Genomic DNA, 49,109 nt, shown 5'->3' with positions numbered 1-49,109 from the left:
TTCTCGGGGCACTTTGCGCTAAAAAGGTAGACGTTGGAAGCTAAAAAATCTAAATCTCCTGGATTATTTATAATCTAGAACTAAAAAAAACTCTCTCAGGTTTGTAATCTGGGAGAGTTTTTGGTTTTAAAGAGAAGAAAAAAAATAGAAATTGATCGCCCAGCTTGCCTGATGTAGATATAAAAAAAACGAAACTTAAACGATAATTTCAATAATTCTAAGTCCTATACTTTTGATCGAGAATTATCTCTAATGCGATGAATTACTGAGGAGGAGGGAGAACTTTCGAGGAAGCGGGAGAAGTTTTATCCCCGCTTCAAAATAGCCTTATTGATATCCTTAATCAGTTTAGGGCCTTCGTAAATGAAACCGGTGTACAATTGCACCAAGCTTGCGCCAGCATCCAGCTTATCTAGCGCATCCTGAGCGGTATGGATCCCTCCTACTCCAATGATAGGGAATGCTTTGTTGCTTTTTTCTGAGAGGAAACGGATCACTTCTGTGGAGCGGTTTGTTAGTGGTTTTCCGCTTAAACCTCCCATTTCTGTTTTGTTTTCTGAGGTTAGTCCTTCTCTTGAGATGGTCGTGTTTGTAGCGATTACTCCGGCTATTTTGGTTTCTCGTACAATGTCGATGATGTCTAGTAGCTGGTCATCTGTTAGGTCTGGAGCGATTTTAAGCAGGATAGGTTTGGACGATGGCATTTGCTCGTTTTTCTTTTGCAACGTATCGAGCAATTCCATTAATGGCTTCTTGTCCTGTAGCTCCCGTAGTCCAGGTGTGTTGGGCGAACTTACGTTTACCACAAAATAGTCTACGTAAGGAAATAGAGCATCAAAGCAAATTTTGTAATCCTCAACGGCTTGGTCATTTGGGGTAACTTTGTTTTTCCCTATGTTTCCGCCAATGAGAACATCCTTATTTGACTTGAGACGTTCCACAGCTTCTTCTACTCCCCCATTATTAAATCCCATTCGGTTAATGATCGCACTATCGCTTTTTAAGCGGAAAAGGCGTTTTTTAGGATTTCCAGGTTGGGGTTTTGGGGTAACTGTTCCTATCTCTATAAATCCGAAACCCACGTTTGATAGCTCTTTATACAGTTTTGCATCTTTATCGAACCCCGCGGCCAGCCCCACTGGATTTTTAAATTTGAGTCCGAAAACTTCACGTTCTAACCGCTTATCTTCGACCGTTCCCATAGATTTCATTAATCCACCAAAACCTAATTTTGACAACTTTCGGATGAGGGAAAATGTGAAATAATGTACTTTTTCTGGGTCAAATTTGAATAGAAGGGGACGAACTAGGGTTTTGTACATTTTGGTGGTTTTGTAGCTGCAAAAGTAAATGAAAATGGGTAATTTTATGCTCCTGAAATGAATTCTGGACAAGTTTTCGCGAAAGCGTTAAAAATGACAAATGTCTGAGTATGAAACAAATCTTCTTTTTACTGTTTGCTTTCTGGACGGTTACGTGTTTCTCACAAAATCAATTTGCCGAAAAAGAACCTTTTGTTATAGGGGAAACGCTTACTTTTCAATCTGATGTTCTTAAAGAAAAACGAGTTGTAAATATTTATCTTCCTCCTTCCTACGAGTCGGAAAACAAGAAGGCATATCCAGTAATTTATCTTTTAGACGGAAGTGCAGACGAGGATTTTATCCATATCGCAGGACTCGTACAATTCTCAACATTTCCGTGGGCGCAACTCATACCTGAGTCCATTGTGGTGGGCATCGCAAATGTAGATCGCAAACGAGATTTTACATATCCAACGACCAATGCGAAGGACAAAGCAGATTTCCCAACTACGGGTGGGTCGGAAAAATTTATTGCATTTCTGGAAAACGAGTTGCAACCGCTTATAAATAGGCAATATCGTACTACTATGGAACGTACAATCATCGGGCAATCTTTAGGAGGCTTGCTCGCGACTGAGATTCTTTGGAAAAAGCCAGAATTATTCTCTAATTATATCATTATAAGTCCGAGCTTGTGGTGGGATGATAATTCATTACTACCTTTAAAACGGGCGCCTCTAGACAATCCGAAAAAAGTATTTGTTGCTGTGGGAGAAGAAGGGCCCATTATGGAAAGTGGTGCTATGGCTCTCACAGCTCAACTTAAACAAGACAGACTAATACAAACTTCTTTTAAGTATCTCGAAGACTTAGACCATTCCAATACATTACACATTGCAGTGTATGAAGGATTTAAGGCGATTTACAAGAAGGATGTTACTAAAGATTGATAGGATTCCCGCCTTCGCGGGAATGAAATTTTAAAAAAGTCGATTGTGGGGGTAGATTCCCACCGTCGCGGGAACTATATGATAGATAAAGAAACACTGATAAATAGATTTATAAGTTACGTTACTATAGACACAGAAAGTGACCCGAATAGCGACACGACGCCAAGTACGGAAAAGCAATGGGATCTCGCCCGTAAACTTAAGAATGAGTTGGAGCTTATGGGAATGACTGAGGTCACCATAGACGAGAATGCCTATGTTATGGCAACGCTACCGTCTAATGTACCTCACGAGGTGCCTGTGATAGGATTTATCTCTCATTTTGACACTACACCAGATTTTACAGGTGCAAATGTACAACCGCAAATTATACGAGATTATGACGGTCAAGACATTGTCCTTAATGCTGATAAGAATATTATTTTATCTCCAGAATATTTTGAGGATTTAAAGCAGTACAAAGGGCAAACAATTATCACGACGGATGGCACCACCCTGCTGGGTGCAGATGACAAAGCGGGAATCACCGAGATTATGGAGGCGATGCAGTACCTCATCGCGCATCCGGAAATCAAGCACGGAAAAATACGTGTTGGATTTACTCCTGATGAGGAGATAGGGCGTGGTGCGCATAAGTTTGACGTGGAGAAGTTTGGTGCGCAATGGGCTTATACTATGGACGGGAGCCAAATAGGCGAATTGGAGTACGAAAATTTTAACGCGGCTGGAGCCATTGTCTCAATAGAAGGAAAAATTGTACATCCCGGTTATGCAAAAGGTAAGATGGTAAATAGTATGTACATCGCTACAGATTACATAAACTCCTTACCTAGATTGGAAACTCCAGAGCACACCTCTGACCGTGAGGGCTTCTTCCATTTGTATCGTCTAGATGGTGGTGTGGACAACACAAAGCTAGAATATATCATACGCGATCACGATAAGGGACATTTTGAAGCCCGTAAAGCGATGATGGTGCAACTGGCAGATGAGCTCAATGAGCAGTTTGAAAAAGAACTTGTAACTGTAGAAATCAAAGACCAATACTTCAATATGCGTGAGAAGGTGGAACCTGTGATGCATATTGTAGACATAGCAGAAGAGGCAATGAAGGAATTGGGAATTACACCACTCATTAAACCTATACGTGGCGGAACTGACGGTTCTCAACTCTCATTTATGGGGCTCCCCTGCCCTAATATTTTTGCAGGAGGACACAATTTTCACGGTCGTTATGAGTACGTCCCTGTGGAGAGCATGATGAAAGCTGTAGAAGTGATTGTTAAGATTGCAGAGATAACGGCGAGACAATAACTTTAGATTTATTACGCTTTCGCGAAAGCGTATATATTCCTGTTTTTTAATTCAATAAGAAAATATGGCAGTAGAAGAGATCTGGTGGAAAGAAGGAATCGTTTATCAAATATATCCTCGATCATTCAAAGACACAAGTGGAAATGGCATAGGTGATTTGCGCGGTATCATTGAGAAACTGGACTACATTTCGAGTTTGGGAGTAGATATTATTTGGCTGAATCCTATTTATGATTCGCCCAATGATGATAATGGTTATGACATTCGAGACTACAGAAAGATTATGTCTGAGTTCGGAACCATGGAAGATTTTGACGAATTGCTGGCAGGAATGAAATCCCGAAATCTTAGATTGGTTATGGATCTTGTAGTGAACCACTGCAGTGATGAACACAAGTGGTTTCAGGAAAGTCGCAAGTCTCGGGAGAATCCATACAGGGACTATTTTCACTGGTGGCCAGCAGAGAAAGGAACACCACCCAAGCGCTGGAGCTATTTTGATGTAGAAGAAAATGCTTGGCAATATGATGAGAAGACTGACGCCTATTACCTTCACTATTTTGCGGTTAAGCAACCCGATCTAAAATGGGAAAACCCAAAAGTTCGGCAGGAGGTTTATGATATGATGCATTTTTGGTTCAAGAAAGGTGTGGACGGCTTCCGGATGGATGTGATACCGTTTATTAGCAAAGACACGACTTATCCAGAAATTGATGCCCAAGAACCTCACGAATTTATTTCCTACTACGCAAATGGTCCTAAAGTACACGAGTATCTAAATGAGCTCAACCGCGAGGTAATCTCAAAATATGATGCATTTACCGTGGGAGAAGGGCCAGGAATAGCTCGTGAGGATGCACTTGATTTTGTACACGAGGATCGTAAGGAGATGGATATGTTTTTCCATTTTGACCTAATGAGTTTAGATCGGGCGCCTGGTGAAGTATTTAAAATGAGACAAGGTGGCTGGAAACTCACAGAATTTAAAAAGATTTTTAATGATTGGGATACCGCTTTCGCGAAAGCGGGATGGGGCTCTTTATTCCTTGCAAACCACGATTTCCCACGTTCGGTAAGTCGCTGGGGAAATGACAGCCCGGAGCATTGGCATAATAGCGCTACCCTACTCCAAACATTTCTTCTTACAATGCGAGGCACCCCTTACTTTTATCAAGGCGATGAAATAGGAATGACCAATGTCAAGTTTACAGATATAGAAGATTATAGAGATATTAACACAATAAACCGTTATGAAACTGTAAAACAACGAGGTGGAGACCTCAACGCTTTTATGGAAAGTGAGCAACACGCCGCTCGAGAAAATGCCCGTACCCCGATGCAATGGGATGACACTATAAATGCGGGATTTACTAACTCAGAGCCTTGGATAAAACTAAATCCTGATTACAAGGATGGGGTAAATGTCAAAAGTCAAGAAAAAGACAAATACTCTATTTTAAACTACTTTAGAAAAATCACAGAATTACGTAAGAAAAATAAAGTTTTAGTTTACGGAGATTATCATTGCATTTATCCGGAACACGATAAAGTGTATGCTTATACACGAACTCTGGAGGCAGAGCGATTTTTAATTCTTCTAAACTTCTCTGATGAAATCGAAAGATTTACACTCCCAGTAAACATCACCTATAACCGTAAGATCAAGCTCATTTCAAATGACAAAATTCTAGATGATAAAACGTTTAAGGAATTTGCGCTCAGACCATGGCAAGCGGTAGTTTATAAGTTAGAGCATTAGTATGTCCACGGTTATATAGGGTAGCAACTCCTTGGAGTGCTGTCTAGTACTTGTTTTACGATGGACATTATAAATTACCCCAACCTATTATTAAAATTAAACTATATTCGCATCAATTAGAATACAATGCCATTGCAGAAACGTTACTTTTAACCGCTTTTTAATTCCCCCCAATTAACCGTTGAAAGAAAATAAGACCACTATACTTGAGCTCTTAGAAGAGTCCTATGAAATCCGTGGGAACAATCTTTCAAAGAGCATAGACCTTGCCCAAGAAGCACTACAGCAAAGTAGAATCATAAAGGACAAAGAACTTATTGCGCAGAGTTTAAATAAACTTGCGCTCTTTATGATGATACGGAGTGAGCATCAACTAGCGCTCACTATGTCTGAAGAAGCTATATGCCATTTCAAAGACTTGGGCGATGATAAAGGGGTGGCAGATGCAAAATATAATATCGCAGGTATCTACTACAAGACAGATAACTATCACTTAGGTATGGTTAATCTTATAGACTGTCTTAAAATATATAGCGCGCAAAAGGATTATCATAATCAGTCCAAAACCCATAAATCCTTAGGAACCATTTATGAATTGCTGGGTGACTGGGCAAATGCTATAACATCTTATGAGAAAGCTATAAAAGCCGGACAGAGAGCACAAAACAAAAATCTTGAGTCTAATGCCTATAATCCACTATCTGGAATCTTCTTAAAAGAAAATAGAATTGAAGAGGCAGTTGCAATGATTGAACGATCGATTGCAATGAAAGAGGAGACTGGCGATATAAGAGGACTGGCATTTGCTATTTATGGGAGAGGAAAAATCCATCTCAAACTTGAAAACTATAAAAAAGCAGAAAAAGATTTTAAAGCGGCTTTAAAAATACACGTTGAGGCAGGAGAGCATTTTGGTACCGGGATGGCATACAATAAAATGGCCTTACTCTATATCGCAATGAATGAGCCTGATACCGCAAAGGATATCTTGCTTAAGTCTATTGCACTGAGTGAAAAGCACAATATGAATCTTATTAATTTTAAGTGTACCTATTCTCTTTATCAAATTTACCGCAATGAAAATAATGATTCAAAGGCACTTGAATACTTAGAAAAATACACTCTTAATAAGGCAAAATCTGCAAATTCTCAAACACTCCGTATTATTGAGAATTATGAGGTCATCTCACAAATGGACTCTAGAGAGAAAGAGGCACAACTCGCTCGAGAAAAAGCTCAAATGATATTGGAGCAAGAGCGTTTAGAGCAATCTGCACAGATGAAACAAGAGTTTTTAAGTGCAATGAGTCACGAGATAAGAACACCACTTAATGCGGTTACAAGCATCATTTCCTTATTAGAAGATCGGTCAACCGCAAGTGAGCGTAAATTACTTACTGCACTGCGCTATTCTTCAAAAAATCTCTTGCGTATAATTAACGACATTCTGGACTATTCCAAGCTGGATACAAATAATATGCGATTGGAAACTAGGCCTGTCGTATTCAACGAAGTCATCGAAAATAGTTTAGAAACATACTACAGCCTAGCTCGAGATAAAGGTTTACAATTGTCAGTGCAACTGGATGAAAAGCTCTCCACCTCTTATGCCATAGATGAAACTAAGGTATTTCAAATTTTAGGAAACCTTGTAAGTAATGCTATAAAGTATACAGAAGAAGGAACTGTATTCGTCAAAATTTCAAAACTCAAGAAACAGGACCTAAAAGATATAGTTCGTTTTGAAGTTATCGATTCTGGCATAGGTATACCACTTGACGAGCAAAAGAGACTGTTCGAAAGCTTTTACATGCCACCGTCCGTCACAACTAGAAATTATGGCGGGACGGGTCTTGGACTGGCAATAGTTAAAAAGTTAGTCGATCTACACGGCGGTAAGATTCAGATAGAAAGTAATGTGAAATTTGGTTCTAACTTTTATTTTGATCTTGAACTCACAAGAACCGAAATAGACAAAACAGCAACTAAAAACAGACAAGAGCGTTTAACTAACAAAACAGCTATCCTAGCTGAGGATAATGAAATTAATGCCCTTGTGATGCGTCAACTACTCCAAAAATGGGGCGTTACAATTAAGAGAGTAAAAAATGGTCTCGAGGCCGTACAAATGGCTTCTCAAGAAAAAGTCGACTATATTCTTATGGACATTCATATGCCAGAAATGAATGGCTATGATGCTACTAAGGCCATTCGTGAGACTGAAAATCCAAATCAGCACACCAAGATTTTTGCCCTAACGGCAGATGTCACTGCAAGTACCCAAAAGGAGTTCCAAGATTATTTTGACGGTTTCCTGCTCAAACCTATACAAATAGATCGCATACTGGAAGCTCTTACAAAAAAGGTAAATAGACTTGATGCTGTAACGACTGAGGTTTAGAATGACGCTTTCGCGAAAGCGTAAGTAGAAAACGTGAATTTCAGAATACTACGATAACTCTTAGCGATGTGATTTAATAGACCAATAAACCAGAAAAAGTTTCAATAGCAATTCTTTTCCCATTACAACCCAAATAAATTCCTCATAAGCAAACTTCTAAACACGTAAGGCGACCTGCGGTCGCCTTACGTGTTTATAATGTGTTTCCTTTACTTACATATTCCGTCTATACTGCCCTCCTACTTCGAAGAGTGCATTTGTGATTTGACCAAGAGAACAAACCTTTGTGGCTTCCATCAATTCTTCAAAAATATTGCGGTTGTTTATTGCGGCGTCTTGAATTTTTGCAAGCTCTGCTTCTATCTTATCTGCTTTAGCTTCGTGCAGGTTGTTAAGCATATCGATTTGATATTGCTTTTCTTCTTCCGTTGCTCTTATGACTTCTGCTGGGCGAACGGTCGGGCTTCCTTTTGAACTTAAGAACGTGTTTACTCCTATGATTGGGAACTCGCCGTTGTGTTTTAAGGTTTCATAATACAGACTTTCTTCCTGTATTTTTGAACGCTGATACATTGTTTCCATTGCTCCAAGAACTCCGCCACGCTCTGTGATACGGTCAAATTCTAATAATACGGCCTCTTCTACCAATGCTGTAAGCTCCTCGATAATGAATGCTCCTTGGATAGGGTTTTCGTTTTTAGCAAGTCCAAGCTCCTTGTTGATAATCAATTGTATGGCCATCGCACGGCGTACACTTTCTTCCGTAGGTGTGGTGATAGCCTCATCATATGCATTTGTATGAAGTGAGTTACAGTTATCATAAATCGCATATAATGCTTGTAATGTGGTACGTATATCGTTAAAATCTATTTCCTGCGCGTGCAAGCTGCGTCCAGAGGTCTGGATGTGGTACTTGAGCATTTGGGCACGTGGATTTGCTTTGTACTTTTCTTTCATCGCTTTTGCCCAAATCTTACGAGCTACGCGACCTATGACCGCATACTCTGGGTCGATTCCATTTGAAAAGAAAAATGACAAGTTGGGTCCAAACTTGTTAATGTCCATCCCACGGCTTAGGTAATACTCAACATACGTAAATCCGTTAGAAAGGGTCAATGCAAGTTGCGTAATAGGGTTTGCACCTGCCTCTGCAATGTGATATCCAGAAATCGAGACTGAATAGAAATTACGCACCTTTTGCTCAATAAAATATTCTTGTACATCACCCATTAGTCGCAGTGCAAACTCTGTAGAAAAAATACAGGTATTCTGCGCTTGATCTTCCTTGAGAATGTCTGCTTGTACGGTTCCTCGTACTTGTGTGAGGGTTTCTACTTTTATGCGGTTGTACACCTCTGCTGGTAATACTTGATCTCCTGTAACGCCAAGTAACATTAGACCTAAACCATCATTCCCTTCTGGTAAATCGCCTTGATAGGCTGGCCGGGTTTTATCCTTATAGATTTCGGCGATTTTTGCTTCTACCTCGTCTTCTAAATCGTTTTCTTTTATATATTTCTCACAATTCTGGTCGATGGCAGCGTTCATAAAGAACCCTAGCAACATAGGTGCTGGTCCATTTATGGTCATACTTACCGATGTCATTGCGTGACTTAAATCAAATCCAGAATACAGTTTCTTTGCATCATCCAGACAGCATATACTTACTCCTGCATTTCCTATTTTTCCGTAAATATCTGGTCGTAGTCCTGGATCATTTCCATATAAGGTTACACTGTCAAAGGCCGTACTCAGTCGCTTTGCTGGCAATCCTAAACTCACATAGTGAAAACGTTTATTGGTACGCTCTGGCCCTCCTTCTCCTGCAAACATCCTCGTAGGGTCTTCTCCCGTTCGTTTAAATGGATACAATCCAGCCGTGTATGGAAATTCCCCAGGCACATTTTCTTGCAAGCACCAGATCAATATGTCTCCCCAGGCTTGGTATTTTGGCAAAGCTACCTTTGGGATTTGAGTATGCGAGAGGGACTCACTATGCGTTGGTAAATTAATTTCCTTATCTCTTACTTTGAAGGTGTATACAGGTTGTCTATATCTATTTACCTTTTCTTCCCAACTGGTTATAATTTCCCAATTGTAAGGATCGAGATCCATTTTTACTCGGTCAAATTGGGCAAGGAGCAGTTTAATTAAATCTTTGTCCTCGTCGCTTACACTTCGGCTACGCTCAGTGTCCGCTAATTCCAATCCGGCTTTATCCAATTTTGGTGAATCCCCAGCAATGGTTTCTATAGTTTTATAAATTCCGTAGAGGCGTTGTGCTGTTTCTTGTTGCGCTTTCGCGAAAGCGTCGTACGCTCGATTACTCTCTGCAATTTCACTCAGATATCTTGTGCGTGCCGGTGGAATGACAAAAATCTTTTCACTCATCTCTTGGCTAATCTCAAAAGTACTCTGTAGGTCTGCTTCGTTTACCGTATTTACCTTTTCCATAATACGCTTGTAGAGCGTATTCATTCCTGGATCGTTAAACTGACTGGCAATCGTACCAAAAACAGGCAGCTCATCTTGCGGGATATCCCACAAGTTATTATTGCGCATATATTGTTTTTTCACATCACGTAGTGCGTCTAACGAGCCGCGTTTATCAAACTTGTTAATAGCAACAAGATCTGCAAAATCTAGCATATCTATTTTTTCAAGCTGAGTTGCTGCACCAAATTCTGGTGTCATTACATATAAGGAAACGTCACTATGCTCAAGTATCTCAGTATCTGACTGCCCTATACCTGAGGTTTCTAGAATGATCAAATCAAATTGGGCTGCTTTTAAGACTTGTATGGCTTCGCCTACATATTTGGATAACGCCAGATTGCTTTGTCTTGTCGCAAGGGAACGCATATACACACGCTCATTGTTAATCGCGTTCATGCGGATACGGTCGCCCAGTAGTGCACCGCCTGTTTTACGCTTAGAAGGATCAACAGAAATTAATCCTATGGTCTTTTCTGGAAAGTCGATAAGAAACCTACGTACGAGTTCGTCAACCAGCGATGATTTTCCAGCGCCACCTGTTCCTGTAATTCCTAGAACTGGGGTGAGTGATTTTTCGTTTTTCTTATGGATTTGAGCTAGGGCATCTTTAGCAACTTCGGGAAAGTTTTCGGCGGCAGAAATAACTCTAGCGATAGCCGTGGGATTTTTTTCGCCTAAGCGGGATACTTCTACGGTAAGCTTATCTCCTATTGCATAATCAGACTGCTGTACGAGATCATTTATCATTCCCTGCAAGCCCATCGCACGACCGTCGTCTGGGGAATAAATACGCGTGATGCCGTAATCCATCAATTCCTCGATTTCTTCTGGTAAAATCACACCGCCGCCGCCACCAAAAATCTTAATATGACCCGCACCTTTCTCTTGGAGCAGGTCGTACATATATTTAAAATACTCGTTATGCCCGCCTTGATAGGAGGTCATCGCAATGGCATTTGCATCTTCTTGAATAGCGGTATTTACCACTTCCTCTACCGAGCGATCGTGACCTAAATGAATGACCTCAACCCCTGTGCTCTGAATGATACGACGCATAATATTGATCGCTGCATCGTGGCCGTCAAATAATGAGGCGGCAGTGACGATTCTAACTTTATGCTTAGGTGTATAAGGAGTGGCTTGTTCCATCTGTAAGTATCAATAATTTTTACCCTGTAAATTTACGTAATATTCAATGATATCGCATAAAGAATCTGAAATCTGTAATAGTATATCTTCTTATGGGTATTCCGTTATAATATTTGCATTTTAGAGGTAGCAAATCTAATTATTATGGTAAAAATCACACTTCTTATACATTGTGAAGATCAGAAAGGAATTATCGCTTCGGTGACTAATTTTATTCTTCAAAATTCGGGAAACACGACTTACATAGACCAACACGTAGATGCGCAGGAGAATGTATTTTTTATGCGTCTGGAGTGCGTTTTTGAGTCTGCTTCGTTCCGCGTACCAGACTTTGAGCAGGCTTTTGCTAAAAAAATTGCACAACCCTTTGAGATGCAGTGGCAGTTGCACCGCTCAGAAACCAAAAGTAATATGGCGCTTTTTGTTTCTAAATATGATCACTGTTTGTACGATATTTTAGGACGCTACAATGCAGGCGAATTGCACGTACATATTCCCTTTATTATAAGTAACCACAAGGATCTAGAGCACATCGCAAAAAACTTTGACATCCCTTTTTATCACATCCCTGTGACAAAGGACACCAAAGCGGCGGCTGAACAACAACAGCTCCAACTACTTGAGGAACATAAGGTAGATTTTATCGTGCTCGCGCGCTATATGCAAATTGTCACAGAAACTATCATACGCGAGTATCCTAACAAGATTATAAACATACACCACTCTTTTTTACCCGCTTTTGTGGGAGCAAAACCCTATCACGCAGCTTTTGAGCGTGGGGTTAAAATCATAGGTACAACGAGCCATTACGTCACCGAAGAACTCGACGCAGGTCCTATCATAGAGCAAGATACCATACGCGTTACCCACAGCCACACTGTAAAAGATCTTATAGCCAAAGGTCGCGATCTCGAGAAAATTGTACTCTCCCGAGCGGTAAAGTTGCACGCGCAACACAAAGCTTTTGTGTACAATAATAAGACGGTGGTTTTTACGTAGATTTTGTATGCATACGCTTTCGCGAAAGCGGACATCCTCTAAAAGCCCAAGAATAATTTACCATTATTTAATTTCTCAAAATAGTATCTTTAGAGCCTAACGAAAAAATCAAAATATGAAACGCCTACTCTCTCTCTGTCTTATATTCACCTTATTTTCTTGTGCCGAACTTCAAAATGTTGTAGGCGGACTTCCGGGACAACCAGGTATGGACAACGCAATGATAGGTAATGGATTGCGACAAGCGCTTGATTTCGGGATCGACAAGCAGGTAACTAAACTTACCGCAACGGATGGATTTTACAGAAACGAGTTAGTAAAAATATTACTACCAGCTGAACTACAAAAAGTAGATAATACACTACGTGCCATAGGTCTAGGCAATCTAGCAGACGAAGGGATTAAAGCCCTAAACCGAGCCGCTGAAGATGCTGTAAAGGAAGCTACACCCATTTTTGTTAATGCTGTAAAGGAGATAACTTTTACAGACGTACGCAACATCCTCTTAGGTGCAGATAACTCTGCAACACAATATCTGGAAGGCAAAACGAACCAGGCGCTTTATAATAAGTTTAACCCCGTGATTCAAAATTCTTTTGCCAAAGTAGGCGCAGACCAAATCTGGACCAATCTTATTACTAAATATAATTCTCTTCCTCTCGTTTCTGATGTCAACCCAGACCTTACTGATTACGTAACTCAGGAAGCCCTCAAAGGTGTCTACACAATGATTGCTGTTGAGGAAAAGGAAATCCGTACGAAGACGGCTAGTCGTACTACGGATTTACTAAGAAGAGTATTTGCGCTGCAAGATTAAAATCTTTTGTAATTAAATATGTTTATTCCTAAACAATATCTAATGAACTAAATAAGCTAACTTTTAATAGGAAGACCCATTTCAGACATTATAGCATAAAGTATTGAAACAAAATACAAGCATAAAATTTAAAACACCCAACTACTTGTTTATCAATTTTTTATATTTATATTTAGTCGACACAAAAACTAATGATGCCCCCTTATTACAATGACTGCAGCCAGTAAACACAAAAGATTAAAGTCCTTTATGGAGCGTAAGTATAAAAGACTCGTAGAAGAAGCTTACAACTATGAATATACAGATCACAGCCTAAGTGATGTCTGTACCTTTGAAGCACTTCAATTAGATCAGAAAATAAAGTTTCTTAAATATTAAGGTCTTTGCGTAGACGCACAAAATAGTCAAACGCCTTTAGTAGCCTACTACCATACCAAGAAAAATATTCCCCGTCTACAAGCATAATTTTTGCCCTCGTGTACTGTTTTAATTCTTTTATATGTTTTTCTGAAAATGGGTACGGCTCAGAAGAAAGTAAAAGTACATCCATAGCTGGTAATTTTTCAATATCTATTTCTGGATAACGTCCAGCCTCATTAATAAAAACATTTTTAAAGCGACAGATGTTTACCAATTCGTCTATAAATGTGTCTGAACTGGCAACCATATAGGGCTTACGCCAAATAAAATAACCCACGCTTTTCCACTCATACGATTGCATTTCGGTTTGAAAGGCTTTGTAGCGCTTTACAATTTTTGAAACTAGTTGTTCTGATTCCTTTTTGCGATTAAACAACAATCCATATTGCTCAATAAGTTCAAGATTATCCTCAACCGTTTTAATATCAGAAATATGAACCGGAGCAATTTTTTCCAGTTCAGCAACCATTTCCTTCGTGTTTTCTTCTTTATTACAGAGAATAATATCAGGTTTTAAACTACTGATTTTATCAAAATGGACTTGCTTAGTTCCGCCTACGATTGTTGTGGTTTGTTTTAGATCTTCTGGATGAATACAGAATTTTGTGATGCCTAGGATATTTTCGCGCAAGCGTAATTCAGCTAATAGTTCTGTCTGACTAGGAACCAATGAGACGATGCGCTGTGGTGCCTTATCAAACACAAGCGTACGGTTCATTTGGTCTATAACTGTAATCAAATTATGTGCGATTTACAAGGATGTCCTGCATATCTTCTTGCAGTTGCTGGGCAACATTACGGGCGGCAATGGCAAAATCCTGACCGCTGGAATTATACAAAATCCCTCTAGACGAATTTATAAGAAGTCCTATGTTCTCTGTCATTCCGTAGGTGCAAACGTCGCGTAGACTACCGCCCTGTGCTCCAACTCCAGGTACAAGAAGAAATGCTTCTGGGATAATCTTACGGATATCAGATAAAAATTGTGCTTTTGTTGCTCCTACTACGTACATCAGATTTTCTGAGCCCTTATAGGACTTTGAAGTTTGAAGTACGTGTTTATAAACTTCCTGTCCGTCTATGATTTTTGTCTGAAAATCATATGCACCCTTGTTTGACGTAAGTGCAAGTAGTATTGTGTGTTTTTCTTCAAACTCTAAAAAAGGCTCTACGCTATCTTTTCCCATATACGGAGCTACGGTTACTGAGTCAAAGTTAAGGTCTTCAAAAAAAGCTTTTGCATAGCGAGAAGACGTATTTCCTATATCTCCGCGCTTAGCATCTGCTATTGTGAATTGCTCTGGATACTTCTCGTTAATATAATTGATCGTTTTTTCAAGTGCTTTCCAACCTTTCATACCATACGCCTCGTAAAAAGCAGTATTGGGCTTATAACCCACACATAAATCCTGCGTTGCGTCTATAATCGCTTTATTAAACGCAAAAATAGGATCTTCTTCTTTTAAGAGATGCTTGGGAATTTTATCCAAATCGGTATCTAATCCTACAATAAGGAAAGATTGTTTCTTTTTGATTTGGGCAATTAAGTCGGTTGTTTTCATTCTGTAATTTCAGAATTCTAAATTATAGTTCTCCCTCTGTAAACTTCAATTTCTCTGTATTTTCAACAAGTCTCAATTCGTCGAGAATTCTTTGTATATCTCCGTTTACAATGTTTTGTAAATCATAAAGCGTGAGGCCTATTCTGTGATCTGTCACACGTCCTTGTGGATAGTTGTACGTTCTAATTTTTGCACTACGGTCACCGCTACTCACTTGGGAATTACGTTTTGCAGCGTCTTCTTCTTGCTTTTTGGCAAGTTCTAGGTCGTACAGACGTGAGCGCAAAACTTTAAAGGCTTTCTCCTTATTCTTATGCTGAGACTTTTGATCTTGACACTGCGCTACAAGTCCCGTAGGAATGTGTGTTAATCGTACTGCTGAGTATGTAGTGTTTACAGATTGCCCTCCTGGTCCTGAAGAACAGAAAAAATCTACACGAACATCTTTTGCCTCGATGGTGACATCAAACTCTTCTGCTTCTGGGAGCACCATAACGGTTGCGGCACTAGTATGCACACGACCTTGCGTTTCGGTTTGAGGAACACGCTGTACACGGTGTACACCGGCTTCAAACTTCATTGTACCATATACATCTTCACCTGTAATTTCAAACTGGATTTCTTTAAATCCACCAGAAGTTCCCTCACTATAATCTACTGTGCTATGACTCCAGCCACTAATACTCTCGACATATTTTGTGTACATACGGTAGAGGTCTCCAGCAAAAATACTTGCTTCATCTCCACCGGTCCCTGCACGTATCTCTACCACGACATTCTTAGCGTCTTCTGGGTCCTTGGGAATGAGCATCATCCGGATCTCTTCTTCTAAGTCTGGAATGCCTGATTTTGCCTCTTCGTATTGCATTTTTGCCATTTCGATCATTTCTGGATCAGTGCCATTTGCAATAATCTCTTCAGCTTCGTTTAGGTTATCGTTGAGTTCGATATAAAGTTCGCGCTTATTCATAAGCGCTCTCAGGTCTTTATATTCTTTATTGAGTTGTACGTAGCGTTTCTGGTCTGTAATTATATCGGGCTGGATAATGAGGTCACTTACCTCATCAAAACGCTGCTTTACAATCTGTAATTTTTCTAACATTTGTATCTTCTAAGTAAGAGCGAATTTACAAATTTTAAGCTGGAAATCGATTAGAGTATCACGCGAGAAAAGCTTTTATTTAACCATCTTTGGCATTGCGGTTCTCTAAAAATGTGTACAGGGAGGCTTTTGAGTCTGCTATTTCAAATTCTTCTGAATACGCTTTCGCGAAAGCGGAATAGTCAAAATCCTCAATCTCTGCATATTCATTACCTATCAGTTGCTCTAACTGCTGTTTTTCTTCTCTAATAAGACTGAAATTAAGTCCATAATTTATCAAAAATGCAAACCCTAGAAGATAGCTCACACGGTCTATGTAGTAGCAGAATTCTATGCCAAAATAGTAGGCAAACAGGGAAGTAACATCTGAAAGAATAAAAGCAAAAACCATAAAAGTAAAAAGTAGCGACCTATTACTGTTTGCTTGATTATTATATGCCACAGCGGAAACCGAAAGTATCATCATAAAGGCGCCGTACATATAGAACATCGCGACCTGAGTTGTGCTTTCAAACACAAAACCTATCATATTCATAATTACGTGAAGTGTATACGTGTTTGCCGTGATGAGCAATATTGAGACAAAAACAAGTGTTTTATTAAGAGTAATCTCCTTTAATTTAGGGAGACGTTCTATAACAAGGGTTGTATACGCCAATATACCGAACGCTAAATACATAATATACCCCACTCCTTCTTCATAGCTCTGTATAAAAATATCCTTAAGGAGAAAGAAAAATAAGACCGCTAGTACATAATTGTTGCGCCTCTTGCTCATAACTAGATAAAAAAGCACGAAGAATGCTGTACTTATTAGCCTAACATATCTGCTATTAGTCATATCACTAAACAAAAGTGTAAGACTATTCAGTAATATTAATATAGAGAATACTATGAGAAGCTGTTTTCTCTTCCAGAATAGGTTTAGATAATCCATTGGTGAAGTGGTGTAATGTTATATAATAGGCTTTGTTTTACTTATCATATAAACGAAAAAAGACCACCCAACGGTTTTGTGCTATCTTGTCAAAGTATTGTTAAAAAATTAACACGCTATTCTACTAAAAGAGCTCTAGCATAGATAAACGACCTAGTGAGTCGAAATATCTATATATTTTTGTACCAAACTAATACTTAAATACTCCTTTATCGCTGGTAATTGTGAGTCGTTTCCCAGAATCTGAGGCTTGTACTCTACCCACGATCTGAGCATCTACATTAAAAGAATTAGAAATGGAAATAATATCTTGAGCTGTTGCCTCATCGCAATATATCTCCATACGATGTCCCATATTAAACACTTGGTACATCTCTTTCCAATCAGTTTTACTCTCTTCTTGAATCAATTTAAAGAGCGGTGGGACTGGGAACATATTATCTTTTATAATATGAAGGTCATTAACAAAATGAAGAATCTTAGTCTGGGCACCACCACTACAATGTACCATACCGTGAATTTCGGTACTTGAGTACTTTTCTAAAATGGCTTTTACGATCGGTGCATACGTTCTCGTGGGTGAAAGCACCAATTTTCCTGCGTCTAGTGGACTTCCTTCAACCTTGTCTGTTAGTTTTTTTGAACCGCTGTATACTAAATCTACAGGAACCGCGGCATCATAACTTTCTGGAAATTTCTGAGCGAGGTAATTGTTGAACACGTCGTGCCTTGCCGAGGTAAGTCCATTACTTCCCATACCCCCGTTATACTCCTTCTCATAGGTTGCTTGTCCTGAAGAAGACAATCCTACGATCACATCGCCATCCTTAATGTTTGCATTGTCTATGACATCGCTACGCTTCATTCTGGCGGTCACCGTAGAGTCTACAATAATCGTACGTACAAGATCTCCTACATCTGCCGTTTCTCCACCAGTAGAATGAATGGTAACGCCAAACGATTTTAAGTCCTCCAGCAACTCCTCTGTCCCATTAATTATGGCCGAAAGTACATCGCCAGGAATCAAATTCTTATTACGCCCGATTGTTGAGGATAGCATAATGCGATCTGTTGCACCAACGCATAATAAATCATCTATATTCATTATGAGCGCGTCTTGAGCGATTCCCTTCCAGACAGAAAGGTCTCCAGTTTCTCTCCAGTACATGTAGGCAAGTGCACTTTTTGTACCAGCACCATCTGCATGCATTACGAGACAATAGTCATCATCACCCGTAAGGGCATCTGGTACAATCTTACAGAATGCCTGAGGGAACAATCCCTTATCCACATTCTTGATGGCATTATGTACGTCTTCTTTTCCAGCAGATACACCACGTTGTGCGTAGCGTTTTGAGATTTCTTGGCTCATTGTGATTTATTAAGAGACAAAAATAGTGAGAAAAAAAGTAGCAAAATGGCCCGGTAAAGTAGAAAAACGAAAGTAGAAAGTAGAAATGGTGTTGCGCGTTTGGATCTCGCAAAGACACGAATGCGCAAAGGTTACTTACTCGAACATGTTATTATCCCGCAAAGACACAGAGTCACAAAAAAGTATCATCCTAAAAATGAGTCGCCGCAGGCGTTCACGAAAACTGAAAGGAGCCAAAGCGACGTACTAGACACTTATTACTGACTACTGGAATGCAGGCGCTCACATAAACTAAAAGGAGCGTGAGCGACGCACTAGATACTTTACACTTTTCACTCTTTTTCCTCCTCCTTACGACGCTGATAATTTTCTCTAAAGTTGCGCCCTTGACGATTGTATCGCTTATCTCTATTGCGTTTATTATTAGCCTGCATCATAAAATAAAGGACGGCAATAACGATCACGGCAAGGATAGCCTGTGTAGTTTCTGAAAGATTACTAAGGAAATCCATACGAAAAGTCTTTGCTCAAAGCTAAGGATTCTCTACAAGTAATTCAATCTATTTTGTTCGTTCATCACTCTCGATGATGCCGTCACGTAATCGTATTACGCGGTGTGCATAATCTGCTATTTCTTCCTCGTGTGTTACAAGAATTACTGTATTCCCCGCGGCGTGAATCTCATCAAAAAGTGCCATAATCTCCACTCCAGTTTTAGAGTCTAGGTTTCCTGTAGGCTCATCTGCAAGGATGATAGATGGCTTGTTTACCAGTGCACGACCTACCGCAACACGCTGGCGTTGCCCTCCTGAGAGTTGATTAGGTTTGTGATCCATACGGTCTGCCAGACCTACATCTTTTAGAACCTCTGCGGCACGAGCGTGGCGTACAGATTTTGATTTTCCCGCATAAACCATAGGAAGCGCTACGTTATCTAATGCGGTTGTTCTAGGTAAAAGATTAAAGGTTTGGAAAACGAAACCTATTTCTGTGTTACGCACATCAGCAAGTTCATCGTCTAACATCTGGCTCACATCTCTACCGTTGAGAATATAGGAACCCGAAGTAGGCGTATCCAGACATCCTAGAAGGTTCATAAGTGTTGATTTTCCTGAACCCGAAGGCCCCATAATCGCGATATACTCTCCTTTATCTATATCGAGATCTATACCTTTAAGCACTTTTACGATTTCGCTCCCCAGCGGGAAATCTCGGCGTATATCACGTATTTCAATTAAGTTACCCATATTTCTGTGCTAACAATTTTCTAAGATAGAAGAAATTCTTTGACCATTAGAAGAACAAATGTGAGATATGTTACAAATATGACAAGGATAATTTCGCTTAAAGCGAAAATAAACTGGTTAAACCTTATAATGGCACTATCATAATTCGAATTATCAATCGAATAGATGAGAGAGGAAATCCTAGAATAGCCTAAGCTTAGATTTATATTTATAGCAAAATATGATCGTGTTAGAAACAAATTTTTAGTGTTACTATAAAGTTTAAGCGGTATAAATATATTTGCACTTTAAATAGACTTATGTTCAAGACCCTTTCCATTGTCATTCCTGCCTATAATGAAGCTCCTACGATTCTGGAGATACTGAGTGTTCTTGAGCAACTCACTTTGCCTAATGGCATTACAAAAGAGCTTGTCATTGTAAACGATTGCTCTACAGACGATACGGCAGACCGTATTGCTTCGTTTATTAAAGCAAATCCGCACTTGAACACGCAATTATACCATCAGCCAAAGAATATGGGGAAAGGCGCTGCCCTTCATCGTGGTATTGCAGAGGCAAAAGGTGAATTTATTATTATACAAGACGCAGACCTAGAATACGACCCTGAGGAATATAAAATCCTTCTTAAACCTGTCCTAAACGGCAATGCAGACGTCGTTTACGGAAGCCGCTTTATGGGTGGTAATCCACACCGTATTCTTTTCTTCTGGCACACGCTAGGAAATAAATTCCTGACTTTCCTTAGTAATATGTTTACCAACTTGAATCTTACAGATATGGAAACCTGTTACAAACTCTTTAGAGCAGATATGGTGAAGGGGCTAAATTTAAAAGAAAAGCGTTTTGGCTTTGAGCCAGAGGTTACGGCAAAAATTAGCCGCATTCCTAAAGTGCGCATTTATGAGGTCGGTATCTCCTACTATGGACGAACATACGATGAAGGAAAGAAAATAAATTGGCAAGATGGTGTGAGGGCTTTGTGGTGTATTTTGAAATACAACACTTGGTCTAGGAAATAGCCCTTCGATAAGTTTGCTTTAAGTGTTTATTGATGTTTTGAGTACGCTTTCGCGAAAGCTTAAAAAACTCATTTTACCATAATCATTAACCAATAACGAAGTGCGGCTAACCTCTACACTCTGGGAGACACAATTTATAAATTTTTCGTATTTCCTTTCTCAACTTCCTACCTTCCTATTGTCTACTTTTGCAAAAAAATAATTTGCCTTGAACTACGTATCTGTTGAAAATGTTGCCAAATCTTTTGGCGAGCGCGTTCTTTTTGAAGACATCTCCTTTGGTATTAATCAGGACCAGAAAATAGGTTTTGTGGCCAAAAATGGAACCGGAAAAACCTCTCTACTCCATATTATGGCGGGTCTTGAAACTCCAGATAGTGGGCAAGTAGTGTCCCGTAAAGGACTGACCATATCATTTCTACAGCAAGAACCAGATTTAAATCCTGACCTTACGGTGGAGGAAACCATTTTTGCAAGTGACAATCCTATTATGAACACCATAAATGCTTACGAAAAAGCATTACTAAATATGGAAGATACAGAGGCCTATCAACAAGCCTTTGACGCAATGGAAGCCGCACAAGCTTGGGATTTTGAAACACAGTATAAGCAGATACTTTCTAAACTTAAATTGGACCAGCTCGATAGAAAAGTAGGTCTCCTAAGTGGTGGACAAAAAAAGCGACTTGCACTTGCCGCGATGCTTTTAGAGAAACCAGATCTCGTAATTCTTGATGAGCCTACTAACCATCTGGATCTCGAAATGATTGAGTGGTTGGAAGAATACTTTAAGCGAGAGAGTTTGACCATTTTTATGGTCACTCACGATCGTTATTTTCTAGAAAACGTTTGTAATGAAATTGTAGAGCTGGATCACGGAAAATTATATTCCTACAAAGGAAACTATGCCTACTACCTAGAAAACAAAGAGGCACGTATGGCAAATGAAGCTACCGAAACTGCCAAAGCAAAAATCCTCTATAAAAAAGAACTCGACTGGATGCGTCGCCAGCCCAAAGCACGTACCACAAAATCTAAATCTCGAATAGACGATTTTTATGAGATTAAAGAACGTGCCCACCAGCGTCGTAACGATCACGAAGTACAACTCGAAATTAATATGGAACGTATGGGAAGTAAGATTCTCGAGTTTCATAAGGTGGGTAAGTCTTTTGGTGACTTAAAATTGCTGGATAAATTTGACTACGTATTCAAAACTGGCGAGCGTGTAGGCATCATAGGAAAAAACGGAACGGGAAAAACCACCTTCCTTAATATTATGACAGGTGCACTCCAGCCTGATGCTGGAAAAGTTATCGTGGGTGATACCGTTAAGTTTGGGTACTACACACAGAAGGGTATAGAAATTAAAGAAGGTCAGAAAGTTATTGATGTAATAAAATCTTTTGGAGACCACATTCCGCTTAAGAAAGGGCGCACCATTTCGGCGGGGCAATTGCTGGAGCGGTTTTTATTTGATCGTAAAAAACAATATGATTTTGTAGAAAAACTGAGCGGCGGGGAGCGTAAACGCCTCTATCTCTGTACTGTTTTCATTCAGAATCCTAACTTTTTAATTCTTGATGAGCCTACAAATGACCTTGATGTAGTTACCCTAAACGTGCTGGAGAACTTCCTTTTAGATTTTCCAGGATGTCTCGTGGTGGTCTCTCACGACCGCTACTTTATGGACAAGATTGTGGATCATTTATTTGTATTTAAAGGTAATGCACAGATAAGTGATTTCCCTGGCAACTATTCGGATTATCGCGCTTATGAGGGGAATTTGAATTTCAGTAATGAGGAGGACGCTCCTGCCGGCCGAGCAGGCGGGTTCGCGAAAGCGGAACATTTAAAAACTACATCTCAAAAAACTGAAAATGAATCCACAGATTCTAAATCGTGGAAAGAAAAACAACACACAGGGGCACTCACTTACAATGAGCAAAAAGAGTACAAAAAACTCGAACGCGAGGTGGCACAACTAGAACGTGACAAGGCAAAAAAACAAGAAGTCTTCCTAAACCCGGACCTCACTCCCGAAGAAATCGCGATCCACTCCCAAGAGCTTCAAGCCCTAATCGATAAAAAAGAAGAAAAGGAAATGCGCTGGATGGAACTTATGGAGAAGATGGAGGGGTAACCTCGAAATCGAATATTAAGAAACAAAAAAACGGCTTATTTTGCAATGAGCCGTTTCTATATTCACTTAGAATTTAATTTATTTCTCAAACTGCTTGAGCGTCTTGATAATGATAGACACACAATCCAGCAATTCTTCCTCAGTCATTACGAGAGGTGGTGCAAATCGTATGATATTACCGTGGGTGGGTTTTGCGAGTAAGCCATTGTCGCGTAGTGCCATACAGATATCCCAAGCTGTTGAGCTATCTTCTGTATCGTTTATGACTACGGCATTTAATAATCCGCGACCTCTTACTAAAGTTGCGATATTACTACTGTCTACAAATTCCTGCATTTTCTCACGGAAAAGATTTCCAAGGTGGCGTGCGTTTTGGGCTAGATTTTCATCCCTTACAACTTCCAGCGCTTCGGTAGCTACTGCTCCTGCTACTGGGTTTCCTCCAAAGGTGCTTCCGTGCTGTCCAGGCTTGATGACATTCATAATATCATTATTTGCAAGAACTGCGCTTACAGGGTAGGCTCCTCCAGAGAGCGCTTTACCTAGAATTAAGATATCAGGCTGTGCGTAAGTATCGGCTTGTTTCTCACAATGTCCTTCACAAGAACATTTCCCACAAACAGCGAGCAAAGCTCCTGTACGTGCGATTCCTGTTTGGATCTCGTCTGCTATAAAAAGTACATTGTGCTCGTTACATAGAGACTGAGCTTTACGCATATAATCATCAGACGGCGTATAGACTCCTGCCTCTCCCTGAATAGGTTCTACTAAAAAACCAGCAATGTTTTTATTGGACTTTAAAGTCTCTTCTAATGCTTGAAGATTATCGTATTCTATTTTTATGAATCCAGCTGTATACGGTCCAAAGTTCTTACGAGCATTTTCATCGTTAGAAAAAGAAATAATCGTTGTGGTACGCCCGTGAAAGTTGTTTTCACAAACTACGATTTGCGCTTCGTTTTCATCTATGCCCTTTTTCTCATACGCCCATTTACGCGCAATTTTAATAGCGGTCTCCACAGCCTCTGCTCCAGTATTCATAGGAAGCAGTTTGTCAAAGCCAAAATACTCTGTTGCATACTTCTCGTAAGGACCTAAGGTGTCATTATAAAATGCACGTGATGTAAGGGTAAGTCTCTTTGCCTGTTCTGTCATTGCGTTTACAATGCGTGGGTGACAATGCCCCTGATTTACTGCAGAGTATGCAGAAAGGAAATCATAATACTTTTTACCTTCGGCGTCCCACACATATACACCTTCTCCCCTACTCAATACTACTGGGAGTGGGTGATAGTTGTGCGCACCGTGTTTGTCTTCTAATGCAATTGCCTCTTTAGATGAGAGTTGATTTACAGTTGCCATAATGTGTAATTTTTAAAATTGTTAAACAGATAACAATTCCTGCTGAGCCTTTGTTTTCTCGATATAGTCGAGAATTCAGCGCGGGAGAGAAATCATCCCCAGTTCTTATTCAAGAGCGTCGAAATTACAAAAATCGCCAGAGACTTAAAAGGATTAAGAAGGGTGTAAAAATTACTTAATCAGGTTTGCATCCACCGCAAAGCGTATGAGCTCCCCTATAGTACTCATATCCAGTTTTTTCTTGATGTTTTTCTTGTGCTTTTCTACTGTTTGGTGGGAAATATGAAGCTCATCCCCTACTTCTTTACTGGTTTTTCCAGAACTAAATGCCGAGAGTATCTCGACCTCCCGTTGTGTGAGCAATGTCAGTTTTTCTTGTGTCTCTTCAGAACCAGCCTCATTTTGTCGCTTCTCAAAATTAGAAAGCGCAAGGTTTATAGTAATCTTAAGTTGCTCTGCGTGAAATGGCTTCAAGACATAAGCAAATGGCATAATCTTCTCAGCTCGAGCGACAATCTCAGGATTACTAAATGCTGTAAGAAAAACGGCTGGTGTCTTACGTATTTCTTGAAGCTGTGCGACGAGCTCAATACCATCTATCTCTGCTTCTAGATTAATATCAGAAAGTATTAGGTCAAACTCATTCTCCTTATAATCCATCTTAGCTTCGGCCGGGGTACTGCAACGCAATACTCTTGCAAACCCGTTTTTTCCGAGCTCCATTTCGATATCTCGTGCGATAATAAATTCGTCTTCTATAAGGAGAATTTTATGTGACATCTATAATTACTTATTTTGAGGTTTTGGTATGACAATTCTGTTTTTGACACCGTCTTCAGATTGCGTTTCAAGTGTTCCTTTGAGCTGTCGCACCATTTCATTTACGAGTTCCAGCCCGAGAGAATTTTGGCGCATATCCTTTGGCGCATATCCCTTACCATTATCCTCTAGTGTTAAAATGATGTCACCTTCGGTAATGGAAGTGGAAATTTTTAAGGTATTGCTTTCGCGAAAGCGGTCAAAAGCATATTTATACACATTTGTAATGAGCTCATTGAGAACGAGGCCTATCAAGGTAGTTTGCCCGCTGGGAACCGAAATATCTTCTAGGTCATATTCTACTTTAAATAATGGAGTGCTCTCATTGCCCAAAACCTTGAGCACCGCCGAAACTAACTCTTTTATAAACGCCGAAAGATGAATCGCATCATCATCCTGAGCAAATGCCTGCTGAATGTGGGAAATAGTCAGAATACGCTGTTTGGCAACTTGCAACGCCTCAATAGCATCTGTATCCTCGAGAGAATGCGCCTGTATATTAAGCAGGCTCGAGATAATCTGTAAATTATTCTTTACTCGGTGATTAAGCTCCTGCATCAGGAACGTAATGCGCTCTCGCTGGGATTCCGATTCATTGTAAGCTGTCGTGAGCGCTTCGTTCTTTTCCTTTACTTCTTGTGTGCGCTCTTCGACAAGGCGGGTAAGTTTGAGTTTATCCTTCTTAAGTTTGTTTGTTTTATACAGATAGTACATAATACCGGAAAGCAAGAAAAGTACAACTGCCAGCACTCGGAACCACCATTGCTGGTACCACGGTGGTACGACAATGACAGTCATCATATCTGGTTCATTATTCCAGATGCCTACGTCATTACTCGCTTTAACTAAAAAGCGATAGGTGCCTGGATTTAAGTTTGTGTATGTGGTCGTGCGATCTGTAGTTTCGGGACGCCACGTCTCATCAAAACCTTCCATCTTAAACTGATAGCTAACCTTGTTCGGGTTTAGATAATTGAGTGCGGTGTACCCAAAGGTGATAACATTCTCATCACTCTTAAAAACCAAGGTGTCCTTAAAAAGCTCATTGCGCTCCAGCGGACTGTTAAAGAGCTCTACTCTATCGATGTGAACCTCTGGTGTATGGGGATTTTCCTTGAGTCTGTCTGGATGAAAAATATTAAATCCATCTACTCCACCAAAATAGAGGTTGCCAAATTCATCTTTATAAGAGCATTTCCCATTAAACTCATTGTTCTGTAGCCCATCTTTTACCGTGTAATTTGTAAACAAACCCGTTGCCACATCCAGCATAGAGAGTCCTTCGTTAGAACTTACCCATACATTATCATTATCATCTATCTCCAGCGTGTACATTAAATTGTTAGGCAAGCCTTCGTTCATTGTATACTGCACCGAAGTTTCAAAATCTGACATCAGGTGTGTGAGACCGTGGTTTGTTGCGACCCAAAAGGAGTTGTCCGAAGCCTGACGAATCCCAAAGATTCTTTTTCCACTCAGCCCCCCGGTTGCTTCATCTCCACTGGTAAAATGAGAAAGCTCCTCACCTTCTTTATATCGGTACAGACCATTATCGCCTCCTAGCCACAAGTAGCCTTCTTTATCGTAAAAGTGTGTTCTCGTCCTATTTATTTTTTCGCCGTTAATGAGAATGGGAGTAAATGTCCCTTCGGCAATGTTCATTTCCTGTATTCCGGATGAAATACTCGAGACCCAAACGCGCTTTTCATCTATTGGTATGATTTCTGGAACATCATTTTCGGCGAGGCTTTTGGGGTTATTTGGATCGTGTAAGTATTGTTTGAATTTTTGGGACTTTTCATCAAAAAGCATCACACCATATCCATAACCACCTGACCAAAAATTGCCATAATCATCTTTATGTAAAATGTATGCAGGACCTTCCTCTGGAACTGTTGCAAAGAGTTTACTAGTTTTGGCAACCATATCGTATTTTACCACACCAAAAGTTGTCGCCACCCACAACGTACTGTCAGCCTCTTTTTCAAACTGAAACGAACTAATTTTAATTGCCGAAGGATACTCCTCTAATTTTATTTTCTGAGTGACAAATTTCTTCCTGTAATCATTGTGGTAAAACATTCCCTCTCCTTCTGATCCAAACCAAGTATTTCCCTTATCATCTTGATGAATCTCGTAGATTTCAACAGGATCATATACTTTACCGTTAGTTCCTTTAAGAATGATTTTCTGAGCCGTTTCGTTATTCTCTAGACGCATCAAGCCCGTTTTTGAGCCTATATATATGGACATATTATCAATGTGTTCTAAACACATAATATGATCAGTAATATTGGTTTTTTGTGTAATACCAGTTGTGCGGTCATAAAGATAGAGTCCGCTAGCTGTTCCTATGGCGAGTTGATTATCCAGCCATAGCAATGCATTTACGGGTATTTTAGGAATCTCATTAAATGGTGTAAATGCATTCTTTTTTTTGTTAAACCGAAATGCTCCCTCTGTAGAAGTCCCTAGAATATATTCGTCCTCGTCCCAAACTACAGCATCTGTCACATAAGCTCCATTTTTACTTTCTGGGAGGGTGAACCGCTCAAAACTTTTGGATTTTCGGTTATAAATGCCAAATTGATTCTCAGACGAAAAAAGTAAATTTTCATCGTCTATAGCAATAATCCCTCGATTTAGTAATAGCGCGCTGTCATCGCGGAGTCCAGCAACATCAAAAAAACGATCTTCAGAAAGTTTGTACCCTAGTACTCCGCTTTTGAGTGTTCCTATCCATAACGTATCCTTAGTAAAGTGCAGGTCTTCTATGTAATTATCCTGAACATCACTACCGTCTGGAAGGGATAGCTTTTTTGATATAAATCCGTAACCGTCATAGCGCTGCACTCCATCCTCTGTTCCTACCCAGATATAATCTAGATCATCTTGCACTACAGCACGCACATTGAGTTGTTTGAGCCCTTGATTTTGATCTATGGATACGACTTCAAGAGTATCGACAGTTTTTTCAGAAATCATTCTTGAAGTAAACGTATTGCTGGATTGAGCAGACGCAACAAGGCAAGAAAAGCCAAAAAGGAATAAGAAAAGGTAATATTTAAAATGAACCAATGATGTTGGGGGTATTAAAAGGTTCTAAAATACAAATAATCAACAAGTATAAAATACCCAGTAATGGGTATAAATGACTTGAAAAGTTCTAGCCTCGCTACATATAGTTTTTTTACATTTCCATTGTCATACAAAGAAGCTATTTTTGCACTATGGGAAGACGTAAACAAAATCGTGTTGTATTTGAAAATATTGAAGTAACAGATGCTGGAGCAAAGGGTAAAGCCATAGGCCACGCACCAGACGGGAAAGTCATCTTTATAAACAATGCCGTTCCTGGAGATGTGGTACACGTACAGACCACAAAAAAACGCAAGTCATACTATGAAGCAACGGCTACGGAGGTTGTTACGCTTTCGCGAAAGCGTACAACCCCACAATGTCAGCATTTTGAAGCTTGTGGTGGCTGTAAATGGCAACATATGGAGTATCAATACCAGCTGGAATACAAACAGCAGGAAGTTGAAAATAACCTAAAACGTCTCGGAAAAATAGAGCTTCCAGAAATCACCCCAATCGCCGGTAGCGCCGAACAGTATTTTTATCGCAACAAAATGGAGTTTGGCTTTTCAGACTCAAAATGGCTTACGCTGGACCAGATACGTAGCGACGAAGTTATAGAGGACCGCAATGCGCTAGGTTTTCATATCGCGGGAATGTGGGACAAAATTCTTGATATTGAGAAATGCCACTTACAACGTGACCCCAGCAACGCCATACGCAATGGAATCAAAGAATTTGCTACGACAAATGGACTTGCATTTTATAATGCTCGCAATCAAGAAGGCTTACTGCGCACTTTAATGATCAGGACTTCGAGCACGGGAGAATTAATGGTGCTAGTGCAATTTTTTAAAGAGGATGTTGCCCTGCGCACCTTGTTAATGGATTACATTAAAGATACTTTCCCAGAAATCACTTCCTTATTATATGTCATAAACAGTAAAGGAAACGATACCATCTATGACCAGAAAATAGAAGTGTATCACGGTCGCGACCACATTTTTGAAGAAATGGAGGGCTTAAAGTTTAAAATAAACGCTAAGTCTTTTTATCAAACCAACTCGGCGCAAGCTTATGAATTGTATAAGATCACTCGTGATTTTGCAGGACTCACAGGTGACGAACTTGTGTACGATTTGTACACAGGAACGGGTACCATTGCTCAGTTTGTGGCAAAAGATGCAAAAAAGGTAATCGGTGTAGAAGCGGTTCCAGACGCCATCACGGCCGCAAAGGAAAATGCAGAGCGCAACGGAATTACAAATACAGAGTTTTATGTAGGAGATATGAAAAATGTCTTCAATACAGAATTTATAAATACTCACGGGATTCCAGATGTAATCATTACTGACCCACCGCGAGACGGGATGCACGGCGATGTGGTTAAACAAATCTTAAACATTGCACCGCAAAAAGTCGTTTACGTAAGTTGCAACAGCGCAACACAAGCGAGGGACCTAGCGTTACTAGATGAGACATACAAAGTAACCCGAGTACAACCTGTAGATATGTTCCCGCAAACGCATCACGTGGAAAATGTAGTGTTGCTGGAGAAGAGATAAAATAAATGAATACGTATATGAACTATTTAAGACATCTGTTTTTACCTGTTTTAGTACTACTGCTATTTTCCTGTAAGAGCGATAAGATGGAAAACGAGCCATCTCTAACTCAAAAAACCGTTATTGAAGGCACTATTAAAAATGGAAAGTTTTCTGAATACGGAACAACCATTCACCTAAGTTATCCAAATTATATTGCGGGGGATTATGTTGAGGAAACTGCAGTAATTGATTCACTCACAGGGCAATTTACATTTGAGTTAAACACAACGGTCCCGCAGCAAGTATATGTATATCATAACCAAGGGTTCGAACTTTTTATCACACCAGGGGAGACTGTGACTGTGAACTTTGATAATAGTTTTAATGAGGAAGAGGTTTTTAAAGAAAATATTGACTTCAAAGGCGCAAACGCAGCCGATAACAGGATGCTTTTAAATTACAAATCGCTGTTTCCAGAAGATTACACGAGAAATGAAACCATTATTAGATCTGGAAAACCTGAAGCCTATAAGAACTATTTAGATTCTTTATACATCGTAAAGGATACAAAAATTGATGCCTTTATTAAAGAAAACAATCCTAGTCCTTTCTTTAAAAACTGGCTGGAAACAGAAAAGAAATTTGCTAAAAACGCAAAGCTCCTTGCCTACATTCCTTTGCACAATATGTTTACACGACAGTTTGTAAAAGTGGATGACAATTTTTTTAAAGAAGCAATGACTCCTGTATCTTTTACTGAGAAAGACCTAGTTAACAACACCTTATCTTCAGACTATATACGTTATTATGGCTACCAGATAAATACAGACATACAGAACGCCCTATCACCAGAAGAGTTAAAGCGTCCTGAAAAAAGAGATTCTGTATATTTCAAAAAAATTGATGCCGTTGCTTCAAAAAATAAACTGCTTGCTCAATTAGTTGCAAATCAATATGTGCAAGGAATGTTATCGAATAATAGTGTAACGTATTATGAGAAGCATAGAGGTAAGTTTGACACGCTTTTTTCAGAAAGTATTTTTGAAAAATCCCTCGCACGAAAGTACGGTAGCGTGAAAGATCTTTTAGACAATCCAGTTTTACCTGAAGGTTCGGAATTATTATCTTTCAAATCTGAAAACTCTGAGGATTTCATTCAGGAAATTATTGCAAATGCAAATGGCAAGGTCGTTTTTATTGATAATTGGGCAACTTGGTGTGGGCCTTGCAAACAAGAGTTTAAGGAAGCGACTCCGGCGTTAAAAGAAAAATTTGAAGATGATGTGGAGTTTGTTTATTTATGCCATCAGTCTGATGAGAAACTTTGGAAGCCTTCCATCGCTCAATACAAAGTAAAGGGGAAGCATTATTTTCTAAACAAAGAAGAGAGTAAACCCATTTTCAAGCAAATAAATCTCCAAGGTTTTCCTACATACACCATTATTAATAAAAAAGGAGAAATCGTAAACTCTGGATTTGAATATCGCCCCAGCGAATCTATTACAACAGAAATTCTCACAAAACTCGTTGCGGAATAATATGAGAAAGATTCTATATGGCGTTATTTTTAGTTTGAGCATTTTGAGCTCCTCCTGCGAGCGTGATGACATTTGTGCAGAAAGCACGCCCACTACTCCGTTGCTTATTATTCGCTTTTACGACTTTGACAATCCCAGCGAATTCAAAGTCCCAACAAACCTAGGCATCGCCGAAAGTGATCAGGAAAGTGGCTTGCTATTTAATTCGGATAGTATTGCTATACCGTTGCGTACAGATGTGGACCAGACGGCTTTTCGCTTTGTGCTTAACGCAACTGGAGAAACGGATACTGAAGATATTTCAAATGAAGATCTTATTACATTTATATACGAACGGGAGGAAGATTACGTGAGTAAGGCCTGTGGTTTTAGGATAACTTACGACGCCCTAGGCGAATCCCTTAGTCCACAGCCAGATGGGTTTTGGATTCAAGACCTTATTATTGATAATATTACTATAGACAATGAGACCACAGCACATATTCGTATTTTTCATTAGTCTATATTTTGGGTTGTATAGTTGTGCTGTACAGGCACAAGATGCGCGCCCTCAAGACTCGATTCCTACAAAAACAGATTATTATGGGCTGCGTGTAGGTATAGACCTTTCAAAGTTAGTACGTAGTGGTCTAGATGACGACTACACGGGCTTTGAAGTGGCTGGAGATTTCCGAATCACAAAAAAACATTATCTAGCCGCAGAAATAGGTAACGAACAACGTACAACAGACCTTCCTAATTTAAACAGTACCGCAAGTGGTAGTTACATCAAAGCAGGATTTAATTATAATGCCTACGAGAATTGGTTTGGGATGAACAACCTTATTTACGCTGGGGTACGCGGTGGTTTTTCTACATTTAATCAAGAGTTGAACTCGTACACGATTTATACGACCAATCCGCTTTTTGGTGATGACATTCGTACAGATTCCCGAGAATTTAATGACCTCAATGCCACTTGGCTCGAATTTCATTTGGGAGTTCAGGTCGAGCTTTTTCACAATCTTTATCTTGGAGCAAATGTGCAGCTTAAACGAAGTATTACCATCAAAGAACCAGACGGGTTTGAGGTCTTGCACATTCCTGGATTTGGGAAGACTACAGACGAGAGTGCTTTTGCCGTAGGTTATGGATATTCTTTGTCTTATTTGATTCCTATATTTAAGAAGTAGGGGTGGAGATAGAAAAATCTAAATTTGAATTTTCTCTTGCACTAATCGAATGAACTTACAGCCATAACTTACTTACTATAATCGCGTTATATCCGATATGGCAATTTAAATCAAAGCAATTTATATTATATTTGCGATTAGTTAAAGATCCCAAATCATGAAATATTACTTTACAATGATTGCCACCACTATGCTGGCAATCACTTGTTATTCACAGGTAGGTATTAATACCATTGACCCACAGTCTACACTTGATGTAGTGGCATCAAATCCCGCTAGTCCTGACTTAAATGATGGTCTTCTTATACCTCGTATAGACGCATTTCCAGGCACCGCTCCAGGAGTGAATCAAAATTCGATGGTGGTGTATCTCACAACAGCAATAGCAGGTTTTCCTGTTGGATACTATTATTGGGACAATGGCACTTCTACTTGGACTCCATTTCTAAGAAATATATACACCGAAGATGGTAGCCTCCTCGCAAATAGAACAGTTACACTGAATAATCGGAGTTTGACGTTCTCAAATAGCGCATTAAATTATTCAAGAATATTAGGTGATGGAAGAATGAGCCTGTCTAATACCACCAACATCCCATTGACCATTGATACGAATAATCAGGGATATTCTGGAATATTTTTTGAACAAGACAATTTCACATCTGAGATGTTTATGTACCGTGATGGTACAAATAACCGATTTTACTTTGAAAATAATGATGCTATGGGTAGTATCTCTTTTGGTTTTGCAACCTTACAGAGGTTTCATATGACAAATGATGCCATCTTGCCAGCTGCATCAAGACTTCTTGACCTTGGCGACGCTACAAACATTTGGGATAATATTCACGGGGAGGACATATTCTACTATAATTCTATATCAATGGCCTCAGACCAAAGACTAAAAGAGAATTTTAAACTTTTAAATTATGGTATTGATGAGCTTTTAAAAATACCAACGTACCGTTACAATTATAAGAATAGTCCAGATGGCACCGAACATTTGGGAGTTATTGCCCAAGAAATGAAAGAGATAATTCCCGAAGTTGTAACAACCATTCCAGATACGGAATTTTATGCTGTCGACTATACCGCCTTAATTCCTGTTTTGATTAACGCTATGAAGGAACAAAACGAAAAAATTAAAGAACTTCAAAAAGAAGTGAATTCACTAAAGGCAAAAATGAATTAATTATCAGTACTTAGACGCATTGCAACAATTGCATATTTTCTTAAAATTAATGGAGAAGCAATTGTAGTTAATAGAAAAAACATTATTTTTGCATCCGCTTATGATAACCTCTGACGATATGCGTGAACGTTGTCCTAACCAAAAACATTAAAATCCACAACGATGGAAGATTTAGTAAAATTTGTACAAGACGAATTTATCAAGCAAAATGATTTCCCAGCTTTTAGCGCAGGAGATACTATCACGGTGTATTACGAAATCCGTGAAGGAGAAAAGAGCCGTACACAGTTCTTTAGAGGAACAGTAATCCAAAGAAGAGGTGCTGGAAAAACTCAGACTTTTACCATTAGAAAAATGTCTGGAACCGTAGGTGTTGAGCGTGTATTCCCGATCAACCTTCCTACGATCCAAAAAATCGAAGTGAACAAGCGTGGTAAAGTTCGTAGAGCCCGTATCTACTACTTTAGAGAGCTTACTGGTAAGAAAGCACGTATTAAGGAAGTACGTAAATAACAGACCGTCACTATATAAAAGCTCCACCCACGTGGGGCTTTTTTTATGAACAAAAGTTAATAACTATAGTTTATAACCTGTTGATTATTAAATTATTACATTTATCAAATTTGAATCTCTTTTTTTCCTATCTTTAACGTAGTAATAAACAAAATCATTACTAACCAAAGTAAACGTATCAAAATTTTAAATTCGGGTAATCCATTTAAAATTTACGTTTGCAAGCTACTAACAAGGCCCGCTGCACAAGCTAGAATCTTGAGAAATTATAAACCTCAGTATTCAAACAACCTTAAGTAGGAGCAAACACTATGTGAGGTAAATCGATGATTATTAAGACACGATTACTTCATTTTACTGGAAATTGCACGGTATGGGTACTAATATTCCCATTGTAAAACTTCAAGGGTTTACCGGTAACACAATTTCTAAAAAGCCATATCTAGGTACTTTGTACAGGGATATGGCTTTTGTAATTTAAAGACTCCCGCACATCCTCTTAAAACTACACCTATTAGAATTGGTTTGAATTCATAAGATTTGCATTGCTTTAACGTACTTCCGCATTAAATTTTCTAATTTTAAATTAAAATTACTCTTATGTTATTTCCTCTATTAGAACCGAAAACAGGTCGCTCTATTTCCCTGTTCCTCCCCTTAGCGTTTATTCTTATTGCTACTATGAGTTGTAATGAAAAAGTTGTCAAGGACGATATGGCCGTAAATGACAACAATGAAGCAACATACGATGAGTCCTCCGCTCAACCTAGAAACCTCTCCCAAGAATTTAAAGACTACTGGTATGCGGGTGAAGCAGAAATCACCTCTTATAGACTGTCACAGGCTCGTTACGGAGAGCTAAGAGAAGGCACCGCTGCCCTAATCTATGTAACAGAAGACTTTTTACCTAAAGAACAAGTAAAAGCAGATCAAAACAACAAAAACAATATACCAGTTCTCAAACTTAACGCCACTAAAAATTTTAATACGGGTATTTATCCCTACTCAGTAATGACGAGCACCTTCTATCCAGTAAATGAAAAACGCCACGCCATAAAAGTATCGCAGAGTATGCAGGAATGGTGCGGTCACGTATACGCTCAGCTCAACAATCGAGATGACTTTGAAGTGATGTCTCACTCCTATTTTCAAGGTGAGGCAGATCAAGATTTCAACCTTCCCAAAGCAGTACTAGAAAATGAAGTCTGGACACAGTTACGTATCAATCCACAGGAGTTACCTGTTGGAGAGTTTGAGGCCATTCCAGATTTGGCATTTGTTCGTATGAAACACGTTACCTTACAAGCATACCCTGCAAAAGCAACCCGGACAGAAGGCAACTATACGTTACAATTTCCTACGCTTGGACGTACACTTTCGATTACCTTTACTCCAGAATTTCCCTACGCCATAACGGGTTGGGAAGAGACATTTAAGAGCGGTTTTGGGAACAATGCAAAACAGCTCAAGACCACCGCCACAGCTTTCAAAACCATAAAAAGTGCTTACTGGGGCAAAAATAGCAATGCAGATGCACCGCTACGTAAAGAACTAGGATTAGAATAACATTCATATATGCTTGACAATTATAAACACCAAATCGTTCAGACCCTGATTCTAATAGGGATTCTGATTGTCATCAGGATTATAATCACTTATTTTGTAAAACGATTTTCCGAACGCAAAAACAAAGTTGCAAAACGCGCAAACCTCATTATGAAATATGTGGATTTTGCACTAATTCTTCTCACAAGTCCGTTTGCATTTTATATATGGAGTCTTGAGGCCAGAGACCTAGGGGTGGTAGCATCATCTGTTTTTGCAATAATCGGTGTAGGTTTTTTTGCACAATGGTCTGTGCTTAGCAATATGACTAGTGGTGTAATTATTTTCTTTACCCTACCTTACAAAATAGGCGACAGGATCAAAATACACGATAAGGATTTCCCTATTATCGCAGTTATTGAGGACATCAAAGCCTTTCATACGAACCTCATTACAGAAGACGGTGGACTTCATACTTACCCTAATAGTTTGTTACTCCAGAAAGGAGTCACCATAGTACAAGATGGTGTGCGCACCAGCTTTATAGAAGAAACAGAAGATACCCTGAGCGACGCCCAACAGGAGAACTCAGAAAATGTTAAAGAAACACTAAAGGAATGATGCTAGGAGCCATTTTGGGTATATTTGAGAAGATTCATTTTACTCAAATTCGATGCGTAAATCCACACTACTCACTGTTCTATTTCTTTGTTTCGCTTTCGCGAAAATTTCCGCTCAGGGAATCACATTAAAACCTAAAAAACCTACTGCTTCCAAAATCTATGAGGACATCAAAAAGCTTAATTTCTTAGGCTCTGTCTTATATGTGGCGGCACATCCAGATGATGAGAACACTACGGCGATCTCCTATTTTGCAAATACGGTAAAAGCAAGAACAGCTTATCTTTCTTTAACAAGAGGCGATGGAGGACAAAATATCATAGGTCCAGAGCTAAGAGAACTTCTTGGTATCATTCGAACACAGGAGCTGCTTGCTGCGAGAGCCACCGACGGCGGAGAACAACGATTTACAAGAGCAAACGATTTTGGGTACTCCAAACATCCTGACGAGACCCTCGCTATCTGGAACAAAGACGAAGTTCTCGGAGATGTTGTTTGGGCCATACGCACATTTAAACCAGATGTCATCATAAACCGTTTTGACCATCGGTCTCCGGGAAGTACACACGGTCACCATACTTCAAGCGCAATGCTCAGTGTAGAAGCCTATGACCTCGCAGGCGATGCTTCTAAATATCCAAAGCAATTAGAATACACTCAAACGTGGCAACCCAGTCGCCAGTTCTTCAATACCTCTTGGTGGTTTTACGGTAGTAGAGAGAACTTTGAAAAAGCAGACAAGTCTAAGCTCGTAAATATAGACGTAGGTACCTACTACCCTGCTTACGGATTGTCCAACACAGAAATTTCGGCGTTGAGTCGGAGCCAGCATAAATCGCAAGGATTTGGAAATACGGGAAGACGTGGTAGCGATGAGACCTACTTCGAATTACTTCGTGGCGAGATGCCAAAAACAAACGACATCTTTGAAGGTATAGATACTTCTTGGAATCGCGTAAAAGGTGGTGCAACGGTTCAAACAATTATGAACAACATCATCGCCAATTATGATTTTAAGAATCCAGCGAAAAGTGTTTCGGCTTTAGCGCAAGCATATACTGCAGTTCAAAAAATAGAAGATGCCCATTGGAAGGCGATTAAGAGTCAAGAAATACAGGACCTCATCATTGCTTGTTCAGGATTATATCTCGAGGCAGCATCAGATATCGCAATGGCAACCGAGGGTGACGAAATCACTTTAAATATAGAAGCTATAAATCGCAGCGATGCAAATATTGCTATAAATAAGGCGGTAATCACTCCTAACAATCAAACGATTAGCTGGAGCACCTCACTCTCAAATAATGAAGCCGAAAATACTTCGGCGAAGTTTGTGGTGGATTCAGATTTTAAAATGACCTCGGCGTATTGGTTACGTGAAGAGGGAACGCTAGGAATGTATAATGTGGAAGACCGCAGACTCATAGGAAAGCCAGAAACTCCTGTTACAAATACCGTTCGTTTTGATTTGACTGTCGCTGGAGTCCCCATTTCAATTGAGAAGCCAATAGTTTACAAATACAACGACCGCGTAAAAGGCGAAGTGTACGAACCGTTTGAAATTGTGCCTGCTGTTTCGGCAAAGGTGGACTCTAAGATTTTTATTTTCGCGAAAGCGGCACCCAAAAAGATCCCCATAACAATAACCGCTCATACTGCAAACTTAAAAGGAAAGGTCTTTTTGGACCATTCGGCGGGATGGACGATACAACCTGAAAGTTTTGATATTTCTATTGAAAATAAGAATGAATCCAAGGAAGTTATTTTTGAAGTAACGCCGCCCGCTGGGGAGAACGAAGGTTTTATCATCCCAAGAGTAACGTACAACGGCGAGGATTTTAACCGCGAGATGGTGCAAATAGACTATGATCATATCCCATTACAAACCTTATTCTTACCATCAAAGGCAAAGGTAGTGCGACTAGACATCAAACGTGAAGGAAACTACATAGGCTACATTCAGGGTGCTGGCGATGCAGTGCCAGAAAATCTGGAGCAAATAGGTTACCAAGTTGCAACGCTGGACCCAAAAACCATCACGCCAGAGCTACTGTCTCAGTTTGACGCAGTGGTTGTAGGAATTCGTGCATACAATGTGGTAGAAGAAATGCAAACCAAACAACCGCTACTTCTAGACTATGTAGAAAACGGCGGGACGCTCATCGCTCAATACAACACTAGCGGTCGCTGGGGCGATACAAAAATCGGGGCACCTTACGAGTTGAGCCTATCCCGTGACAGAGTTACTGATGAAAATAGCGAAGTACGGATTCTTGCTAAAGACCATCCACTTGTAAATTTCCCAAACAAATTGACTGAAAAAGACTTTGAAGGCTGGACACAAGAGCGCGGCCTTTATTTTCCAGACGAATGGGCAGACGAATACACCCCAATCCTCTCTATGAACGATAAAGGTGAAACTGCAAAAGATGGTAGTCTCCTCATCGCACCATACGGAAAAGGGCAGTATATCTATACAGGTATCAGTTTCTTTAGAGAATTGCCTGCTGGGGTTTCTGGAGCTTATAAACTGTTTGCAAATATGCTTTCTGTTGGTAAAGAGAAACAGGAAAGAATCAAACAATAGGTTTATGGAGAAGCCAGAGAAATATATTTGGAAAAAGAGCTACACGGTGATACTTCTTGTGAACGTGGCATATTTAGTGATTTTCTACTTTTTAATGAACTCCTTTAGATAATCTAGTTTATGCAGTTAATTGATTGGATTGTTCTAGGCGCGACTTTAGTATTTATTGTACTCTACGGAGTGTATAAAACGCAGGGGAGTAAAAATGTAGAAGATTACATACGTGGCGGGAATACTTCAAAATGGTGGACGGTAGGACTCTCAGTAATGGCGACGCAAGCTAGTGCTATTACGTTTCTCTCTACTACAGGGCAAGGATTTTATAGCGGGATGGGGTTTGTACAGTTTTATTTTGGGCTTCCTATTGCGATGGTCATTATCTGTATGGTCTTTATTCCTATTTACCATAGACTCAAGGTGTACACTGCTTATGAATACCTGGAAAGCAGATTTGACCTCAAAACACGTACACTTGCCGCGACGCTCTTCTTAATACAGCGTAGTCTGGCTGCGGGGATTACCATTTATGCCCCCGCAATTATACTCTCTGCAGTATTGGGATGGAATCTTACTATGCTTAATATTATCATTGGGATAGTGGTTATTGTATATACTGTTTCTGGAGGTACAAAAGCGGTAAGCACTACACAAAAACAACAAATGGCAGTGATTTTCTTAGGGATGTTTATAGCCTTTTATATCATTCTCGATAAACTTCCGGATGACATTAGTTTTACAAATGCTTTGAGCATCGCAGGTGCGGCAGACAAGATGCAGTTGCTGGATTTTTCTTTTGACTTTAATAATCGATATACGGTCTGGAGCGGGCTCATAGGAGGAACTTTCTTAATGCTTTCCTACTTCGGTACAGACCAGAGCCAGGTGCAACGCTACCTTTCTGGAAAAAATGTACGCGAAATGCAAATGGGACTCCTTTTTAACGGAGCGCTTAAAATACCAATGCAGTTTTTTATTCTCTTAGTTGGCGTGATGGTGTTTGTATTTTATCAATTTAATAGTGCGCCACTCCACTTTAATCCTGCTGCTGAAGAGGCTGTGCTATCCTCCTCCTACTCGGCAGAATATCAAACAGTGCAGAAGGAATTATCGAAGGTGCAAAACCTTCAAAAATACGCAGCCCTCGGATACATAGACAATCCTGATAATGACAGTTATATCGAGAATGGAGAAACAAAATCCTACGTCACCACTTACCAACAAGAGGACAGAAGACTACGCGAAAAAGCTAAAGAAATCATTGCAAGGGCAAGTCCAGAGGTAGAAAACAACGATAAGGATTATGTTTTCATACACTTTATCCTCAACAACCTGCCTAATGGCTTGATAGGCCTTTTACTCGCGGTCATCCTAAGTGCCGCAATGTCATCTACCGCCTCAGAGCTTAATGCACTGGGTTCTACCACAGCAATTGATCTCTACAAGCGGAACGTGCGTGGTGATAAAGATGAAGACCACTATGTAAAAGCGACTAAAGGCTTCACATTAATGTGGGGAATTCTTGCCATAGTAGTTGCCTGTACAGCCAGTCTTTTTGAGAATTTGATTCAGCTGGTAAATATTATAGGATCCATATTTTATGGGAATATCCTTGGAATCTTTTTACTTGCTTTCTTTGTGAAATATGTACGTAGTAATGCGGTTTTTATCGCTGCGCTTATCACTCAAGCTATTGTTTTGGCAGGATATTTTGGTGACTGGATGCCGTACTTATGGCTTAACCTATTTGGCTGTGCGGTAGTGATGGGCATCGCAATACTACTTGAGACAGGGATGCGAGGCAATGATAAAAAACCACAATTGACATAAAATGAGTATGAAAGAAACACGCTGGGGTATTTTAGGTTGTGGTCACATAGCCGAAAAATTTGCCCAAGATTTACAACAGACAGAAGGTGCTATCCTGCAGGCGGTAGGAAGTCGGAGTCTGGAAAAGGCGAAGGCTTTTGGTGAGGAGTTTGAGGCGTTGGAGGCTTTTGGCTCTTATGAAGAGCTTGCGCAATCTTCGGCGGTAGATATTATTTATGTTGCTACGCCACATATGTTTCATAAGGAGCATACGTTGCTTTGTCTCAAGAACAAGAAAGCAGTGCTTTGCGAGAAGGCATTTGGGATGAATCTGGAGGAGGTTGCCGAGATGTGCGCTTTCGCGAAAGCGGAAAAACTTTTTTTAATGGAAGCGTTATGGACACATTTCTTACCGCATTACAATTACGCCTTAGAAACCGTACACTCTGGAAACTTGGGAAAAATAAAATCCCTTAAAGCAGACTTCGGGATAGACCCAGAATATAATCCAGAGGGTCGATTATTTAATAAAGGTTTAGGTGGCGGGAGCTTACTGGACGTAGGCATATATCCCGTTTTTGCCGCATTGAGTATGCTAGGATACACGGACAACATTAAAGCCGAAGGAAAACTGGGCCCTACTGGTGTAGATCATAGTGTATCCATCGTGTTAGATTACGGAAATGACGTAACTGCTCAATTGTACTGCGCCATAGATGAAAAGACGGATACAATTTGCACTATTGAACTTGAGTTTGGAAAAGTGCTCATTAACAGCCGTTTTCACGAGCCATCTGCTGTAACTGTAATCGCAGAAGGTAGGAATACGCTCAAGGAGTTTCCTGTAAATGTGAATGGGTACCACTATGAGATCCTACATTGTCAAGAGATGCTAGCTCAAGGAAAAACTGAAAGCAGCATAATGACTTTTGAAAAAAGTAAGCAGCTTATGATGCTTCTGGACGGAATACGCAATCAAATAGGGCTTAAATATTGAAAGAAAGCATCTTATATAAAGAAACACAGTCCATGTATTGGTTCCCCTTACTAATGATGGGAATTGCCGCGTTGGTATTACTTGCAGCTTATATGGGCTGGGGAAGCAAACCTGCGCCCATTGAGGTGGGGTTTTTTATTTTCATTTTTTTCGGGCTTTTGTCTTTGCCCTTTTACAAATTAACGATTACAGTTACCGAGCACTACGCGCTAGCAAGTTTTGGTGTAGGGTGGATTAAGAAGCGAGTCCTCATTAAAGACTTAGACCTTAGTACGGCCGAGATTGTAAAGCTACCTTGGTACGCTGGTATAGGATATCGTTGGGGTTCACAGGGTACATTTTTAAATACAAGACCTGGTCCCGCCCTACTTATTAAAACACATAATAAATACGATGAGTTTTTTGTAGGTACTAAAAACGGGCCAGAAATTATCAAAGTCATTGAGCAAGTAAAAACGATATAAATAGGAAACGCCCGCAACTAATTGCAGGCGTTTCTTGTTGCTATAAAAGTAAGCAGATTACTTAACTCCCCACTCCTTAAGAGAATCTTCGTTCATTTTTACATAATCCATATTTCCTGCGGCCTTTGCACCTGTAAGAGATTTTTTTGCAGCTTCTATTGCTCCTTTTTTATCTCCATTTTTTGCAAGAATTAATGATTGCTGGCGTAGTTGCCAGAACTTAGGTTCTGGAGTCATTTCCATTGCCTTGTCCATATATTCTTTTGCAAGTTTTACATCTACATCATTAGAACCTAGATAAACTGCAGCTGCATAATAGTCTCCAGCAGCTGGTCCAGCCATTGTTTTCTTGATCTGTGCCATTACAGTCTCGTTTGCTGGTGTTTTAAATGGTACCGCTACATAAGTATCGCTCCACATGATCCCAAGATTAGCCGAGTCTGTTGTTAGGTCATCTATAGAGATTGTAAAAGTCTCTACTCCCATAGGAAGATTAATAACATCTGCCTTTACTACTGCAGCTACTTTGCTGTCATCCCATGTACTAGGAGTTCCCCAGTTATCAGAATCGCTGTAAAAGTAAACTTCCCAGCTATCTTCCATAGGCTTTGTAAAAATAGCGTACTTTCCAGCTTTTACTTCCTTACCTCCTATTGTTACAGGAGTAGAAAATTCGATAGTTGTGTTTGCATTTGCTCCAGTACGCCACATTGCACCATAAGGAACTAAATCGCCAAAAATGGTCCTGTCACGCATCCCAGGGCGAGAATACGCTACAGTAACGTCAGTCAGTCCAACTACCTGTTCCATTTTCTGGAATGGAGACGGTGCTGGTGTTTTGATTTGTGCTTGAGCACCTACAGTACATAGGGCTACAAAAGCAACTAAAAGTAATTTTTTCATTGTATTGTGTTTTAAAGGTTTGATGGTGAATGTTATTCCGCTTTCGCGAAAGCGCACCCATACCCACAAAAATAGCATTAACAAATCTGCTAATTGTTAACAAAACCTTAATATAGCAGCTTGTATCTTTGCTGAAATTTAAACGAATGAAACGCTACATCGCCGAAGTTATCGGAACCTTTGCAATGGTTTTCTGTGGTACAGGAGCAATGACCATAAATGAAATTACGGGAGGTGCTGTTACTCATCCTGGAGTTGCTATTACGTGGGGACTTATTGTGATGGCAATGATTTATGCCTTTGGTGATATTTCTGGGGCGCACTTTAATCCTGCGGTAACTGTAGCCTTTGCTTACGCAAAAAAATTCTCGTGGCGCGAGGTACCTAAGTATGTTATGGCACAATGTATAGGCGCGATAATCGCTAGTAGCATCTTGTTGTTTCTGTTTCCCGCAAGTGAGGAGCTGGGCGCTACGCTAGTAGCCGAAGGTTTTGAACCCTATCGAGCATTTGTTTTAGAATTGCTACTCACGTTTTTTCTAATGCTTGTTATCATAAACGTCTCTACTGGAGCAAAGGAAATTGGAATTATAGCAGGTATTGCCGTAGGTAGCGTTGTACTCTTAGAAGCAATGTTTGCAGGCCCTATGACCAGAGCCTCTATGAATCCTGCGCGCTCACTTGGACCCGCCTTACTTTCTGGAAATTTACAGGACTTATGGCTATATCTTACCGCTCCTTTTATAGGTGCGCTTCTCGCCGTTGTGAGTTGTAAGCTAGTAAAGGACGAACAATGTTGTGATGAGGGATGCTAAAAATCACTAAAGTGATTTTAAGTGAATTCTAACATTTATAACAAGCGACCGAGACTTGTTTTTCTGTAACTTTCTATGCTAATTAACAGACTGTTACCTATGAAACCCATCACTCGCCGTAAATTCAGTTCCAATATTGCAAAGGGCGCCGCAGCCATTGCCCTCACAAGTAATATTCCTATGGCCTATGCCTGCACACCTCAAAACAAGAAAAGTCTAGGCATTGCTTTAGTCGGTTTGGGCTCTTATAGTAATGGACAACTGGGACCTGGTCTTCTTAAAACAAAACATTGTCACCTGGCAGGTATTGTAACAGGAAGTCCCGAGAAAGTCCCACAATGGAAAGAGAAATATAATATCCCTGATAAGAATTGCTATAGTTACGAGGACTTTGATACTATAGAGGATAATAAGGACATAGATATCGTATATGTCGTACTACCCAACGCAATGCACGCAGACTTTTGCATACGTGCTGCAAAAGCTGGCAAACACGTGATTTGTGAGAAGCCTATGGCTGTCTCTGTAGCAGAGTGTGATGCCATTATCAATGCCTGTGCAGATGCAAATGTTGCTCTGGGCGTAGGATACAGAATGCAATCTGAACCCTCGACAGACAGGTTTAAGGAAATGATTGCTACTAGGAAATATGGAAAACCGCACGTGGTAACAGCAGATGCTGGCTATGTGTCACGAGGAAATCCTGACCAATGGAGACTGGACAAATCACTAGCCGGTGGCGGGGCCCTTCTTAATATGGGCGTCTATGCGATACAAGGGATTATTTATGCCGCGCAAGAGCTACCAATCTCTGTTACTGCGCAGGAGTTCAGTACGGACCCGAGTTATTATAATGATACCGATGAGACAATTACCGCACAATTTAAATTTGCGAGCGGCACCGTAGGATCTATCATTACCTCTCATAATGCTAAAGGTGACCGTATTTTTGCATCTTGCGAGAATGGCTGGATAGAACTGGACAAAGCTCATTCTTACGGAGTGATCCGGGGAAAAACCTCTGATGGAACCGTAATAGATAGCGGTCCTCAAAGTCAGCAAGCACTGCAAATGGATGATTTTGCCCTGCACATTTTAAAAGGTGCTGTAAATAAAGCTCCTGGAAGTATGGGAAAACGGGATATGATTATCTGCGAGGCGATTTATGAATCTATCGCACAGGGCGGAAAAGAAATTATGCTAACACTATCATAATTTCTGTTTTGTTTAACTAATCACACTTTATTGTTAAACAAATAGATTGTACTTTTATACTTATGAAAATTTACACACTACACTCCAAACAGAATCTTCCTATATCTGTAGACGAAGCTTGGGACTTTTTATCGGACCCTAGAAATCTTAAAACAATAACCCCAGATTACATGGGTTTTAAAATCCTTTCTGGAGCAGACCGACCTATGTATGCTGGACAACTCATACAATATATTGTCACTCCTATTATGGGGATAAAAACTAAATGGGTTACAGAAATCACTAGTGTAGAACATAAAAAATTCTTTGTAGACGAACAACGTTACGGTCCATATGCACTCTGGCATCATAAACATTTTATAAAAGAAATTCCTGGCGGGGTAGAGATGGAAGATATTGTAGATTATAAGGTCCCTGCAGGCATTTTGGGACAATGGGTACATCCCTTTTTAGTAAAACCTAAGTTGGACGAAATTTTTGAATACCGAAAGCATAAACTCGTAGAACTTTTTGGGACTTATCATAATAATACTGAAGAAGAAAATAGCGGTAAACACAAACACGAAATACTAGCATAATATGAGAAAGAATATACTTTTAATAGGCGGAAGCCACGGGATAGGATTTGAAATTGCCCGAACCTTGAACGAAAAACATAATATTTATGTCGCCTCAAGAACTAACGAAAAATTGGGTAATCTGGAGGTAGACCATATAGAATATGATGCCGAAAATGATGAACTTGACCTGAGTCAGCTACCAGAGCGCATTGATGGCTTTGTATATTGCCCTGGCTCTATAAATCTAAAACCATTTAAGATGCTGAGTACGGAGACCTTTAGGGAAGATATGGAGCTTAACTTTTTAAGCCTTGTAAAAACAGTGCATCAGGTTATGGCTCATCTTAAAAAATCTGACCAAGCGAGTATGGTGTTCTTTAGTACCGTGGCTGTAAAAGTTGGGATGCCTTTCCACACTAGCGTTGCGGCGGCTAAGGGTGCCATCGAGGGATTTGCAAAAGCGCTGGCTGCCGAATATGCGCCAAAGATTAGAGTAAATGTTATCGCGCCTTCCCTTACTGATACACCTCTAGCAGAAAGGCTCTTGAGCAATGACAAAAAGAAGGATATGATGGATGCCCGCCACCCTATGAAACGCGTGGGACAACCTGAAGATATTGCAAGTGTTGCTGCCTTCCTTTTAGGAGATGAGAGTAGCTGGATTACAGGACAAGTATTAGGCGTAGATGGCGGTATGAGTACCCTTAATGTAAATTAAAAATTCACAATTTTACGGATGTGGTTTTCAGTTTTTAAACTTTGAAGGATTATGTATTCGCTTTCGCGAAAGCGAACTCAAGACCTTTAAATAACTTTAAGCATAGGCAAGCATTACGCAGCTCAAAGCTCAAAGCTAAAACAGATCCGCTTTTATCAAAATGCCTAATAACATCTGATCATAGATTATTAGGCATTTCTTATTTTTAAAAATAAAAACAGATTCAAAATGTCAAAACAAAAAAAAGTAAATATATTCTGGTTTAGAAGAGACTTAAGACTCGATGATAACGTCGGGTTTCTTGCAGCGCTTAAAGCAGATTTGCCTGTGCTACCTATTTTTATTTTTGACAAAGAGATTTTAGATAAACTACCCGAAGATGATGCGAGAGTGACCTTCATTTTTGACACACTTCAGAAAATGCGGGACGAGCTACAAGCAGAACATGACAGTTCACTTGCGATGTTTTATGGAAAACCAGAGACGATTTACAAAGATTTAATAGGTCAATATGAGATCGATACTGTTTTTACAAATCGCGACTATGAGCCATATGCTAAGGAGCGCGACGGGGCAATAGAACAATTACTTTCTGAAAATGAAATCAATTTTAAGACATATAAAGACCAAGTCATTTTTGAAAAAGACGAAGTCGTAAAAAATGACGGAGACGCCTATGTAGTATACACGCCGTATAAAAATAAGTGGAAGGAAATTTTTGACGAAGATGAGCATCTTAAGATGCACTACACTTCCCAATACCTCGATAACCTTATTAAGAATACGCGTTTGCCCAATGTCACCTTAAGCGATATGGGTTTTAAAACTTCGTCGTTAAAAGTACCTGATTATACCGTCACTCCTACCCTCATAGATAATTATGAAGATACCCGAAATTTTCCTGCAAAGGAAAATGGTACCTCGCGATTAGGGCCTCACCTCCGTTTTGGCACTGTGAGCGTGCGTAAGATGGTACGTAAGGCTATAAATGAAACGAACGAAGTCTTTTGGAGCGAACTCATCTGGCGGGAATTTTTTATGCAAATTCTCTATCATTATCCTCGTACGGTAGATGAGGCTTTTCGCAAGAAATACGATCGTATAGAATGGCGCAATAATGAGGACGAATTTGAAAAGTGGAAAAATGGACAAACGGGCTACGCCTTTGTAGATGCTGGAATGCGCGAACTTAATACTACTGGTTTTATGCACAACCGTGTACGTATGCTCGTGGCTAGCTTCCTGTGCAAACACTTACTCATAGACTGGCGCTGGGGTGAAGCTTATTTTGCCGAAAAATTACTGGATTATGAGATGAGTTCTAACGTGGGTAACTGGCAATGGGCTGCAGGCTCTGGGGTAGATGCCGCGCCTTACTTTAGGATTTTTAATCCTATGACGCAGATAGATAAATTTGATAAACAGCGCGAGTACATAAAGGAATTTGTCCCAGAATACGACTCTGATGACTACGTGGAAAAAATGGTAGACCACAAAGAGGCGCGGGAGCGTTGTCTTAAAGTCTATAAAGAGGCTGTGAGTTAATTCTCCTAATGAATACCATCAATTACGACAGGCTACTAATTTATTATTTCCTATAAACCAAGATCGTCTAGGGGACTTTTTATCTCAGTCATAGAACGTTTTGAGACTTGGGTGTAAATGAGGGTTGTCTTGATGTTATCGTGACCCAAAAGCTTTTGGATCATTCTTATATCTGTACCCCTATCAAATAAGTGTGTAGCATAGGCGTGTCTCAAACTATGCACCGTATGTCCTGAAGGTACCCCAGCATTTTTACACGCTTTCTTAAAGACCAATAAAAGACTATTTGATGTATATTTCCCACCTTTCTGACCTTCAAAGAGATATTCCTTAGGTTTATACTTTTTGTAGTAAGGCTTCCATATTTCTCGTAAGCTTTCTGGTAGTGGCAGGATACGGTCTTTATTACCCTTTGCAGCTTTTATATGGATAAGCTTTGAGTCTTTTAGAATATGGTCTAATTTTAAATTTGTAAGTTCTCCGCTACGTAATCCCAACGCATAAATTGTGGCTAACATTGCTTTGTGCTTCTCATTAGACAAACCGTCTAATATAGCCCTTACTTGCTGAGCAGATAAAATCAAGGGAAGTGATTTGGGTCTTCTAACGGGATAGACTGGTGTCAAGTCTAAACTTCTTTTATGAATCTCTGACAGGAAAAGGTGTATGGCACTTAAAAGTTGTTTTTGGGAAGAATAGGAATATTTAGTTTGCTCTATAAATTTTAAAATTTCATTATACAATTCCTTATTTGTAAGGTCATTTATGGATCTATGAAAACCTATATGCTGTTGAAATCTTTGTAGTAAACCTATATAAGAGCTAACTGTACTCTCGGCATACCGTTTAATTATTAACAAACGTTGAAAACCCTTAAAACTTTCGATAACGCACCCATGTATTGATTCCGGGCTAATTTACAAAACCATTTGATAACGCGCCTTTTTTGAGATGTGAATGGAATAAAAATGGTAACTTAGCTTTATACTCACGTTGATGGTCAATTACCTTCGGCCGCAATGCTCCATAAAATAAGAAAATTAGGGCTCAATCGAGAGGTTGGGGAATTTAGCAAATCAAAGTTTTGAAGTACTCTCCGCTTGCATCATTTAGATCAA

Annotated in this window: 40 protein-coding genes; 26 read left to right on the top strand and 14 right to left on the bottom strand. The window is 39.8% G+C overall.

Annotated features, from left to right (window positions below):
• Positions 1-305 precede the first annotated feature (305 nt).
• On the bottom strand, positions 306-1,322 hold the full coding sequence (locus EAX61_RS15395; RefSeq protein WP_121918604.1) for a quinone-dependent dihydroorotate dehydrogenase: 1,017 nt from the start codon (positions 1,320-1,322) through the stop codon (positions 306-308).
• Positions 1,323-1,432: 110 nt separating this feature from the next.
• Between EAX61_RS15395 and EAX61_RS15390 the strand changes: the two genes are divergently transcribed.
• The 4 genes from EAX61_RS15390 (at position 1,433) to EAX61_RS15375 (ending at position 7,728) form a co-directional block, all read left to right on the top strand.
• Positions 1,433-2,254, top strand: coding sequence for an alpha/beta hydrolase (locus EAX61_RS15390; RefSeq protein ID WP_121918603.1), 822 nt, complete (start codon positions 1,433-1,435; stop codon positions 2,252-2,254).
• Positions 2,255-2,332: 78 nt separating this feature from the next.
• The gene (gene pepT, locus EAX61_RS15385; RefSeq protein WP_121918607.1) at positions 2,333-3,568 is read left to right on the top strand and encodes a peptidase T; all 1,236 of its coding nucleotides are present in this window, start codon (positions 2,333-2,335) and stop codon (positions 3,566-3,568) included.
• A gap of 64 nt (positions 3,569-3,632) precedes the next feature.
• On the top strand, positions 3,633-5,327 hold the full coding sequence (locus tag EAX61_RS15380) for a glycoside hydrolase family 13 protein (RefSeq protein ID WP_121918602.1): 1,695 nt from the start codon (positions 3,633-3,635) through the stop codon (positions 5,325-5,327).
• Positions 5,328-5,508: 181 nt separating this feature from the next.
• Positions 5,509-7,728, top strand: coding sequence for a tetratricopeptide repeat-containing hybrid sensor histidine kinase/response regulator (locus EAX61_RS15375; RefSeq protein ID WP_121918601.1), 2,220 nt, complete (start codon positions 5,509-5,511; stop codon positions 7,726-7,728).
• A 213-nt stretch (positions 7,729-7,941) separates the two neighbouring features.
• On the opposite strand, the gene EAX61_RS15370 is transcribed toward EAX61_RS15375, so the two are convergent.
• On the bottom strand, positions 7,942-11,373 hold the full coding sequence (locus EAX61_RS15370) for a methylmalonyl-CoA mutase family protein (protein ID WP_121918600.1): 3,432 nt from the start codon (positions 11,371-11,373) through the stop codon (positions 7,942-7,944).
• A 144-nt stretch (positions 11,374-11,517) separates the two neighbouring features.
• Between EAX61_RS15370 and purU the strand changes: the two genes are divergently transcribed.
• The 3 genes from purU to EAX61_RS15355 all read left to right on the top strand — a co-directional run bounded on the left by purU (position 11,518) and on the right by EAX61_RS15355 (position 13,567).
• Positions 11,518-12,372: a formyltetrahydrofolate deformylase gene (gene purU / locus EAX61_RS15365; protein ID WP_121918599.1), complete on the top strand. Its 855-nt coding sequence runs from the start codon at positions 11,518-11,520 to the stop codon at positions 12,370-12,372.
• A 115-nt stretch (positions 12,373-12,487) separates the two neighbouring features.
• Positions 12,488-13,189: a DUF4197 domain-containing protein gene (locus EAX61_RS15360; RefSeq protein ID WP_121918598.1), complete on the top strand. Its 702-nt coding sequence runs from the start codon at positions 12,488-12,490 to the stop codon at positions 13,187-13,189.
• 210 nt (positions 13,190-13,399) lie between these two features.
• Entirely contained in the window at positions 13,400-13,567 is a 168-nt protein-coding gene (locus tag EAX61_RS15355; protein ID WP_121918597.1) for a Lacal_2735 family protein, read from the top strand.
• On the opposite strand, the gene EAX61_RS15350 is transcribed toward EAX61_RS15355, so the two are convergent.
• The 7 genes from EAX61_RS15350 to EAX61_RS15320 all read right to left on the bottom strand — a co-directional run bounded on the left by EAX61_RS15350 (position 13,557) and on the right by EAX61_RS15320 (position 19,829).
• The gene (locus EAX61_RS15350; protein WP_347337930.1) at positions 13,557-14,348 is read right to left on the bottom strand and encodes an ABC transporter substrate-binding protein; all 792 of its coding nucleotides are present in this window, start codon (positions 14,346-14,348) and stop codon (positions 13,557-13,559) included. The genes EAX61_RS15355 and EAX61_RS15350 overlap by 11 nt on opposite strands.
• A gap of 1 nt (position 14,349) precedes the next feature.
• Entirely contained in the window at positions 14,350-15,171 is an 822-nt protein-coding gene (gene pyrF / locus EAX61_RS15345; RefSeq protein ID WP_121918596.1) for an orotidine-5'-phosphate decarboxylase, read from the bottom strand.
• Positions 15,172-15,193: 22 nt separating this feature from the next.
• Positions 15,194-16,273, bottom strand: coding sequence for a peptide chain release factor 1 (gene prfA, locus EAX61_RS15340; protein WP_121918595.1), 1,080 nt, complete (start codon positions 16,271-16,273; stop codon positions 15,194-15,196).
• A 79-nt stretch (positions 16,274-16,352) separates the two neighbouring features.
• A complete protein-coding gene (locus EAX61_RS15335) occupies positions 16,353-17,051 on the bottom strand; it encodes a hypothetical protein (RefSeq protein WP_121918594.1) in 699 nt (232 codons plus the stop codon).
• A gap of 349 nt (positions 17,052-17,400) precedes the next feature.
• The gene (locus EAX61_RS15330) at positions 17,401-18,582 is read right to left on the bottom strand and encodes an AIR synthase related protein (protein WP_121918593.1); all 1,182 of its coding nucleotides are present in this window, start codon (positions 18,580-18,582) and stop codon (positions 17,401-17,403) included.
• 332 nt (positions 18,583-18,914) lie between these two features.
• On the bottom strand, positions 18,915-19,094 hold the full coding sequence (locus EAX61_RS15325) for a hypothetical protein (RefSeq protein ID WP_121918592.1): 180 nt from the start codon (positions 19,092-19,094) through the stop codon (positions 18,915-18,917).
• Positions 19,095-19,142: 48 nt separating this feature from the next.
• Positions 19,143-19,829 carry an ABC transporter ATP-binding protein gene (locus EAX61_RS15320; RefSeq protein WP_121918591.1) on the bottom strand — a complete coding sequence of 229 codons (687 nt, stop codon included), beginning with the start codon at positions 19,827-19,829 and terminating at the stop codon, positions 19,143-19,145.
• Positions 19,830-20,128: 299 nt separating this feature from the next.
• On the opposite strand from EAX61_RS15320, the gene EAX61_RS15315 reads away from it, so the two are divergent.
• Positions 20,129-20,851 carry a glycosyltransferase family 2 protein gene (locus EAX61_RS15315; RefSeq protein ID WP_121918590.1) on the top strand — a complete coding sequence of 241 codons (723 nt, stop codon included), beginning with the start codon at positions 20,129-20,131 and terminating at the stop codon, positions 20,849-20,851.
• Between the two features lie 208 nt (positions 20,852-21,059).
• On the top strand, positions 21,060-22,994 hold the full coding sequence (locus EAX61_RS15310) for an ABC-F family ATP-binding cassette domain-containing protein (protein ID WP_121918589.1): 1,935 nt from the start codon (positions 21,060-21,062) through the stop codon (positions 22,992-22,994).
• Positions 22,995-23,072: 78 nt separating this feature from the next.
• Here the strand turns inward: EAX61_RS15310 and rocD are convergent, their stop codons facing one another.
• The 3 genes from rocD to EAX61_RS15295 form a co-directional block, all read right to left on the bottom strand.
• A complete protein-coding gene (rocD, locus tag EAX61_RS15305; protein WP_121918588.1) occupies positions 23,073-24,356 on the bottom strand; it encodes an ornithine--oxo-acid transaminase in 1,284 nt (427 codons plus the stop codon).
• A 171-nt stretch (positions 24,357-24,527) separates the two neighbouring features.
• Positions 24,528-25,136, bottom strand: coding sequence for a response regulator transcription factor (locus tag EAX61_RS15300; protein WP_121918587.1), 609 nt, complete (start codon positions 25,134-25,136; stop codon positions 24,528-24,530).
• A 6-nt stretch (positions 25,137-25,142) separates the two neighbouring features.
• Positions 25,143-28,160 (bottom strand): ligand-binding sensor domain-containing protein, encoded by a 3,018-nt coding sequence (locus tag EAX61_RS15295; RefSeq protein WP_121918586.1) that lies wholly within the window; start codon positions 28,158-28,160, stop codon positions 25,143-25,145.
• A 245-nt stretch (positions 28,161-28,405) separates the two neighbouring features.
• Between EAX61_RS15295 and rlmD the strand changes: the two genes are divergently transcribed.
• The 12 genes from rlmD (at position 28,406) to EAX61_RS15235 (ending at position 42,235) form a co-directional block, all read left to right on the top strand.
• Positions 28,406-29,818, top strand: a complete 1,413-nt coding sequence (gene rlmD / locus EAX61_RS15290) for a 23S rRNA (uracil(1939)-C(5))-methyltransferase RlmD (RefSeq protein ID WP_121918585.1) — start codon at positions 28,406-28,408, stop codon at positions 29,816-29,818.
• Positions 29,819-29,835: 17 nt separating this feature from the next.
• Entirely contained in the window at positions 29,836-31,338 is a 1,503-nt protein-coding gene (locus EAX61_RS15285) for a TlpA disulfide reductase family protein (RefSeq protein WP_161555244.1), read from the top strand.
• Between the two features lies 1 nt (position 31,339).
• Positions 31,340-31,837 (top strand): DUF6452 family protein, encoded by a 498-nt coding sequence (locus EAX61_RS15280; RefSeq protein WP_121918583.1) that lies wholly within the window; start codon positions 31,340-31,342, stop codon positions 31,835-31,837.
• Positions 31,803-32,510, top strand: coding sequence for a DUF6048 family protein (locus EAX61_RS15275; RefSeq protein ID WP_121918582.1), 708 nt, complete (start codon positions 31,803-31,805; stop codon positions 32,508-32,510). The genes EAX61_RS15280 and EAX61_RS15275 overlap by 35 nt, the downstream gene beginning before the upstream one ends.
• 157 nt (positions 32,511-32,667) lie before the next feature.
• On the top strand, positions 32,668-33,702 hold the full coding sequence (locus tag EAX61_RS15270) for a tail fiber domain-containing protein (protein WP_121918581.1): 1,035 nt from the start codon (positions 32,668-32,670) through the stop codon (positions 33,700-33,702).
• 162 nt (positions 33,703-33,864) lie between these two features.
• On the top strand, positions 33,865-34,215 hold the full coding sequence (gene rplS, locus EAX61_RS15265; RefSeq protein WP_121918580.1) for a 50S ribosomal protein L19: 351 nt from the start codon (positions 33,865-33,867) through the stop codon (positions 34,213-34,215).
• Positions 34,216-34,815: 600 nt separating this feature from the next.
• Positions 34,816-35,781: a septum formation inhibitor Maf gene (locus tag EAX61_RS15260; protein WP_121918579.1), complete on the top strand. Its 966-nt coding sequence runs from the start codon at positions 34,816-34,818 to the stop codon at positions 35,779-35,781.
• 9 nt (positions 35,782-35,790) lie between these two features.
• Complete coding sequence (locus EAX61_RS15255) at positions 35,791-36,381, top strand: mechanosensitive ion channel domain-containing protein (RefSeq protein WP_121918578.1); 591 nt, start codon at positions 35,791-35,793, stop codon at positions 36,379-36,381.
• 52 nt (positions 36,382-36,433) lie between these two features.
• Positions 36,434-38,968 (top strand): PIG-L family deacetylase, encoded by a 2,535-nt coding sequence (locus EAX61_RS15250; RefSeq protein ID WP_121918577.1) that lies wholly within the window; start codon positions 36,434-36,436, stop codon positions 38,966-38,968.
• A 120-nt stretch (positions 38,969-39,088) separates the two neighbouring features.
• A complete protein-coding gene (locus EAX61_RS15245; RefSeq protein WP_121918576.1) occupies positions 39,089-40,795 on the top strand; it encodes a sodium:solute symporter family protein in 1,707 nt (568 codons plus the stop codon).
• Position 40,796: 1 nt separating this feature from the next.
• A complete protein-coding gene (locus EAX61_RS15240) occupies positions 40,797-41,771 on the top strand; it encodes a Gfo/Idh/MocA family protein (protein WP_236642065.1) in 975 nt (324 codons plus the stop codon).
• Positions 41,768-42,235, top strand: coding sequence for a hypothetical protein (locus EAX61_RS15235; RefSeq protein ID WP_147448386.1), 468 nt, complete (start codon positions 41,768-41,770; stop codon positions 42,233-42,235). Before EAX61_RS15240 ends, EAX61_RS15235 begins: the two co-directional genes overlap by 4 nt.
• Before the next feature lie 57 nt (positions 42,236-42,292).
• On the opposite strand, the gene EAX61_RS15230 is transcribed toward EAX61_RS15235, so the two are convergent.
• The gene (locus tag EAX61_RS15230; protein WP_121918574.1) at positions 42,293-43,138 is read right to left on the bottom strand and encodes a DUF2911 domain-containing protein; all 846 of its coding nucleotides are present in this window, start codon (positions 43,136-43,138) and stop codon (positions 42,293-42,295) included.
• Between the two features lie 146 nt (positions 43,139-43,284).
• On the opposite strand from EAX61_RS15230, the gene EAX61_RS15225 reads away from it, so the two are divergent.
• The 5 genes from EAX61_RS15225 (at position 43,285) to EAX61_RS15205 (ending at position 47,991) form a co-directional block, all read left to right on the top strand.
• Entirely contained in the window at positions 43,285-43,953 is a 669-nt protein-coding gene (locus tag EAX61_RS15225; protein ID WP_121918573.1) for an MIP/aquaporin family protein, read from the top strand.
• Between the two features lie 99 nt (positions 43,954-44,052).
• On the top strand, positions 44,053-45,168 hold the full coding sequence (locus tag EAX61_RS15220) for a Gfo/Idh/MocA family protein (RefSeq protein ID WP_121918572.1): 1,116 nt from the start codon (positions 44,053-44,055) through the stop codon (positions 45,166-45,168).
• Between the two features lie 62 nt (positions 45,169-45,230).
• Entirely contained in the window at positions 45,231-45,746 is a 516-nt protein-coding gene (locus EAX61_RS15215; protein ID WP_121918571.1) for an SRPBCC family protein, read from the top strand.
• A gap of 1 nt (position 45,747) precedes the next feature.
• On the top strand, positions 45,748-46,446 hold the full coding sequence (locus EAX61_RS15210) for an SDR family NAD(P)-dependent oxidoreductase (protein WP_121918570.1): 699 nt from the start codon (positions 45,748-45,750) through the stop codon (positions 46,444-46,446).
• Positions 46,447-46,674: 228 nt separating this feature from the next.
• Positions 46,675-47,991, top strand: a complete 1,317-nt coding sequence (locus EAX61_RS15205) for a cryptochrome/photolyase family protein (RefSeq protein ID WP_121918569.1) — start codon at positions 46,675-46,677, stop codon at positions 47,989-47,991.
• Positions 47,992-48,041: 50 nt separating this feature from the next.
• Here the strand turns inward: EAX61_RS15205 and EAX61_RS15200 are convergent, their stop codons facing one another.
• Positions 48,042-48,851, bottom strand: coding sequence for a tyrosine-type recombinase/integrase (locus EAX61_RS15200; protein ID WP_236642064.1), 810 nt, complete (start codon positions 48,849-48,851; stop codon positions 48,042-48,044).
• Between the last annotated feature and the right edge of the window lie 258 nt (positions 48,852-49,109).

Source organism: Dokdonia sinensis, assembly GCF_003688895.1.
In the GTDB taxonomy this organism is placed as follows: domain Bacteria; phylum Bacteroidota; class Bacteroidia; order Flavobacteriales; family Flavobacteriaceae; genus Dokdonia; species Dokdonia sinensis.
This window is presented reverse-complemented; position numbering and strand designations above follow the sequence as displayed.

What these genes read in the sequence shown, in the direction of transcription:
- prfA (WP_121918595.1), bottom strand. Translation starts at nt 16,273, where the DNA reads ATGTTAGAAAAATTACAGATTGTAAAGCAGCGTTTTGATGAGGTAAGT.
- EAX61_RS15330 (WP_121918593.1), bottom strand. Translation starts at nt 18,582, where the DNA reads ATGAGCCAAGAAATCTCAAAACGCTACGCACAACGTGGTGTATCTGCT.
- pepT (WP_121918607.1), top strand. Translation starts at nt 2,333, where the DNA reads ATGATAGATAAAGAAACACTGATAAATAGATTTATAAGTTACGTTACT.
- EAX61_RS15275 (WP_121918582.1), top strand. Translation starts at nt 31,803, where the DNA reads ATGAGACCACAGCACATATTCGTATTTTTCATTAGTCTATATTTTGGG.
- EAX61_RS15245 (WP_121918576.1), top strand. Translation starts at nt 39,089, where the DNA reads ATGCAGTTAATTGATTGGATTGTTCTAGGCGCGACTTTAGTATTTATT.
- EAX61_RS15395 (WP_121918604.1), bottom strand. Translation starts at nt 1,322, where the DNA reads ATGTACAAAACCCTAGTTCGTCCCCTTCTATTCAAATTTGACCCAGAA.
- EAX61_RS15270 (WP_121918581.1), top strand. Translation starts at nt 32,668, where the DNA reads ATGAAATATTACTTTACAATGATTGCCACCACTATGCTGGCAATCACT.
- EAX61_RS15285 (WP_161555244.1), top strand. Translation starts at nt 29,836, where the DNA reads ATGAACTATTTAAGACATCTGTTTTTACCTGTTTTAGTACTACTGCTA.
- EAX61_RS15360 (WP_121918598.1), top strand. Translation starts at nt 12,488, where the DNA reads ATGAAACGCCTACTCTCTCTCTGTCTTATATTCACCTTATTTTCTTGT.
- EAX61_RS15380 (WP_121918602.1), top strand. Translation starts at nt 3,633, where the DNA reads ATGGCAGTAGAAGAGATCTGGTGGAAAGAAGGAATCGTTTATCAAATA.
- EAX61_RS15390 (WP_121918603.1), top strand. Translation starts at nt 1,433, where the DNA reads ATGAAACAAATCTTCTTTTTACTGTTTGCTTTCTGGACGGTTACGTGT.
- EAX61_RS15325 (WP_121918592.1), bottom strand. Translation starts at nt 19,094, where the DNA reads ATGGATTTCCTTAGTAATCTTTCAGAAACTACACAGGCTATCCTTGCC.
- EAX61_RS15355 (WP_121918597.1), top strand. Translation starts at nt 13,400, where the DNA reads ATGACTGCAGCCAGTAAACACAAAAGATTAAAGTCCTTTATGGAGCGT.
- EAX61_RS15205 (WP_121918569.1), top strand. Translation starts at nt 46,675, where the DNA reads ATGTCAAAACAAAAAAAAGTAAATATATTCTGGTTTAGAAGAGACTTA.
- EAX61_RS15225 (WP_121918573.1), top strand. Translation starts at nt 43,285, where the DNA reads ATGAAACGCTACATCGCCGAAGTTATCGGAACCTTTGCAATGGTTTTC.
- EAX61_RS15370 (WP_121918600.1), bottom strand. Translation starts at nt 11,373, where the DNA reads ATGGAACAAGCCACTCCTTATACACCTAAGCATAAAGTTAGAATCGTC.
- purU (WP_121918599.1), top strand. Translation starts at nt 11,518, where the DNA reads ATGGTAAAAATCACACTTCTTATACATTGTGAAGATCAGAAAGGAATT.
- EAX61_RS15210 (WP_121918570.1), top strand. Translation starts at nt 45,748, where the DNA reads ATGAGAAAGAATATACTTTTAATAGGCGGAAGCCACGGGATAGGATTT.
- EAX61_RS15300 (WP_121918587.1), bottom strand. Translation starts at nt 25,136, where the DNA reads ATGTCACATAAAATTCTCCTTATAGAAGACGAATTTATTATCGCACGA.
- rocD (WP_121918588.1), bottom strand. Translation starts at nt 24,356, where the DNA reads ATGGCAACTGTAAATCAACTCTCATCTAAAGAGGCAATTGCATTAGAA.
- EAX61_RS15240 (WP_236642065.1), top strand. Translation starts at nt 40,797, where the DNA reads ATGAGTATGAAAGAAACACGCTGGGGTATTTTAGGTTGTGGTCACATA.
- rplS (WP_121918580.1), top strand. Translation starts at nt 33,865, where the DNA reads ATGGAAGATTTAGTAAAATTTGTACAAGACGAATTTATCAAGCAAAAT.
- EAX61_RS15260 (WP_121918579.1), top strand. Translation starts at nt 34,816, where the DNA reads ATGTTATTTCCTCTATTAGAACCGAAAACAGGTCGCTCTATTTCCCTG.
- EAX61_RS15255 (WP_121918578.1), top strand. Translation starts at nt 35,791, where the DNA reads ATGCTTGACAATTATAAACACCAAATCGTTCAGACCCTGATTCTAATA.
- EAX61_RS15250 (WP_121918577.1), top strand. Translation starts at nt 36,434, where the DNA reads ATGCGTAAATCCACACTACTCACTGTTCTATTTCTTTGTTTCGCTTTC.
- EAX61_RS15320 (WP_121918591.1), bottom strand. Translation starts at nt 19,829, where the DNA reads ATGGGTAACTTAATTGAAATACGTGATATACGCCGAGATTTCCCGCTG.
- EAX61_RS15220 (WP_121918572.1), top strand. Translation starts at nt 44,053, where the DNA reads ATGAAACCCATCACTCGCCGTAAATTCAGTTCCAATATTGCAAAGGGC.
- EAX61_RS15215 (WP_121918571.1), top strand. Translation starts at nt 45,231, where the DNA reads ATGAAAATTTACACACTACACTCCAAACAGAATCTTCCTATATCTGTA.
- EAX61_RS15230 (WP_121918574.1), bottom strand. Translation starts at nt 43,138, where the DNA reads ATGAAAAAATTACTTTTAGTTGCTTTTGTAGCCCTATGTACTGTAGGT.
- EAX61_RS15280 (WP_121918583.1), top strand. Translation starts at nt 31,340, where the DNA reads ATGAGAAAGATTCTATATGGCGTTATTTTTAGTTTGAGCATTTTGAGC.
- EAX61_RS15335 (WP_121918594.1), bottom strand. Translation starts at nt 17,051, where the DNA reads ATGAGCAAGAGGCGCAACAATTATGTACTAGCGGTCTTATTTTTCTTT.
- pyrF (WP_121918596.1), bottom strand. Translation starts at nt 15,171, where the DNA reads ATGAAAACAACCGACTTAATTGCCCAAATCAAAAAGAAACAATCTTTC.
- EAX61_RS15295 (WP_121918586.1), bottom strand. Translation starts at nt 28,160, where the DNA reads ATGATTTCTGAAAAAACTGTCGATACTCTTGAAGTCGTATCCATAGAT.
- EAX61_RS15315 (WP_121918590.1), top strand. Translation starts at nt 20,129, where the DNA reads ATGTTCAAGACCCTTTCCATTGTCATTCCTGCCTATAATGAAGCTCCT.
- rlmD (WP_121918585.1), top strand. Translation starts at nt 28,406, where the DNA reads ATGGGAAGACGTAAACAAAATCGTGTTGTATTTGAAAATATTGAAGTA.